The organism is Cutibacterium sp. LaCa_286 (genome assembly GCF_057198075.1).
In genome coordinates this window covers 922746-980416 of record NZ_CP191091.1, presented here as the reverse complement: position 1 = coordinate 980416, position 57671 = coordinate 922746, and the positions used below count along the sequence as shown (strand labels likewise).

Here is a 57671-nt window from a genome sequence, read left to right as displayed (position 1 = left end):
GGGGAGTGAGCCTGACACAGATCCGTCATGCCTGAGAAGGCAGTTGCCTGGCACCGTACGGCACCAGGCAACTGATAATCGATCAACCGATCACATGCATGTGACAGTCACTGCGAGGTACTGGCATTCTCCCGCGCGACAGCCATCTTCTTGACGCGGCTGTAGACCCCCCACGTCATGAGGGCGATGACGATGAGACCGACGTAATCGGCGTAGTTGCCGTAGGAGGAGTCGCCGATGACGTCGAGCACGGAACCATTTCCGGTGGCGACGACGACACCGGCGTAGATGACGCCCATGATGGCCTCGCCCACGATGAGGCCGGTCGCCAGCAGCACACCGGTGCGTTTCTTGCCCTCGACGTCACCCCCGGCCCGCTGGGCCCACTTGTCGTAGCCCACACCGAGCAGGGCACCAATGGGGATGGCCACCGACGTCATGATCGGCAGGTACATGCCCATGCCCACGGCCAGCGGCGAGAGGTGCATGCGATCGGTGAAGTGCCCGAGCAGCTCGTCGACGATGATGGCACCGATACCGATGAGCACGCCCAGCCCGATGAGGTTCCACTCAAGATTGCCACCGAACACACCCTGGGCCAGCGACGACATGAGTCCAGCCTGCGGGGCCGCCAGAGCAGTCTTGGGATCGGCTCCGGGAGCTCCCTGGAAGCCGAAGGCCTGGTGCATGAGGCTGAGCACCGGCGGAATGATGGCCGAGCCGAAGATCACGCCGATGATGAGCGCCACCTGCTGCTTCCAGGGGGTGGCGCCGACCAGCTGGCCCGTCTTGAGGTCCTGCAGGTTGTCGTTGGAGATCGTCGCCATGCCGAAGATGATCGCCGCAGTGAACAGGGTGTACGCCACCAGCACCTTGGACTCCTCCACACCGGTGGCATGGTGGGTGGCACGAATGATGAGGGCGGTGAGGATGACCACGAGAATACCGACTCCCGAGACGGGGGAGTTCGAGGCGCCGATGAGACCAGCCATGTAGCCACAAATCGAGGCAACGAGCAGACCCACCAGCAGGATGAAGACGATCGTCACGAGAATGAGGCCGGAGATCCCGCCATGTACGGCAGTGTCGCGCAGGAAGTCCCACAGCAACAGGCCGATCGGGATGAGTGAGGCGATGACGGCGAGCAGCACGACGCTCATCGGCAGATCACGCTCGGTGAGGTCAACGGTCTGACCAGCACGCTGCTTGCGGTGCGAGACGAGGGCTTCCTTGATACCGCGAATGATCGGACCGAGAATCTTGAGCAGGGTCCACACTGCTGCGATCGCCATCGTTCCAGCACCGACGAACCTCACCTGATGAGCGAAGACACCGTCGATCATGCCGATGGGTTTGCCATGCATCTGCCAGGGAAGCACGAACCCGTAGGAGATGACGACGCCGACGAGCATGGCAATACCCACCGTCAGGCCGACGAGGTGCCCCACGCCCATGAGGGCCATGGACAGTCCGGCACCGATGTAGGTGCTGGTGTTGCCCACCTTGAGGTTCTTGCGAATCTCACCCTTGACGACGCCGAGGTACGTCCCGACGAGGTACAGGGCCGAGGCGATGGATCCCATGATGATGACCCGGATGCCGACCTTGTTGGCCTGGGCGCCCTCGGTGGTGTCACCGACCTTGAGTACCTCGGCCGCTGCCACACCTTCGGGGTACGGCAGGTCAGAACCTGTGACCAACGCCCGACGCAGTGGAATCGAGTACATGACGCCGAGGATTCCGCCGATCGCACAGATGGCCAGGGTCGTCCAGTAGGGGAAGTGATTCCACCATCCGACCATGATGAGGCCGGGCAGGACGAAGACGATTGCCGACAAGGTACCGGCAGCAGATGCCACCGTCTGTACGATGTTGTTCTCCTGAATCGAATGATTCTTGAACATGTGCAGCACGGCCATGGAGATGACGGCCGCAGGAATCGATGTGGCAAAGGTAAGACCAACCTTGAGCCCCATGTACGTGTTCGCTGCTGTGAACAGAAGGGTGATCAACCCGCCGAGGAGCACTCCTCGCACCGTCAACTCACGTGTACCCATCTGCTCAGTCACTGGAAGTGACATGAGTTCTCCCTTCAACCGGATCGCAGATGATCCAGGTTCTTTCCAGAACAGCCGCTGGGTATGAAGCAGCCGCTGAGTCAAGGGGACTCTACTACGTCTTGATACCAGCTACACAGCGGGCCCAGTGCCACACCGCCACACACGACCAGACTCAATGGTGCTTCTGTCAGGCACAATAGGGTCGTGACGCACGCCATCGACCACCTGTTCCATGACCCAAGTGTCCCTGACAACCCGCACCGATCTGATAACCTGCGCCAGCTGAGACCGGAGACCAACCCTCTGGCCTCGAGGATCCGACTCGTCGTCACGGACATGGATGGAACCCTGCTGCGTCCCGACCATCACCTGCCCGAAGGGCTGGAACCCATCCTGCAGGCGATGGCCCGACGCAACATCGTCTTCGCCCCAGCCTCCGGACGTCAATGTGCCGCCCTGACAGCACAGTTCCCGGCAGTACCGGGCCACAGCCTCATCATTGCCGAGAACGGCACGAACGTCGTCATGGATGGTGAACTGATCTATTCCTCACCGCTGGACCCCCAGGTGGTACGACGCACGATCATCCGGGTACGTGAGCTGAGGGCAGCGGGAATCGACTGTGCGGCAGTGGTGTGCCACCCCGAGTGTGGCTATGTGGAACGCGACGACGAGCCGTTCCTGCGCGAGGTGACTCCCTACTACCTGTCACACGAGGTCACCACGGACCTCCTCGACACCCACAACGGTGCGGTGTGTGAGGGGGCGGTGAAGGTGGCGATCCACTGTCTCGACGATGCGGAGACCGTTCTGGCACCGCGGATGGCAGACTTCGCCGAGCTGTGCCAGGTGACGGTCTCCGGCCAGCACTGGATCGACATGTCCAATGTCGGCACCAACAAGGGTTCTGCCCTCTTGCAGGTGCAGGGTCGTCTGGGGATCAGCCGTGACGAGACGGTCGTCTTCGGTGACTACCTCAACGACCTCGCCATGATGGATTGCGCGACGATGTCGTTCGCCATGGCCAACGCCCACCCCCAGGTCATCGACAAGGCGGCGTACCTTGCCCCGCCCAACACCGAGGACGGCGTGGTGCAGGTGTTGAGTGCCCTGCTCGGCCTGTGAGAGGTCTGCCTCGACCGGTGAGAGGTCGGCTCGGTCGGTGAGGGATCCGTGGCCATCGCACCTGCCGATCCTCTCCTGCCAAAGCAGCTGGGCAAACAGGGGTCCCTGATTTGGACTGAGGCCCCTGATCTGGAGCAGCACCCGACCATCGCTACAACCCGTACCGGGCCGCGGCCTGTCTCAGCTGGGAGCGCGCCTGGGGGTGGGCGGCATTCTCAATGAGTTGACGAGCCTGTTCCCGCTCAGAATTCCCGAACAGCTCGGCCACCCCCTGCTCGGTGACGACGGCGGTGGGTTGCACGCTGGTGACCGGTGCATCGAGCTTGTCGACGATCGTCGACACGCCAGCCTTGAGATGCCAACTTCGCATCGCAACGAGTGCCTGACCGCCGGGGGAGTGCAGCGCCCCGACGAGGAAATCGGTGGCACCACCCGTACCGGAGAAGATCCGCGTACCGATCCGTGAGGCATTGACCTGCCCGAACAGATCCACCTGCATGGCGGTGTTGACACTTGTCATGGCCGGCTGCCGGGCGATGGTCCCGGGGTCATTGGTCCGCTCGCACCGCAACAACTGCAACCGGGATTGACGCCCGGCCCATTCGTACAATTCGTCACCACCGATCAGGAAGGTTCCCACGATCGGGCGATCCGGGTCGAGCACACCGGCATCGTCCACCTCGCGCACCCCGTCGCCGATGAGCTCGGTCCACACGCCCAGATGGCGTTGGGTGGTGACCGAGCGTAGTCCGGGGTGCGAGTCGACCTGGGGCTGTTGCAGACAGGAGAGCACGGCGTCGGGAACGGCACCGATTCCCGCCTGAATTGTCGCCCCTTCACCCATGCGTGCGGCAATCGTGTCCCCAATCGTCATGGAGGCATCATCGAGGCTGGCCTTGTCGACGGTGAGCAGTGGCGCGTCGATCTCGATGCCGTAGTCGATCTCGTCGGTGGACACGACGCCGTCGCCAGCGATGAACGGCATGTGTGGGTTCATGACTGCCACAACCATTCCTCCACTGGCACGCGCTGCCTCCACGGCAGCCGGCATGATCTGCACCTCGATGCCCATGGAGACCTGGCCGTTCCTGGGGGTGGTGGTGTGCAGGACGACGAGATCAGGTGTGCGGGTGGTCCTGAGCAAGTCCGGTGTGTTGCTCAGCCGACCGGGCAGGAACTCGACGTGTTCGGCATGACGCTGTCCCGGACCGACGAAGATGGTCTCGTGGGTGACCTCGGCGCGGGTGGGCACGTTAACCGGGGCGTTGACGCAGAACAACGTCCAGCGATCCAGCTGTTCGTCAATGAGGTGGAGAGCCTCAAGCGGGGTGGCTGCAGAACCAGGAGTCACCACTCGAGGATTGTCTCCGAGAGCGTGCAGTACCCTGCAAAAAGCCGTCGTGGTCAGCACTTTCATACCCCAACCGTAGTGGCAGATGCGCATTCCCCGCAGTTGGTCATCCCCCAGCTCCCCGTGGCGGAGGAATCAATTTTTGCGACAGGTCCTGTGCAACGGTTTGTTATGGTTGGCCTACCCCGCATGGACAGGATTTCTCTGATGACGACACGACCGGACGGCGGCACCTCCGACGAGCTGGATGCCACCGACCGCCACATTCTGGCCCTGTTGGAGTCCGACGGGCGCATGTCATGGACGGATCTGGGCAAGGAGACCGGCATGTCCACCTCCGCAGCACAGCAGCGGGTGCGTCGTCTGGAGGCCAGGGGAGTCATCACGGGCTACAAGGCCGTCATCGATCTGGAGTCCATCGGGGCTGGGATCACGGCCTTCATCCACATCATGCCCGTGGAACCCCAGGACGATGTCGCCATCCCCGGCGAGCTCCTCACCCTCCCCGAGGTACGCGGTTGCCACTCCATCGCTGGGCGTGCCTCATACCTCATCCGGGTGCAGACGCGCACTCCCACTGAGCTCGATCACCTGCTCACCCGCATTCGTACCCTGTGCAACTGCAGCACGGAGACGATCGTCGTGCTCGACACCATCTTCGACGACCTCAACATGGTGGGGGAGCGGAGGATTCCGGCAGACGGACTGGTGCGGTGAACGCCTCGCCGGATTCAGCGGCGAAACCACCTGCACCGAGATCGACAGATGCCCCTTCGACGAAAACGATTCCTGCACTGCGGGGCCCCGCATCTGCGTCTGCCCACTCGAAGGAATCGGATGGGCAGGACGCGGAGGTCCACCTGCCTTGGCGGCAGAGGCACGTACGACACGCCCACATCACGTCTGGTGAGAAGATACGTACCCCGCCGGAATGGTTCACCCGGGAGGGCCGCGTGGCGCGATTCTGCCGTGGTCTGCTCGCCGTGGTGGCCGGAGTGGCCACGGGGCTGGGGCAGATCCCAGGCGGTCAGTGGCTGACGGTTCCGGGGGTCGCCGCACTCACCGTGATCGTCTGCTGGCGTCCAGCCAGACGCGCACCATTGCTGGGATACCTGTTCGGACTGGGGTTGTACGCCTCGATGGTTTCGTGGGCCTCGGTGCTGGGGTGGCCAGTGGCCGTGCTGCTCATCGCCGTCCTGGGGATGTTCCCTGCCCTCACCGCGTGGACGATCCGTCTGGTGCGTGACCTGCCGGGTGCTCCGGTGTGGGCTGCGTGCATGTGGAGCGCCACCGAGGTGCTGCTCGCCCGCTGGCCGGTCGGTGGGTTCGGATGGGTGCGTCTGGCATGGTCGGCGATGGACACCCCGGCTGCCGGAATGCTGCGGTGGATCGGAGCAGTGGGTGTGAGCCTCATGGTGGCGCTGGCGGGCCAACTGCTTGCCTTCACCGTCCTGTACCGAAGAAGGGCACACCAGCTCGTGGACGCGACGGTACTGGTCCTGGTGTTGGGACTCATGTGTGCCGTGGGCACGTGGACGAGCAATCACCCCGGGGCAGGTCGTGCGGCGACCGGAGCAGCGCCCGCGGCAAGCAGCATTCCGTCCGAGGCGAGAGGATCCGGCTCAGCCCCTCCACCCCAGTTGACGGACCACACTCCACCTGCGAAGGGACGCTCCGGTACCACCGAGCCCATCCGATCGGTACGAGTGGGGATCGTCCAAGGCGGTGTGGACGGCACCGCTGGCTCACATGCAACAGGCTATGCCAGCTCGGTGACGGCCAACCATCTCTCCGAAACCATCGCCCAGGTGGCCGACGATCGGGCGCATGGGCGTCCTGCCACTGATTTCCTGTTGTGGCCGGAGAACTCCACCGACATCGACCCGGTCCAGCATCCCGAGGTGGGGCGGGTCATCACCCTGGCATCTACGATCGCCCATCAGCCGATCCTCGTGGGGGCCGTCACCCATGGCCCCCACGAGGACGAACGTCAGACCACTGGCATGTGGTGGCCCACTCACGCCCACGCACCGACATCCGTCTATCACAAGCGCAATCTGGTACCCTTCGGCGAGTGGATCCCGTGGCGCAGCACCTTGCTTCCCCTGATCCCAGTGCTCAAACAGGTGGGTCGTCAGTCGGTACCGGGAACCACCCCCGGCGTCATCGACGCCCGCATCGCCGGTGAACACGTCGTCGTGGGAGACGTGATCTGTTTCGAGCTGGCGTACGACCCGACGGTCCATGACACGGTACGCAACGGAGCCCAGCTCATTGCCGTGCAGTCCAACAACGCGACCTACACTGCGACTCGGCAGCCCCATCAGCAGTGGCGCATGACGCGGGCGCGAGCCATCGAGCTGGGGCGCCCGATCGTCGTGTCGACCACTTCGTCATTGTCCGGGCTCATCACGTCGACTGGTGAGGTGGTGACGCACACCACGGAGGGCACCCACACCCATCGTTCGGTGAGCGTGCCGTTGACCGACGGCGTGTCCTGGGGCGTGGTGCTGACGCCGTGGATCACCTGGATCAGCGTCGGCGTCGCTGTGGCAAATGTGCTCCTGATCGCCATGTCTGCCTCCTTGCGTGGCAACCGACGCAGTCCCGAACGGAATTACCACGCATCTGCTCGGAGCCTCACAGTGACGAAGACTGAGCGGTCCCGATGAACACCCAGTGTCACAGGTGCGAACTGAACCTTCCCTCGAACATGCCCGCCCTACCGCGTAGACGCTAAGCTGAGGGGTATTTCAACGGTCCAGAGATGGGAGTGTCATGGCCGGCGAACCGATGGGTGCAGACCTGGGAGAGGTCTTGGTGATCATCCCCACCTACAACGAGGCAGAAAACATTGAGACCGTCACATCGCGACTGCGGACCGCCAACCCGCAGGTGCACGTGCTCATTGCCGACGACAATTCCCCTGACGGCACTGGTGAGATCGCCGATCGGCTCGCCGGCGCAGACGAACACGTCCACGTCATGCACCGCAAGGGTAAGGAGGGGCTGGGGGCCGCCTACCTGGCTGGATTCGACTGGGGGCTCTCGCACGACTACGGCGTGCTCGTGGAGATGGATGCCGATCTGTCCCATCAGCCCGAACAATTGCCTGCCTTGCTGTCCGCTCTGCAGCATGCCGACATGGTCAAGGGATCGCGCTACGTGTCTGGCGGGTCAGTCGTCAACTGGCCCAAGAGCCGCGAGTTCATCTCCCGTGGGGGAGGGGCGTGGACTCGGCTCATGCTGGGCATCGACGTCAAGGATCCCACCGGCGGATTCAATGCCTTCCGCGCCTCAACGCTGAGGACGATCAACCTGGCGACGGTCGACTCGGCCGGTTACTGTTTCCAGCTCGACATGACGTGGCGCGTCCTCAAGGCCGGAGGGGTCGTCGCCGAGGTGCCGATCACCTTCGTCGAACGCGAACGTGGGGCGTCCAAGATGAGCAAGGACATCGTCGTCGAGGCCATGGCCCAGACCACCAGATGGGGTGTGGAGCACCGGGCCAAGCAGGTGAGTCACGTGGCGGACAAGCTTGCAGGCAAGGCGAGTGAGGTCATCAAGCAATTCCGACGCTGACAATCGGTCCCGTGGTATGACCCAGGCCCTACCACGGGATCCTGGGTCTCTCTGAACGTGACCTCCGGAAGGATGAGGCTCGTGCACGCGGCAGCGGAACATTGAGCCTGCATCGGTTGAGCCTCCGGACGGGCTCTGGGACAACGCATGGGTGGGCACCACGTGGCTGTGTGGCGTCGCGTGCGTCATCAGATCCGTATAGGTCTGGTCGTTCACATGGCGGCACACCGAAACCAATGACCATCAATGCGAGCCGCCATCAAGGCAAGGTCTGCGTGATGGACGCTCCTCGCAACGATGTCGGAGAATGTCGTAGCGGGGTCGCAATGGACAAGTTCAGGCTGTATGAGAATGGTGGACCCGTGGGCCGAGCCCCACAGGGTACCGATCGTGGGGTCACGGGCCAAGGCGTCGCAGGAAGGTGAGCCCAAGGCCGTGGTGGACACGTCTTGGGTCACGAGCACAAAACTGGCCAGCCCTGGCCTGACCGGCCCGTGGTTCACAGGTACGAGGCAGAGGTCCCGCCACGCCAGTTGCGTGGCGGAGTGATCTTCTCCTCCACAGTCGTGACGCGGGATCAGTCGTTCTTGCGGATTTCCTCGAGCCGTTCGTTGAGCAGCTCCTCCAACTCAGGAATACTGCGCCGCTCGGTGAGCATGTCCCAATGGGTACGTTGTGGTTTCTGAGCCTTGCGCTCAGGATCGGTCCCATCGCTGCGGGTGGCCTCTGCCCCGCAACGTGGGCATTCCCACAGGCTCGGCAGTTCGGCTTCCATGGCAAAGGTGATCTCGAAGTGGTGGCCGTTGGCGCAGTCGAAACCGACCTCCTGCCGCTCAGCCATCTCGACGCCCTCTTCGTCCTCAAAGCTCTTGGACCCCAGTCCCATGCCTCGCAGAGCCCGATCAGCCACGACATGCTCCTCTCGCTGACGATGTCGGTGATTGGCACCGTACCCTCACCATCATGGCAGAGAACCACCCTTCATGGCAGGCGACCCCTCACACTCGAACCACATGACACCGGCGCATGACGTTGAGCAGGACGTCGGGGCGATCAGTGATGATGCCGTCCACGCCCATCTCAATGAGTTGTTCCATCTGGCCGGGATCGTTGATCGTCCACACCTGCACCAGCTTGCCAGCCCGGTGTGCAGCTCGAAGGAATGACGGTGTCACAAGATCGATCTCACGAGACCCCATCTTGATGCGCCACGGCATCTGGTAGACGACGCCGAGCGGCGCATGAGCCGTGGGCCGATGGGTGAGGCACGAGGACGCCACCCCGACCGGCCCCACGGCCGTCGCCACCGGACGATCCACCAGACGCCGGAATGCGGTGAGCCTTCGCGGATTGAACGAACCCACGCACACCCGGTCCCACGCGTGATGACGAGCGAGAGCTGCCACGAGCGGTTCGACGGTACCTGGAGCCTTCATGTCGATGTTGAAGTAGGCGTCTGGAAAGGTGTCGAGCACCTCGTCGAGAGTGGGGATGGGTTCACCGTCAATGGTGGCCTCGCGCAGCTCAACCAAGGTGAGCATGGCGACGACGCCGTGGTCGTCGTCGGTGACCCGGGCAAGAACCGGATCGTGCATGGTGACGAGATGACCGTCCCTGGTCACCTGGACGTCGGTCTCCAGATGAGTGATGCCACGATCCATTGCATGCGCGAACGCAGCAAGGGTGTTCTCCTTGCCACGGTTCTCCGGAAGTTGAGCACCACCGCGATGTGCCATGGCGACGAATCCAGAGTTGAAGAAGGGGAGGTCACGTGCACGCATGGCCCGATTCTTCCACCTGTAGCTTCCCTATGTGGGGTTGCGCGGCTTTTGCGGATTTGCATCGCTGACACACTTTTGGCACCTCATGTCGAGATCCCCCAGTCATGAGCACCATGCCTCCATCGCGGTCGTGTGGAAATCATGCTTCACATGCCCCCATCTGCCACGCGGAGTGGCAGGACGGACGATTCCGAACACGAATGCCACACCAACCAAAACCCCATCAAGGCCAAGGCACCTCACCCTGCGCACAATCTGCCTGCACTGCAACGCCATGTAGGAATCACCAGGCTTATCCTCCGCCGTGGAAAACATGGTTCGTATACGCCCGTCTGCCACATGGAGTGGCAGTCAGGCCGTTTTGGAACACACATGCCATGATCGGAGCATGGCATCCTTCTCCCAACTCGCCACTCCCACAGTTCTGTCGGCCCAGAGCCAGGTGTGTGGCGGGCATGTCGGCAACGGCGCTGCCGTGTTCCCGCTGCAGCGCAATGGGATCGAGGTCATCTCGTTTCCCACAGCAGTGCTCAGCAACCACAACGGCTACCCGCGTGTGGGATCGATTCCGGTGAGTGCCCAGGATCTTCGTGCCATACTGCGATCGTTGGGTCACAACGGGTTTCTCGAGCGGTGCGACGCCGTCCTGTCGGGGTACCTCACCGAAGCGAGCGGACCAGTCGTCGTTGATGCCGTCCAGCAGATCCGCGTCAGGGGAGGGGCAGGACATTACCTGTGCGACCCGGTCATGGGTGACGACGGCCGCTGCTACGTCAGCGACGGTGTGGTGCAGATGATGCGCAAGCTCGTCGTCCCGGCTGCGGACATCATCACACCGAACCTTTTCGAGCTCGCAATGCTCACGGATCATCCGGGACTTGCGAACTGCCTGGGGACTACGAGCCATTCGGGGGACACGGCTGCAACCGGTACCCGGAGAGACAACAACCCAATGCCCACGTGTGCCGAAGTGGTTGCCGCCGCGCGATCGCTCATGGGGTCAGCGAGAGACGATGCCGAACACCACGCCGGAACGTGGCACGTGGCGTCCCACATGACGGACCAGAATCCTTTCCGACCCCGTGCATCTGGAGCCACGGTTGCCGGACCGCGTGCGGTGGTCGTCACCTCAGTACGAACCACGGATCTTCCCGAGGATCAGATCCATGTGATGACGGTGACACCCAACTCAGTCTGGGTGTGCAGCACCCCCACACTGTCCAGGCATTTCAGTGGCTCCGGTGACCTCTTCGCAGCCCTTCTGCTGGCAGGGCTGCTGCACGGCCAGCAGAAGAACAGTAATGCACGGTTGAGCGAGGCCGTGGCCCGAGCCACCCAGCAGACTTGGCTCGTCCTGTCGGCAACCGCGTCGGACGCCTCAGAGAGCGAGGAGCCGGGCGAGCTGGCGCTCGTCGCCCATCAGGACCTGCTCACCGTTCAGGAGGGCGCTGCGACACGTCGTCTCGCCCCGTGACCACCACCTGTTTTACGGACGAACCAGCGGCGCCGCGGGGAGAGGCAATGCACCGCAGGCCAGTGGGTACCCCATGAAAAGGTGCACCATGACGTGGCAGGAAAAGACAAGGACGGGGCAAGGAAAACCCGCAGGCAACCCGAGGTGACAAGGAAGAACAAGGAGCGGAGGCCAGGGGGACCAGCTGACAGCCCGAAATACCGGGGAAGGGAAAGGGGGACCAGCAGGCACCCCCAATCACGAATCTGATCGGAGCAATGGATTCCCGGCCGCTGCCCCGAAACCCGTAATACGCAAACAGGCACCCGCCTTCGCAGCAACCACTCAGCGAATCACCAACCCGTGCGTGCAAAGCTGGGCGTCACTCGGTGAAGACGCTGATCGACGCTCCCAGAGCATTGAGCCGAGTGGGCAGGTCCTCATAGCCGCGATTGATCATGTAGACGTCCCTCAGAGTTGTCTCCCCAGTGGCGGCCAGGGCGGCCAGCAGCAGACAGACAGCGGGACGCAGGGCGGGCGGGCAGATCAGTTCGCGGCCACGCCAGTGAGTGGGGCCGTGAACGATGAGCCGATGGGGGTCGAGCAGCTGGACGGATGCACCGAGCTTTCCCAGGTCGACCAGGTGGATGGCTCGGTTCTCGTACACCCAGTCGTGGATGAGGGTCTGGCCCTGAGCCTGCGCGGCAATCACTGCGAAGAATGGCAGGTTGTCTATGTTGAGGCCGGGGAACGGCATGGGGTGGATCTTGTCAGCCACCGCAATGAGATGGCTGGGGAACACGGTGATGTCGACCAGTCGGGTGAAGTCGTTGTTGGAGGGGTATTCCGAGGAGAGCTCATACTTCAGCCCCATCTCCTTGAGAATGGCCAGCTCAATCTCGAGGAATTCAATGGGGCAGCGTTCGATGGTGAGTTCGGAGTCGGTGACGATGGCAGCCGTCATGAGGCTCATCGCCTCGATCGGGTCCTCGGAGGGCCAGTACTCCACGTCGGCGTTGATGTCACTCACACCATGTACCTTGAGGGTGGTCGTACCGATGCCTTCGATCCGCACACCGAGCTTGGTGAGGAAGACGCACAGGTCCTGCACCATGTAGTTGGGGCTGGCGTTGCGCAGCACGGTGAGACTGGGTGTCTGGGCAGCGGCCAGCAAGGCGTTCTCGGTGACGGTGTCGCCGCGCTCGGTGAGGACGATGTGACGTTCCCGGTCGCCGCCCTTGTCGCCGTCCTCACTGACCTGACAGTTGTAGAAACCTTCGGTGGCCACGACCTCCAATCCGAAGGCTCGCAACACCTGCAGGTGGGGTTCGACGGTACGGGCCCCGAGGTTGCAACCCCCGGCGTAGGGCAGCTTGAACTCCTTGTAGACGCGTTGCAGGGGGCCCAGGAACATGATGACGCTTCGGGTGCGTCGTGCCGCGTCGATGTCCATCTGGTCCAGGCACAGCTCGTCAGGACGTGTCAGGGTGAGATCGACGCCGTCGTCGGACCACTCGGTCTGCATGCCGATGGAGCGCAGCACCTCGAGGATGCGGTTGACCTCCTCGATGTGGGCAATGCCGTGCAGCACGGTACGTCCGCGGTTGATGAGGCTGGCACACAGCAGGGCGACAGCGGCATTCTTCGACGACCGTACCTCGATCGAACCGGAGAGCTGGTGACCCCCCTCGATGAGGTAGTTCATCGTGCCAGTGCCCGGCGTCGTCAACAGTGGCGACTCCAGAGCCTGGGCAATCCGGTTGATGTAGTCCAGGGAGAGATTCTGATTGCCGGCCTCGATGCGATGGATGGCGCTCTGGGAGGTGTTGAGCAGTTCTGCCAGCTGGTGCTGGGTGAGACCACGCTGCTTGCGGGCATCACGGATGAGGCGTCCAACGGATGCAGGGCTGACGTTGTCCACGGGAGATTCCTTTCGACGGATCGCGGGGACTCTCAGTAACCCCTCCACGATATATCACATGCGAGATGAACCAAGGTGACGCGCGGTACAAATGCGTCACCGCACAGCACAAACCAGCTCACAGCAGAACTGCACACAAGTGATACGAGTGACACATGAGTGGCCGATCTCACACTAAAGTTGTTCCCATGAGCTCACACTTTGACGTCGTCGTCCTCGGAGCCGGCCCTGGTGGCTATGTCGCCGCCATCCGCGCCGCACAGCTTGGCAAGAAGACCGCAATCATCGAGAAGGAGTACTGGGGCGGCGTGTGCCTCAACGTCGGGTGCATCCCCACTAAGTCGCTTCTGCGCAACGCCGAACTCGCCAACATCGTCACCAAACAGGCCAGCACCTTCGGCATCTCAGGTGATGTCACCGTTGACTTCGGCAAGGCCTACTCCCGCTCCCGTGACGTGTCCGGCCGCATGGTGAATGGCATCCACTACCTCATGAAGAAGAACAAGATCACCGAGTACCACGGGTGGGGCGAGTTCACCGGCCCCAAGAACATCGTCGTCAAGGATGACGGGGGAGCGGTGAGTGAGGAACTCACCTTCGACAACTGCATCATCGCCTCCGGCTCGTCGGTGAAGACGCTGCCGGGCACCCAGCTGTCCGAACGGGTCGTCACCTATCGCGAGCAGATCCTCTCCGACGAGGTTCCCGAGTCGATCATCATTGCCGGCTCCGGCGCCATCGGCACGGAGTTCGCCTACGTACTGGCCAACTACGGTGCCAAGGTGACGATCGTGGAGTTCTTGGACCGCATGGTTCCCAACGAGGACCCCGAGGTCTCCAAGGAGCTCACCCGCGCCTACAAGAAGATGGGTGTGAAGGTCATGGCGGCCACCAAGGTGGACGCCATCGACGACTCCGGTGACAAGGTCAAGGTCACCGTCTCCCCGGCCAAGGGCGGCGATGCACGGGTGCTGGAGGCCGACCGGGTGCTGCAGGCCGTCGGATTCGCCCCACGCACCGAGGGATTCGGGCTGGAGACCACCGGGGTCAAGCTCACCGAGCGCGGCGCCATCGCCGTGGACGACTTCATGCGCACCAATGTCGACGGCATCTATGCCATCGGTGACTGCACGGCAAAGCTCATGCTGGCCCACACTGCCGAGGCCCAGGGCGTCGTCGCCGCCGAGACCATCGCAGGTGCCGAGACCATGCCGATCAACTACGACATGATCCCGCGCGTCACCTACTGCCAGCCACAGATCGCGTCGTTCGGGTACACCGAGCAGCAGGCCAAGGACAAGGGCTACGACGTCAAGGTCAACAAGTTCCCGTTCTCCGCCAACGGCAAGGCTTGGGGTGTGGGGGATGGATCGGGATTCGTCAAGGTCGTTGCCGACGCCCGCCACAACGAGCTGCTGGGCGCCACGATCATCGGCCATGACGTCTCCGACCTCATTCCGGTACTCACCCTGGCACAGATGTGGGACATCACCACCGAGGAGGTGGGACGCAACATCTTCCCGCACCCGTCGATGTCCGAGGCCATCAAGGACGCTGTCGAGGGCATTGCCGGTGAGATGATCAACATCTGATCCCCGGCCCCCAAGCGACAATCCCCGGGGCGGCAATCGTGGTGCCGACGGCACACGCAGCCCCATGTCAAGGTCTGCCTGTACGGTCCGGTACCAAGGGGTCTCGGAACCAGTCGATCGTGATGGGTTGAACGGAATCGAGAGCCTACCCGTACCAAGGGGTATCGGACGTGCCGGCAGACCCTCGTTCCCGTACTGGTTCGTGGTGCTGCGCCACTCGTCAGAGGCGGTTCTCGGGAGCAGGGCCAAGGCCAAGGGGAGTGTCTTCCGGAACGCCGCGTGTGAGCCTGCCGGGACGCCGCGTGGGGCACGTCGAGCCGCCACCGCAGCCCATCAGGTACAGGGCTGCCCGCGCGTGATGGCCGGGTTCATGCGTTGTTGCCCATCGCAGTTCATCGGGTACGGGCTGCACGATCCCGACGGTTGAAACCCAATCCCGGCTGTTGGAAACAGTGCCCCCGAAAGCCGTACCGTTCCCGGGTCAAGGCCTGGCATGTGAGTTGTCCGCTCTGGCAACCTGGCCAACCCGAGGGCCTCATCCGGCTCGGCACCAGCTCAGACGGATTCGCGTTGCACCGCAGATCGTGCGGTGTCGGCAGGCAGGGGAACCAGGAATTCCTTTGGGTGACGTACCCGCCATGCCTGCACGATGAGCAGCATGAAGGGGGCACCGAGGTTGGTCTCGATGAGGGAATCGATGACGAGTGGACGCCAGGACAACGGCCGGATACCCGAGATCATCAGCACGGCCTCCCAGGTGAATTGGATGCCGACCCCGATGGCCAGTGCCGAGCGAATCGAATGACGCTCGTCCGGGTGGCGCAGGTTGTGCAGCGCAAGCCATCCGTACCCCACGAGCACGAGAACGGCCATGACACCGTGATAACCGCTGACATGACGTGCAATCTGGACGCTGTGGAAGGAATCACCAACTCCTTGGCTGACCAGAGCGCTGGTGAGCCAGCCGGTGGGAAAGAGGATCGACCACTCCCAACGGTTCTCCGGCTCGTCGAACCAGAGCCACATCCACGCCATGTTCGTGATGCCGTAGCTGAACGACAACCAGAACTCCAGCGGCAGGACCCCCATCCCGACCACGCTGCGGGTTCCAAGCATCCTGTGGAAAAACCCGTAATCGACGATGAAGTAGAGGAGGCCACCGAGCAGCCCCACGATGAGGGCCGCACGTCGGCGTGTCCTCGCAAGTACGCAGAGGAAGGCCAGCAACAGTATGACGTCGATCCAGATGTAGAGAACGTTGAAGGATCGCGCGACCAGATAGTCATTCACCACGTGACCACAGGCCCTTGGATGTCAAAATGCACCCCAACAATGTATCCCGATCGTCATCGAAACCGGTACTGCGGCATGGCCAGGATGCGTCCGGTCGCACGCTGCGACGCGCTCGATCCACATCCTCGTGCGTCGGTTCCGGGACGTGACGAGTCACACGTCAACCCTACGTTGGCGCAAGTCCTGACCCGAAATGCCCTGTCCTGACCCGAAATACCCAGTCGCTCATAGAATGGGACAAGCCGTGGTCGTCATCGCCACCACGTCATGACGACCACGGCCGACGGCCATCGGTTGGTTTGACCAGAGGCCGCCAGCGAGACCACACAGACCACCAACACAGGGGAGGAGCACATCATGGAGATTGTGGACAACGGACCCGAGCCCAACGTCTTCGACTTGGAGACTGCCACCGAGGAGAACACCAACTACCGCACGACGGCGTGGACCGGCAAGTACCTGCAGGTGACGCTCATGTCGATCCCGGTGGGGGAGTCCATCGGTTGGGAGGTGCACCCCGAGACCGATCAGTTCCTACGTCTGGACGGCGGCACGGGCAAGTGCATCCTGGGCCCCAACGAGAACCAGGATGAGGCCACCGTCGTGCAGGACGTCAGCGACGGCTGGGCCGTGCAGGTGCCGGCCGGCACGTGGCACGACATCGTCAACACCGGCGACGAGCCGATGCAGGTCTACGCGGTGTACGCGCCGAGCCACCACGCCAAGGGCATCGTCCATGAGACCGCTGCCGACGCCGAGGCGGACGAGAAGTCCGGCAAGGACACCCCGCCGGAGTGGACCATCCAGCCCAAGTGAGTCATCTGGAGCCACCCCTGTGTCCCGGAACGTAGCGGACAACAGGTGTGATGCGAACCGTTGGGGCGGTGGCGTGCTGCAGCACGCCACCGCCCCACAACACCCGCAACGGGCACGTACCCCAGAGATCCATACGCGGCGATCGCCACACCGTGACACGTATGTCGCGGTGACAGGGAAGCAGTGGTTGGGTCGTGCAGAGCTCGGCGAACGACGAGACCTGCGGCGAGCAGTGCCCACATCGCACGTCCGAGTCACTCATGCTCGGCTCGGAACTCTTTCCAGGTGTCACTGACGAAGCCGATGAACGCCATCACTTGGGAAAGGAAGCTGTAGGCGCGGCAGAAGTGGTTGAGTTTTGCCCGGAACTCCTCGGCTTCTTCGTCATCGAGCTTCATCCAGCGGCCCTTGGCGAAGTCGAGGTTGCGGTACACCTCGCCCTGGCGTGCCGGATCGTCACTGAGCAAGGCAGTCACCGCAGCGTCCACCTCCGATTCGGAGAGCACCTGTGCGGTCCACAGATCACCACTCAGGTTGTACAGAACGTTCGGGTCGGTCTCCTCTGCCAAGGTTTCCTCGTAGAAGGGCTGGAACGCCTCCTGGATTTCCTCGGCGGTGTTGGCGAAGTCGAGCACGAAGGTGTCGTCTTTGCCGGGCGTCGTGCGGTTGAGCCGGCTCAGCGTCTGGACGGCCTTGACCCCGGCAAGTTTCTTGTCGGCGTACATAGTGTGCAGCAGCGGTTCATCGAATCCGGTCTGATATTTTTCTGCAACCACGAGCACCTGGTAGTCGTCCCCGTGGAACTTCTTGGGAAGCTCGGACGCGGAGAACCCGTTGATCTCGGCCTCGGTCCACTGCTTCTCAGGCACGTCGGGATCGCTCACCGTGCCGCTGAACGCCACCAGGGCACGAATCGGCTGGTCACCGTGGTCGTAGCCCTTGCGCCGATGTATTGGTCGATGGCTTCCTTGGTCTTCACCGCATGCAGCCTGCTACTCGCCTTGGTTGTCCGATAAGATACATTATGACATTTCGCGTGATTGGACAGCCCTGCCCAGCGCTGAATCGTCGATCATCTCCCCGCCACTCCACCGCGCAGGACTCACTATTTTCCCCACAACTTTCACCACACCCGTTCCCGCGGCCCAGCTACCCGCGGCTCAGCATCGCGCGCCCGTGCAACCATCTGGCAACTGTCCATGCAACCAGCAACAAATCCTGAACACACCAGCCAAACCCAGAGCACGCCAGCAATTCCCACCAACGACGTCAGCCGGTCTCGCCAACGATCGCGACCCACGTGCAGCCAGCCGATCAGCTCACGGTCGGTACCGATCGACGCCCCAGCGTGCCGATCGGCCATACCTCTTGAGCCGGTGTCGAGCCAGGCGTGACCACACCTGTTGCTGAAACTGCAGGGTGAGGTACCCGGCAACAGTCATTCCCACCAGGCTGACGGCCAGCTGTACCAGTGAGCCGCGTATCTCGTCCCATTCCCCCAGTGCCAGCGCGACGCCGATGTTGGCTGCCGCCGGGATCGTCGTCACCGAGATGAACACACCACTCAACCCACCGGTGCGTGACGACGTCAACGCCAACACACCGACGATTCCCGCGATGAGTGCCACGGCCAGTGACCACCGATCCGGGTGGTAGATGAATGACGTGGCCCGTCGGTTCGCACGAATGGAACTGGCCGAGAGCCACCCCATGACGGATCCGAGTTTGGTCACCAGAGCAGTCGTGAGAGTGCTCACCACGAAACCCATCGCCAGAGCTCGTGCGGCCAGGGCAAACAGGTGTGGGCGGCGTCTCACCAACGCCAGGGCGAGAGCCACCACGGCCCCGAACTCCGGGCCGAGGACCATGGCCCCCACGGTGAGAATCTGAGAGTCGGTGATGATCGCGATACCGGCAAGCAACGTCGACAGGATGAATGTACTGATGAACGTCCAGTTGAGTTCGGACTCGTCGTAGGCACGTTTGATGATCGTCGGCCAGACCATGGCGTCGGCCTCCGAGCCCGGTGTGATGAGTTCAGCCACCAGACCTGGCTCTGAGATCCACGTCTCGGACTCATTGAGTGCAATGAGTCCGGTCTCCCCCACGCCAAGGTTGCGAATGGCGTCAATGACGGGATCGGCCGATTCTCGAGTGACCCCAGCCACGATGACGTTGCCAGGTGGCTCGACGACGACGCCACGATAGACCTGCGGAAAGGTGACTCCCTCAGCCTGCGACAGAAGGCGCAGCACGTCATCGGTGCATTCCTCGGTGGTGACCACCCGCAACTGCATCATGGCGTCATCTTGGCACAGTCGTCACGACCCACCACACAAGCTCGCGAACGAGGCAGTATCTCCCCCATCCGCCTCATCGGATCGTCGATGCACCCATCTGCCGACCTCCTTTTCACCAGGTGGCACATGACTGCGAGATGCTTCGATGAAAATTGATCCTTCGCGCACCAGCCATCTGGGAAACAGTATTCACCGCGGTGCATCGTCGTGCACGAATGATCCATGCATACTCAGCATGACGTGAACGAATATTCAACCTCGGACGTGAAATATATTCACAGAGATCAAAAAATATTCTCATTACCCCCTTCTGGCTAGGCATTTCATTTCTGATCCACTCCCCTGTCGTTACTATGGCGACGTCACCACACACGAAGTCGTTCACCAACACTGACGCGAGCGACATAAGGAAGACAAGGAGAGAACGATGGCGTTCAACCTCAAGGACAGAGACCTGCTGTCACTCAACAATCACTCGGCACGCGAGGTGCACTACCTGCTCGACCTGGCTCGAGACCTCAAGCGGGCCAAGTACGCCGGCATCGAACAACCGCAACTCACCGGCAAGAACATCGCCCTCATCTTCGAGAAGGCCTCCACCCGCACTCGCTGCGCCTTCGAGGTCGCTGCCCACGATCAGGGTGCCCATGTCACCTATCTGGGACCCAGTGGATCGCACATCGGTCACAAGGAGTCCATGAAGGACACCGCTCGCGTGCTCGGACGCATGTATGACGCCATCGAGTACCGCGGCTTCTCGCAGAAGGACGTGCAGATCCTCGCCGACTACTCCGGCGTGCCGGTCTTCAACGGCCTCACCGATGAGTACCACCCCACCCAGATGCTCGCCGACATCCTCACCATCCAGGAGCACACCTCCAAGCCCCTGTCCGAGGTGAAGTTTGCCTACCTCGGTGACGGCCGCAACAACATGGCCAACTCCCTGCTGCTCATCTGCAGCAAGCTCGGCATGGACGTACGCATCGTCACTCCCGATTCGCTGCGTCCCACCGACGAGGTCCTCGACATGGCCGCTGACAACGCCAAGACCTCCGGGGCCCGGGTGAGCGTCACCGCCGATGTCGACGAGGGCGTCAAGGACGCAGATTTCGTGTGCACCGACGTGTGGGTGTCGATGGGTGAACCCGTCGAGTCCTGGGCCGAGCGGATTGACATCCTGCTGCCCTACCAGATCAACTCGAAGCTGCTGGAACGCACCGGCAACCCAGACGTCCTGTTCATGCACTGCCTGCCAGCCTTCCACAACTGCGAGACCGAGGTCGGCCGCGAGGTCGCCGAGCAGTACCCGCACCTGGCCAACGGTATCGAGGTCACCGAGGACGTCTTCGAGTCCGACGCCAACATCGCCTTCGAAGAGGCCGAGAACCGCATGCACAGCATCAAGGCTGTCCTCGTCTCCTCCCTGTCCTGACGCGGAGATGAGAAGATGAGAATCACACTCGCACTGGGCGGAAATGCCCTGCTGCGCCGCGGGCAGAGCCTCAGCGCAGACAATCAGCGCAGCAACGTCATCGTCGCTGCTGAACGTATTGCCCGGATCGCCGACGCCAATGACCTCGTCATCACGCACGGCAACGGCCCACAGGTGGGCCTGCTCGCCCTGCAGAACAACGCCTATGTCGACGTGCCCATGTATCCCATGGACGTACTGGGCGCCGAGAGCCAGGCCATGGTCGGCTACATGGTCGTGCAGGAGCTGCGCAACAGGCTTCCCGACCGCGACTTCGTCTCCCTGGTGACGACCTCGCTCGTCGACGGGGACGACCCTGCCTTCGCCAATCCCACGAAGTTCATCGGCCCGGTGTACACCCAGCAGGAGGCCAGCGCCAAGGCCGAGGAGTTCGGGTGGACAGTCAAGCCGGACGGCGAATACTGGCGTCGGGTCGTGGCCAGCCCCGATCCGCTCAAGATCGTCGAGGCGGAGTCGATCCGGGCAGTCGTCGACGCCGGGATCATCCCGGTCTGCTGTGGAGGCGGCGGCGTGCCGGTGATCCGGGATTCCTCCACGGGTCTGTACACCGGTGCGCAGGCCGTCATCGACAAGGATCTGTGTGCGGCGATCCTCGCCCGGGTGACCGGCGCCGAGCTGATGGTCATCGCCACCGACGTGGACGGCGTCTACACCGACTGGGGAACGCCCCAACAACGGCGTATCGAGCATGCAAGCCCATCTGACCTCGAGAGGTCACAGTTTGCCGATGGCTCCATGGGGCCAAAGGTGCGCGCCGCCTGCCGATTCGTCCGCAAGACCGGGCAGCGTGCCGTCATCGGCTCTCTGGAGGACATTGGCGAGATCGTCGCTGGACGAGCCGGCACGCTCATCGAGCCCTGATCCCTACCACACGAGCGAGTCCTGGTGGTCCGAGAATGTGCAGCCAGCTGGACACCGTCCTCGGACCACCATCTCCCGGGCCCTCGATCTGGGACCGTCACCACCAGCAAGCGGTGCGAGACAAACCGCGGATCGAATTCACCACTCTATAATTACTCAGTATCTATATCATCCCTGTCTCCCACGACGGGGACCATCGGTGACGACGTGCGTCACCATCCAGACCGAAGGAACCGACGATGGAGTCGAGCACGACAGCTCCTCATGACGACGAGCATGCCTCTGTAGACACGATGACGAGCAACAAGACGACATCCCTGAACAGCCACCAGCAGCAAGGCAGTGCCGATGGGAATCTGCCGAAAGGATCCGTGGGACAGTCACCCGACACCGAGGTGCCCGCCCCCGCAGACCATCCGGAGGTCACTCATCACAGACGCGGTCTGCGCGTCCCCTCGGCATTCACCATCCTCTTCATCCTGACGATCCTCGCCGTCATCGCCACCTGGCTGGTCCCAGCAGGCAGCTACTCCAAACTGGCCTATGAAACCGGTGCTTCCCAGCTGCAGATCACCAATCCGCACGGCAAGACGAGTTCGGTGCCCGCAACCCAGGGGTCCTTGGACAGATTGCACGTGAAGATCCCCATCGAGTCCTTCACCAGCGGAGCCATCACCAAGCCGGTGGCCATCCCCGGCACCTACCAGCGTCTGGAACAACACCCCGCTGGTGTCTCCGACATCGTCACGGGCATGGTCAACGGAACGATCGACGCCGTGGACATCATCGTCTTCATCCTCGTGCTCGGCGGCATGATTGGAGTGGTGCGGGCCACGGGTGCCTTCGAAACCGGTCTGTTACGGCTGACGAAAGTGACCAAGGGGCACGAATTCATCCTCGTGCTGGCCGTGAGCCTGCTCATGATCGTCGGCGGGTCCACCTGCGGTCTGGAGGAAGAAGCTGTCGCCTTCTATCCCATCATCGCGCCAATATTCATCCTCATGGGGTATGACTCCATCGTCGTCGTCGGTGCCATCTTCCTCGCCGGATCGGTGGGGACATGTTTCTCCACGATCAACCCGTTCTCCTCGGCCATCGCAACCAACTCCGCAGGTATCCCACTCACCGATGGTATGAACTGGCGTCTCATCGGCCTGGCAGGAGGAGCGGTCGCCGTCGTGCTCTACCTGCGCTGGTACTGCCGCAAGGTACAGGAGGACCCCACCTTCTCCTACACCCTGCAGGACCGGGAGAGCTTCAACAAGCAGTGGGGAATGGACGTCACCGACGAGACGGTTGGCAGGTTCACCTGGCGACGCAAGGTGAGCCTCGTCCTGTTCATCGCCGCCTTCCCCCTCATGGTGGTCGGAGTCATCCGATGGGGCTGGTGGTTCCCGCAGATGGCAGCGTCCTTCCTGGCACTCACGATCATCATCATGCTGCTCAACCGCACCGGGCGTGACCGGCTCAGCGAGAAGAAGCTGGTCGACGCCTTCTCCGACGGCTCGTCGAGCCTGGTGGCTGTCTCCCTCATCATCGGTCTGGCCCGCGGCATCAACCTCATCTTGGAGCAGGGACTGATCTCCGACACCATGCTGCAGGCCTCGACCTCCCTGGTCACCGGCATGCCCGGTCCGGCCTTCGTCCTGACCCTGCTCCTGGTGTTCTTCGTGCTGGGATTCGTCGTGCCGTCCTCCTCTGGTCTGGCCGTACTTGCCATGCCGATCATGGCTCCCCTGGCCGACACGGTGAATCTGCCCCGCTCCGTCGTCGTGTGCGCCTACCAGTGGGGTCAGTACGCCATGCTGTTCCTGGCACCGACTGGCCTGGTCATGGCAACCCTGCAGATGCTCGACATCAAGTATTCCCACTGGTTGCGATTCGTGTGGCCCATGGTGATCTTCGTCTTGGTGTGGGGCGGCGGGCTGCTGGTGGCCCAGTCACTCATGCTCTGACGCGTGGCTCGCGGGGATCGTCAGCACAGGGCGTGGCGATCCCCAGAAGCCTCCACCAGCTGAATCTGCGGGTACCATGACTGTGTTTGAGGGTATGGAGGTGTCATGGCGCAGACGTCACGCAAGCAGCGTCACTACCAGATCGTCAACATACTGAGGCACCAGGACGTCCACTCCCAGACCGTCCTCCGTGACATGCTCGCCAAACAAGGCACAGACGTGAGTCAGGCGACCCTCTCACGCGATCTGTTCCAACTCCAGGTGATGCGTACGGTGGACGCCGATGGAGCGCTCACCTATCGAGTCCCTGAGCAGACAGCCACCAACCCCGGCCCCCACGACCCGTTCAACGGTGCCCCCGGAACCCTGGACCGGGTGTGCCGCAGCTTCCTGCTGCAGGTGACTCGCCCGTCTTGGCAGGTGTTGCTCAAATGCACCGCTGGAGCAGGCAACCTGGTCGGTTCAGCACTCGACAGCACGGACATCCCCGGCGTGGTGGGATGCGTGTCCGGCAACGACACCGTCGTCGTGTACTGCGATGACGAGATGGCGGCCCAGAACGTCGAGCAGTGGTTCACCTCCCTCATGACAAGTACCGGTGAACAGCTGTAAGGCAATCCGTGCCGTGCCTGCCACGACACCTCCCCCAGAGTCTGGGCCGATGCCACCTGCTGCCCCCGTTGTGTGGTGTGGCAGGCTGGACACAGTGCGTATGAGGGCACCCGGGTCATCTGGCGAAGCACCTGCGCTGTACTCGCCAGCCATGACTCACAGCCCGATCCTGCCCCACGGGTGGGGAATGTCTCCACAGCCGGGTACGTTGGGTCATCATGCGCCATGACTGTTCGGGAGGCTGCGTATGAATCTCAGTGATGACCTGTTCACGTGGAACCCTGGCATGCCAGATTCCGTTGAGCCTGCTGCCACCCTCGTCGTCGCCGTCACCGGCTTCAGCGACGTCGGTCACGTGCAGCACGCCCTGACGACGAATCTGGAGGCAGAGCTGCCCCATCAGGTTCTCGGCGAGTTCGACCTGGACGATCTGCTCGACCACCGCGACTCACGTGCTCCGATCATCTTCGACACCGATCATTTCGAGGGGTACCAACGTCCTGGTCTGACTCTCAGTGAGTTCACCGACGAGAACGGGGAACGCTTCCTGCTCCTCACCGGGCCGGAGCCGGCGCTGCGCTGGGAAGGCCTCACACGTCGCATCATCGATCTCGTCGATGAACTGGGCATCCGCCAGACCATCATCACCGATTCCATCCCCATGACCACCCCACACACGCGTCCGGTGCAGATCACCCGGTGGGCCTCACGACCTGAGATGTTGGCTGGCAACATCCCCAACTTCGGCAAGTACCAGATGCCTGCGTCCTTCCCGGCCGTATTGTCACAGCGACTTGCCGAGACCGGCCACGATTACGTGGGTCTGGCCGCCAGCGTGCCCCATTACCTCAGCGAGATGGACTATCCGGATGCAACTCGCACCCTCATCGGGGCCATTCACCAGGTGACCGGTCTGTCCCTACCGACCCACGGCCTGGCGGTGGCTGCCGGGGCAATTCGTGCCGAGCTGGCCAACCAGGTTGCCCAGTCCGAGGAACTCGGGCAGATGCTCTCGGCCTTGGAACAGCAGTACGACTCCACCACTGCCGAGCAACCGGCACTCGAGTCGCGCCATGTCAACGTTCCCAGCGCCGATGCCATCGGAGCCGAGGTGGAGGACTTCCTGCGCTCCATGGACGATCCCTCCGACGACGTTGCCGACACCGAGGCCACCGGCAATGCGAATTCAGACGACGACAACGACTCTGCCGAGCACTCCCCCGCCAACACCGCCAAAGGATCTGCCCCATCGCAGTTCCAGGATCGTCGCAGTGAGTCAGACGAGACTTCGCACACCGACGAGGACATGGACGCCCAAGCGCGCCGAGGCCGGATGACGTCGGACTCGGACAGCGACGATGGCACATACCACCCACGCCGTGGCACCACGGAGTGAGAGGACTGCTGCCCCACCAAGTCGATGACTTCCTGTGCACCAGGGTGCCGATGGTTCCTGCAGCGGCCCGTCGGGCATGAACTTCTTTCTCATCTGTGGAGAGCACCCGATGACGATCCGGCCAAGGAGCTATCGTCCATGGTATGGACACAGTCATCGATCTGGGGATCGATTTCGGAACGACGAACACCGTCGTTGCTGCCGTGGAGCACGGCAACTACCCCGTCCTGTCCTTCAGTGACTCCGACGGAGATCTTCACGTGCATTTCCCCAGCCTGACGGCCTGGACGGGCGGACGGCTGGTGCACGGCTACCAGGCACGAGAGGCCATGACCGCCGGTGCCCCCGGCATCAGATCACTCAAGCGACTGCTCAGCTCCCCAACGACCACCGTGTCGTCCACGGTACGGATCGGCTCACGACTGTTCTCCATCATGCAGGTACTCACCGATTACCTGTCGGCCGTGGCCGACGAGGTACGCCAGACGACGGGCGTGCACCATCTACGCGCTGTCATTGGTGTACCGGCCCATGCCCACACCGGCCAACGATTCATGACCCTCGAGGCATTCCGCGAGGCGGGTGTGGAGGTCATGGGCATCGTCAACGAACCATCGGCAGCCGGCTTGGAGTATGCCCTGAGACAGGCCCGTACCCTCAACTCCCAACGCACCCAGGTACTCATCTTCGACCTGGGAGGCGGCACCTTCGACGCCTCACTGGTGGACATGGCGGGAACCCACGGCAGAGTCATCGATTCGGTGGGCAGCAACACTCTCGGTGGTGACGACTTCGACCACGTCCTCGTCAATCTGGTGCGCCCACTGCTGCACCATCCCGCTCCCCCCGAACCTGTGCTGATCGAGGCATGCCGGCTGGCCAAGGAGGCGATCCGGCCGCAGTCCCGCAACGTCATGGTCGATCTGCCGGACGAGGCGGTGCGCATCCCCGTGCGCGATTTCGAGTCGTCGTGCCGTGGCCTCATCGACAAGACCCTGGACGTCATGGAACCACTGACCCACGAACTCACCGAGGACCAGTCCCACAGCGAACTCGCTGGAATACATCTGGTCGGCGGCGGATCCTGCCTGCCGTTCGTCGCCAGACGGGTCCGAGAGGACTTCGGACGACGGGTGCACCGGTCGGCCCAGCCCACCGCGGCCACCGCCGTCGGTCTGGCGATGGCAGCCGACTCGAGCTCGCCCTACAGCATCCGGGATCGGCTCTCGCGTGGATTCGGGGTGTTTCGGGAGAGCCAGGACGGCGCCAAGGTGAGTTTCGACGTCCTGCTCGACCAGTCCACCCCGATCCATCACCCCGTCGTCATCCGCAGGCACTACCAGGCCCGCCACAATCTGGGGGTCTACCGCTTCGTGGAGTGCCAGCAGACCAGTGGAGGCACACCGGTGGGTGACATGACCCCGTTCGCCACCGTCATCGTTCCCCTGGACGCGCAGATGCAGTCCGGGAAACGTCCTCTGGACCCCACCGACGTGCACATCGTCGGTGACGGCCACTGGGTTGAGGAGGAGTACACCGTTGCACCCACTGGTATCGTTCAGGTGACAATTACCGACCTGGATACCCGGTGGTCCGTCACAACCTTCATGGGCGCCGACCGCCCGAATGTGAGTAGTCTGTGACCGATGCCCGAACTCGCCTGAGCAGATTCGGATCAAAACTCATCACCTTCCACCCCGCTCCGGGTGCCAACGTCAATGCCCTCATCGACGTCATCCCGGTCATCGCAGCGCTGGTGTTGGTGTCCGCCATCCACGGCCCTCGCCACGGCCTCATCGGAATGCTGGGGGCCATGGGTGGGCTGTCGGGAAAACAGTCTCCACCACGTACTCGGCTGAGGATCCTCCTGGGTGTCGGTGTCGTCCTCATGATCTCCCAGACGATCGGCATCAGTCTGAGCAGCTTTCCCGTCCTGTTGCCAGCAGCCCTGGGAATCTGGTCCTTCGTCATGATCTTCGTGTGGAATGCCCTGCACTTGGGGCCGCCCGGCCCGCTCAACGTGCTGTTCGCAGCTGCTCTGGCCTCGTACTATGCCGCTGAGGGAATGACATACGCCGACATCATGCCTGCCACTGCAGCAAGTTTCCTCCTCGCTGCGGCAACCTCGATGATCGTCATTCTCGTCAACCCGGTTCGGCCGGCCCGACGCGCCGTCAGCAAGGCTATGGAGGCCGTTGATCTCTATGCCAACCCGGAACAGGACGCCACTCCCGCCGATCTGGCACGGCTACGATCCGAGGCGCACAACTCGGTTCACGCAGCATGGTGGATCCTCAACGACGGCGTGTGGCCACAGGATCCCAGGGCACTTGGCAGGCCCTGGATGTACCGACTGTGGAAGCGGATGAGCATGGCATGGGAAGGACTGCGTGCGGACCTGCTCAGCGCACACATCACTTTGACGACGACCCTGCATGCCCAGTCGTTCCCCAGCGCCGAGGCCAGTGACATGCGTGCCAATGTGCGATACACCCCGATGGGTCGTCCGCCGTGGCGGTATCTGTTGCGCACTTCCCTAGAACGCGGGTCACGTCCACTCATGGTGGCCCTGCGCGCGGCCACCGGCGTCCTCGTCGCAGCGGTGGCCATGGAGATCGTGCCGTTCGGCCGTCCCTACTGGGCAGTCCTGAGCGTGCTCATCATCGTCCAGATGGACTTCACCCGGGCCGACATGACGGTGCGCGCCGTGCTGCGCGTCATCGGCACGTCGATCGGCCTGCTGGGATACCTCGCCATCATGCTGGTCCAGCCTACGCCATGGATGCGCATCGGCATCGTCGCCGTCGCCCTGTGGACCATGAACGCCCTCATCCCGCGCCAGTACGGCATTGCGTCGATATTCATCACGATCTTCGCCCTCATGATGTTGCCGATATCCGGTGAGCAGCAGGCACTGACGGTGGCCGTGGCGCGTATCGAGGAGACCGTCGTGGGTCTGGTGACTGCCATAGGCGTCATCCACGTCGTGGGCAAACGAGCCCCGGTGCTGCTGGTGCGAAGTCAGTATCGACGCACCTTGCGTTCCCTCATGCCAGTACTGCGCGACCTCGAATCCGGTATGTCGACGACGGTCACCGGCATGGAGCACCGCAACGAGATGGTCCATGAACTCATCCAGGCATCCGCCGTACTCTCGGCCACCCGCCCCGACTCCCCCGAGATCCTCAAGAACTGGTCCCTGGTCGACCGGGCCGTCACCGAGTTCGGCTACGACGTGTTGGCACACTGCTGGCATCTCGGCGATCGCCCGGTCCGATGGGCACGGCGGATCAGTTCCGAGATCACTCTGCTGCTGGCCAGTCTGCCGCCGGTGAACGACCAACGGGTCGACCCGGCAAGGGTGAAGTCCATGGTCGAGGAGATCCACCACCAGCTGCCGCCGATGAAGGCGTGCTGAGGGCCGGACCCGATCGTCTCCGGCCCCGACAACTGGTCACCTCAGAATGGCCTGACGGCCAAGGGTGCCCTCCAGCATCTGGCGGTACTCCACTCGTCTTGCCCGGGCATTGATGGCACGGATCTGCTCCATCCGGCCTTGCGCATCGATCTCCTTGCATGCCGCGGCATTGCGGGGATCGGCCATGAACTCCGACAACACCTCGATCCCCTGCTGTGAGCGACGAATGTCCTCCGCCTGCTTGGCATCCAGACGTGCTGCATACCACTCGGAGGAGACGACCGACTCACGGGTGAACCCCTCCCGCAGTCGTGGGTCATCGAGGGTGAGCCCCTCGGCGCTCTCACCGTGGGCCATGATCTCCAGCAGCGCCTTGAGCGGCGGGACCGCCAGACGTGCCGTGTCGTCGTCGAAGTAGGCCTGGGCAACCCTGGCATGCGTCGTGGCGATGGTACGCACCGAATCGGCGAAGATCTTCTCGTCCTGCAGCTCGGGACGCAGCATCTCGTCGGTGAAGATCGTGTCGGGATGCATGAAGATGCGCCCGAAGTAGCGCTTCATGAAGTGATCGGTCATCCGATAGCCCAGTCGCGAGGCAGGGATGAGGTCACCGTCGAGCTCATAGTCCTCGAGCTTCTCCAGATACCCACCAGCGATGAGCGTACCGGCATCGCGTTCTGCAGGTGTCATGCGGGCAAAGACCTCTGGCACGAGCAATGAGATGTCATGGGCCATCCGAACGTTCGGCCCGATGAAACCGGCCGACGACAGCCACCCGTCATATCCTCCCAGCACGAAGGAGAGGAACGACGCATTGAGGTCGTAGACCGCGGGCATCGCATTGAAGGGCGCCTTGGTGAGCGCTCCCTCCGAACCGGCTCCAGTGGTCGAGGGGCTCTTGCCGGTCATCGACGAGATGAACTCCATGAAGAGCTCGGGAAGTTCCATGTAGTGCAGTGGATTGTAGGCACACAGGGCCGGGATGCGCCCCTCCGGGGGATTGTTGCGACGCCCGGCTGCAACGACATCGACCGGCAGGGGCAGATCCTCATGCATGGGCACCCGGTGGTGCAGGTGGCTCGCCAGGTCCGCCAGCTGCGTCTGACGTGGTTGGGCAATGTCGGGCCGTTTCTGCAGATAACGTGGATTGCGCGACGGTACCCCGTCGATGAGGCGCGGATTGGCACTCGACACGGCAAATGCCGGAGTCGATCCGGGCTCGGCGTGCGCGAAGTCCGACAGGAATGTCGCCATGGGATCGGTGAACTCGGAGAAATGGACGACGTCGTCGCACATCTGCCGAACCTCGTCACGGGTGAGCGGCTGATAGTTGGAGATGAAGAGGTCATCACCAGACATGTCCATCTCGGTCTGGGAGTCATAGCCTCGAACGATGGCGTCATCGGGACGCTGGAACAGCAGCAACTCACAGTTCTTGACGAGTTTGCGTGATCTTCCAGCCGGCCCCGTGGTGAGTCCGGGTGGGGTGACCGCGGAGGCAGTCATGTCATCCTCGGTCTGCACCTTGACAGCTGGTGCATAGTCGTGACGCAACGAGAACAGCCGCCATGCACCGTCGGCGTCGAACCCGACGCGCAACATGTTGACGTGAATCTTCTGGCCATCCAACCGCACCATGTTCCCGTGTCGGCCATTGGTGGGCGCCACCGAGAAGTGTGATCGCCAGTCCGATCCCCATTCGGGACGGTAATAGCGTTTCACGGTGAAGACGAGTTCCTTGCGGAACGGCGGAATGGATTCGATCCACGAATTGTACTCATCGGTGAAGTCCGATGATGCCGTGAGCAGCTTGATGACCGAACCCACCGATCGCTCCGACGAGAGAATGGGTCGATGATCCGTGCCACTGAGCTGGGAATCCTTGAACCTCATGGAGAAGTCGCGATGCAGGATCTCGTCAACGGCATCCATGTCGGCATCGAAATCGGGACAGTACGCATTACCTGCGAGGAATGCGTCACGAATCTCCTTGGAGATCTCGGATTTTCCGCCACCGGAAACCGTGCACGGCTTGTGCAGACTCGTCGATCTCCCCTCGGTGGCGACGAGCGTCCACAGTCGCTCGGTGCGGTCGAACCTCATGCGGGTGCGAAACCCGGTTGGATCGATGTAATCGGTGCCAGCTCGAAGGGGAATGGACTGTTCCTGTGCTAACTCACCACCAGCGGCATCATGGTGCCAGCTGACGTTGCCCGTGGCGAGACTGAACCGAGCCCCAGCCGGGACCAGGACGACGTCGTCAATCGTCGTGCACCTGGCCCATCCGCCCTCCTGGGGCTCGAAGACACCCGGGTTGCTGGCGATGACATCGCTCACCGACACCTCGGAATCGCCACCGGGGGCGACGAATTCCTGACCCTCGTCGTAGGAGACGTAGGCACGAGCGCCTCCGGAGTGTTCCTCCTCCCCGGCCCCGAAAAGATTGGCCGAGTAGGAGATCTGGGTCTTGACCTCCTTCTTGCAGTAGCCGAAGTAGTTGTCGGCGATGATCGTGACGATGACACCGGACTCGTCGCGGGCGCACAGCTTGAACGGTTTGCCGTCGTTGTACAGCTGATCGGGATCGTGCCAGCACATTCCGTCACAACGCTGCCGGTCGGTGGCCTCGGACACGTGGGGCAGGCCGAGTTCCTTCATCGTCACACGATTCAGATGGGGTGCGAGGACGACGCAACCGGTGTGTCCGGTCCACGAGGAGGGGTGCAGGGCCGGGTCGTTGACGGGCAGCAGTGGGTCTCCGGCGTTGCCGAAGACCGTCTCGACGAAATCGAGGTTCGAGACCAAGCCACCGGGGACGAAGAATCGGATCTCCATGCGCCGTTCGGTGACCATGCCGGGCACCTCGGGGACGACGAGTGGACGCAGGTACAGCGAGGCGTAGGCATGTGCCTGGTGTTCGGGGTCCTGATTGGCCGAGTAGGGCAGCAGAGTGTCCTCCTCGGGAGCCTGGAATGCCTTGCCGAGCAGCGCGGCGAAGACGTCAGCTGGAACGGCCTTCTTGTCATCCGGGATGGGCAGGCCTCCCTCGGCGATGTGGAAGACACCAGCAGTGGTACGTCGATCATTGCGAGGATTGTGCAGCACACCGTTGGCGACTCGGAAACTTTCCACCAGCTCGGAGTGGAACTCGTCGCCATCAACGGGCAGGCTCAGGGTACGTGCCAGGCCGGACTCATCGAGAACGAGGGTGGTGTCGGGGAGGCTCGGGTGTTCGGAACAGTTCCCGAGATATCGGTCGAGGAAGGCCTGAACGCGTCGATCTGCTGGGCACCGCTGCTCGGGGAGCTCCCGACGCAGTTCACGTTGTCGGGCCAGGACCGGGGCGACCACCTTGATCTCCTCCGATGAGGTGTTCATCGGCAGGGGCAGGCCGATCAGGGCGAGTCGAAGATTTACCGAATCTGCCATCATCATTGTTGACATGACCAATTCATAGCGTATTTTCCTACTTGCCGGAGCCTTTTCATCATGGCAGGCATGATTCGTGATCGTTTCCCCACGATCCGTCAGGGAATCGACACGGCAGCCGGCTGGCCCTCTTCCCCGTTCATTGATGCTCCTGCACAGTTGCGCGACAGGCCACCATCTCGCACAGTGGGGAGAGTGAGTTACACCGTTCTGTCCCCCGATCACGTCGTCGAGTCGACCCTGGAGATCAAGAAATCGGTGTTCCTCACCACCGTGACCCGGGTGGAGACCGAGGAACAGGCACGGGAATTCATCGACCAACGGCGCCGCACCAATCGCACTGCCAGGCACCATGTCAGCGCGTTCGTCCTGGACCCGCTGCGCACCACCCAACGTTCCAGCGACGACGGCGAGCCCGCGGGAACCGCCGGTGTGCCCACCTTGGAGGCACTCATGAAATTCGTCGCCCCACAGCTCGGAAGTGATGGCCCAGCTGATCTGTCCGATGTCGTCGCGGTCACCACTCGCTGGTTCGGCGGCGTCAAATTGGGGGCGGGCGGGCTGGTACGCGCCTATTCCGATGCGATTTCCCGCGCTCTTGGCCAGGCCCAGCTGCTGCGGCGTCGTCAGGCTGATCTGTACGAGCTGAGCATCGATCTCGCCTCGGTCGGCTGGCAGGAGGCGGCCCTGCGCAACGCAGGTGTGAGTGTTGTCGACGTCACGTACCAGGCTGATGCGGCGCTCCTCACAGTCGCCGTGGCGGCAACACCCGACAGCCGAACGGCCTGTGAACAGGAAATGAGCGGAATCCTCTCCCAGCAGGTGAGGTGTGAACCTGCCGGGTCACAGTGGCACGACCATCAGTTCTGAGTACCACCTTCTGGGACCACCTGTCCTGAACACCGAGGGCGACACCACGTGACGCTGCACCAGGCGGGGCATGATCGTGACCTCGCCACGTGTGGATGGATCACCACTGGCCAGTTCCGTATCGCGGCGTGCTGGGGTGCGCCAACGTCCGTGCCGTATCGTGGGTTGCATGAACGAGCGCGCTCCCGTGGTGGCGATTGTCTACAATCCCACTAAGTTCAACGACAGCACGCAGTGGAAAAAGTCTGCCCACCAGATCTGTCAGCAGGAGGGGTGGGCCGATCCCCTTCTGCTGGCAACGACCCGGGACGATCCGGGGCAAGGCATGACTCGAGAAGCCGTACGGCAGGATGTGGATCTCGTCTGCGCTGCCGGTGGCGACGGAACGGTTCGGCAGGTCGCCACCGTCCTGGCCGGGACCAGAACGCCGATGGGGATCATCGGCATGGGCACTGGAAACATCCTGGCGCGCAACCTCGATCTTCCCATCGACGATTTCGACAAGGGGCTGCGCACGGCGCTACGCGGTCGCAGACGCACCATCGACCTGGGATGGGTGAGCTTCGATGGTGCCACCGAGCAATGCTTCACGGCCATCATCGGCATGGGATTCGATGCCGACACCATGGCGAACACGTCGGAGGCCGGAAAGGCCGAGTACGGATGGATCGCCTACATCGTTGCAGCTCTGCGCTACCTGGTGCAGCCCGGTTTTCGAGCAACCGTCACCATTGACGGCGAGGTGTGTGAGGCGCAGCGCGCTCGCAGCATCCTGCTGTGCAACTGTGGGCTGCTGCCCGCCGGGATCCGTCTGGTTCCCAGCGCCCGCATTGACGACGCGCGCCTGGACTCCCTGGCCCTGGCACCACACGGAATGGTTGGTTGGCTGGCAGTTGCGGCAAAGGTCATCACGCGCAGTCGTCTCGGGGGCCGCTTGGTGCGCCACCACCCCTGCCGCACAGCCGAGGTGCGCACCTCCTCCCCGGTACTGGCCGAGGTGGATGGCGACACCTACGGCAAGGTACGCCGCATGTCGGTGCGGGTGCAGCCCATGGCGCTCCAGGTGAGAGCTGCCGTGTGATTCCACCGCGACCGTGAATCACCGTCTCCCGGCAAGCGCACCACGCGGTGCACCCTCACATGTGGCGGATGCGTGTTCCCCGGGCAATGAACCCCTCATACGGCGGGCACGCCACCGGACAGTTCGGCAACGACGGCTCGGGCAAGGTCCCGATCATGGCGAGCGGCTTGGGCCAGGAATGCCGGGAAATCGGTGACGGCCGTACCATCGGCACGGTCCGAGAGCACCCGTACCACGGCAAAGGGCACGTGAAGATGGCTGGCGGCCTGTGCCAGTGCCGCCCCCTCCATCTCCACGGCAAGCGCATCGAAGGTGTCGTGGATCCAGCGCACCTTGGCCGGATCACCGATGAATTGGTCCCCACTGGCAATCGTCCCGGACACCACCCGCCGACGAGCGTCGAAGACCCGTGCCGCACACCCCATGAGGACGGTGTGCAGCCGTTCGTCGGGCTGCCAGCTGCGGGGTTCCCCCGGTACCACACCGATGGGATCGTCGAATGCCGTGCCATCGGCGTCATGCTGGACGAATCTGTTGCCCACGACGACGTCACCAATGTCCAGATCGGGGCCAGCCGCACCCGCGACGCCCGTGAAGATGATGCAGGAAGCACCATTCTGGGCCAAGGCACTGGCTGCCAGGGCAGCATTGACCTTGCCGACACCGCACTGTGCCAGTAGGACGTCGGTGCCATCCAGCCGGCCACCCACCAGTGGACAGGGCCCCTCGATGGGGTGGGCATCGACGAGACAGGACTGAATGAGTTCGACCTCCGACTCCATCGCTCCCATGAGCCCAATGGGCCCGGACAGTTTCCTCTGCCCGTCTGGTCCACTTCCCGTCACTTCAATCTCCATTCCAGCAAGAACATCTTCTCACCAAGTCTTCACGGATCAGCCCTTGATCCACACACATTCCCCGGCTCAGCGAAATGGTTCGGGATCCCCAGCCCCTTCACGGGTGATGACAGCCGTACCGGAGCTGAAGTCAACCACAGTCGTCGGGTCGAGGCCACAGTCACCGGAGTCGAGTACCGCGTCGACCCGACCGTCCAGGGCCTCCTTCACCTGCCATCCGTCGGTCATCGGCAGTTCCTCATCCGGCAGGATGAGGGTGGATGAGACGATCGGCTCTCCCAAGATGTCCATGAGGGCCAGGGCAGTGACATGCTCGGGCACCCGCACACCAACCGTGTGTTTCTTGGGATGCAGCATCACCTTGGGGACGTCTCGGGTGGCCCGCAGAATGAACGTGTACCGCCCCGGAACTGCTGCCTTGACGGCACGGAACACCCAGTTCTCCATCTGGACGTACTGGCCCACCTGAGCGAATTCGCTCATGACGAGGGTGAAGTGGTGCTTCTCGGACAGCTGACGAATCTCCCTGATGCGTTCCAGAGCAGCCTTGTTGCCCAATCGACATCCAAAGGCATAGCCCGAATCGGTCGGGTAGGCGATGAGACCACCGTCCCGAAGGGTGTCGACCACTTGGTTCAGCGAGCGTCGTTGCGGGTTGTCCGGGTGCACCGGATAGTACTTGGCCATGAAGTCCATCCTAGGCAGATGCACGGTGTGCCGGAGTCCTTCCGGAATCAACTCCTCATCTGCGGGCGAACGAACACGTGGCATCCCCCCGACCCGTCACATGATCCATGCCGACCACGTTCAGTACGATCGTTTCCCGCGGTTCGTCCACGTGCACCGTGAGCCCGTCCCCGGAGGTGGTCACCGTCATCGTCGAATCAGGCTCGAGCATTCCCTGAGCGGTGCTGCGCGCGACCGAGCTGGCCAACTCACCGGCCGGATGACCCACCAGCATGGGTCCTGATGCTCGTTCACACCCGGCACGAGAGGCTGCCGATGCCACTGTCACGGCATGTCTGGCTGCCCGTGCCTTGACCGCCCCGTCAACGGCCAGACCTCCCATGAGCAGCACCAGGGGCAGGATGAGTGTCATGGCCACCGAGAAGGAAGCGCCACGCGAGAAGTCACCACTGGTCATGACACCAGCTCACACGCTCACGATGCAGCGACGGAAGATGCATCGCAGAAAATACTCCTACTGTTCACCTACAAGTAAAACCATGTGCAATTTTGTTCATCTGGATAGGCTGTGCATCACACGGTTCCAGGCCGTTGTATGTGCCGTACGAGAAAGGTCACGTCACCATGACCAAGGTCAAGAAGGTCGCCCTGCTCACTGCGGGGGGTTTCGCCCCCTGTCTGTCAACAGCCATCGCCGGACTCATCGAGGAATACACCCAGGTGGCCCCCGAGGCGGAGATCATCGCCTACCGTCACGGCTATGAGGGGCTCCTCAAGGGTGACTACCTGACCATCACCGAGGAGGTGCGTCGCAACGCCGACATCCTCACCCGGTTCGGCGGCTCCCCCATCGGAAGCTCGCGCGTCAAACTCACCAACACCGCCGATCTCGTCAACCGTGGTCTGGTCGACGAGGGGGACGATCCGCTCAAGGTGGCCTCCGAGCGCCTCATCGCCGACGGGGTGGACGTACTGCACACCATTGGCGGCGACGACACCAACACCACTGCCGCAGATCTTGCCGCATACCTCGCCGACAACGACCACGGGCTGACCGTTGTCGGACTTCCCAAGACGATCGACAACGACGTCGTACCGATCAAACAGTCCTTGGGCGCATGGACCGCCGCCGAGCAGGGATCCAGGTTTGCACAGAACATCGTCGGTGAGCACAACTCCGGCTCGCGAATGCTCATCATTCACGAGATCATGGGCCGCAACTGTGGTTGGCTCGCCGCGGCAACGGCTGCCGAGTACCACGCCTGGGTCGGTGAACAGCAGTGGCTCCCCGAGATCGGGCTGAGCAAGGAGGCTTGGGACGTCCACGCGGTGTACGTCCCGGAATCCCCACTCGACCTGGATGCCGAGGCCGAACGACTGGGCACGATCATGGACGAGGTCGGCAATGTGACGATCTTCCTGTCCGAAGGTGCCGGTCTGGAAGCCGTCGTCGGCGAGATGGAACGCCATGGCGAGGAGGTGCCACGCGACCCGTTCGGCCACGTCAAGATGGACGAGATCAATCCGGGCACCTGGTTCGCCAAGCAGTTCGCCGCCAAACTTGATGCCCGCAAGGTCATGGTGCAGAAGTCCGGGTACTTCTCCCGTTCGGCCGCGTCGAACCAGGCAGACATCGATCTCATCTTCCAGTGCACCAAGCTCGCCGTCGAGTGTGCCCTGAGCGGCCGGTCCGGCGTCATCGGCCAGGATGAGGAGAATGGCGACGAGCTCACCTGCATCGCCTTCGACCGGATCAAGGGTGGAAAGCCCTTTGACACGAGCACCGAGTGGTTCACCACGCTGTTGAGCGAGATCGGCCAGGCCTGACGCCCGCCCTCCGGGGTCCTTGCGTCGAAGGACCCCGGTTCGTGCGTTCTGCACGTCGGAAACGAACCGGGGGCGTCGGCAGGTTCACCGATTGAAGATGCTCATGATGGCTGACGCCGCAGCAGCACCTGCACCGAGCACTCCCCCGACCTTCTTGGCCTTGCCCTCGTGTGTGGTCTGTTTGCGTGCAGCACCATGAAGTGTGATGTCGTAGCGAGGCAGCTCGGCGAACCAGATGGCGTCGTTCGCCTGCGTTCGCATGACGACGTTGGGGGCCACCATGATCTGCTGCGCCGCGCTACGGAGCTGATTCATCTGCGGTCGTGGTGCCGTGCCAATCGTCACACGCACGGTCGACGCCAGTCCTGATTCACCGGCGACCATGCGTACGTCGGAGTGTAGGGCTGATCGGGTGAGCGCCGAGGAGGTTGGCTCAGGCTTCTCCCCCCTCTGCTTGGCCTCCTCACGCAGTCGCTTCTCCTGCTGTTTCTGGGCGCGACTGATGAATGCTGCGTCCCAGTGGCCCGGGACCGTCCACACCTCCGGATCGCCCACCAGAGGCTGGTCACAGTCATTCCACTCCCATGCCACGGCTGGCTGATTGGACGTCGCCGTCCACGCCGAGATGAGCAGGATGAGCCGTGCCATGAGATTGAAGACCAACATGATGATGATGACTGATCCGAAGGCCTGCACGGCACGGTTGGAGGAGAAGGCCTTGACCAGGTACCCAGCGCCGATCTGGAGCAGGCCGAAGAGAAAACCAGCCACCAGGGAGCCGCGCATGATCGCCGGCCAGTTGCGTCTGCCCTTGGGCAGCGCCGTGAAGAGGAACATGAAGAGGATCCAGCCGGCGATCGTCGAGGCGACGATCGCCGCCAGGATCATGAACACCTCATGGCCCCTGATCGATCCGAGATGGGTCACTCCGGCGATCCATTCGGCAGCCAATGAGCCGAACTGTGAGGTGGCAATCGTGAGGCCAAGGGTGATGAGCAGCCCGAAGAAGGTCAGCGCATCCTCCAGCTTCGACCAGAAGAACCCGCGATTGTCGTTGACCATGTCGAAATCGGGTTCCCACTCGGCACGTACTCCGCGGCGCAGGTTGCCGATCCATCCTGTTCCGGCCCACAACGCAGTGATCATCGTCACGGCGAGCGTCCAACCAGAACCTGTGGTGGCCAGCGAGGTGTCGATGATCTCGGACACCGAGAGGTCTCCCCCACCAGGTGCCAAGGTCTGTTCGATTGCCTTCTTGACCGCATCAAGCAGATCTGGACGGGTGTGGGTGAGCAGGAGGGAGAGGATGGAGAAGGCCAGGGCTATGACCGGAATCATGGACAGAACCGTGAAGTAGGTGATGGAGGCAGCGATGTGATTGCCCATCCGCCGGTTGAACCTGGTGATGGCACGCAGCACATGCGCCACCCATGGAGTGGCCTGGATCTTGGCTAGGTTCACGTCAACTCCCCTCGGAGCTGATCTTCTCATGACTCGATGGATTCGTCAGGTCACTTGTTCACCAGCAGGTGAGCCACTGCAGTCACCTCGGCCCGGTGACCTCCTTGGTCAGGACGATCGGCGCATTGGCGGTCAGGAGACTCGGCGCGCCTTGCGGCGCTGTGCCAACTCGTCAACGACGTGATCGGGGCACTCGCCGCCGACCCGCTCGACGGGGAGCTGGGAAAGACTGCCCTGCACGTCCCGCCACACTCCTCCCAAGGAGATGGCGAAGATGCCCTGTCCGCCCTGCAGCAGGTCAAGAACTTCGCTGTCACTGGTGCATTCGTAGACCGACACGCCGTCACTCATGAGGGTGACCTCGGTGAGATCCTCCACTCCGTTGGAGCGCAGATGATCGATGGCAATCCGAATCTGCTGCAGGGACACTCCCGCATCGAGCAGACGTTTGATGACCTTGAGCATGAGAATGTCGCGGAACGAGTAGAGACGCTGAGACCCCGATCCGCGCGCGCTCCTGATCTCCGGACGTACCAGGCCAGTACGAGCCCAGTAATCCAGCTGACGGTAGGTGATCCCAGCAGCTCCGGAGGCCACCGGGCCACGGAACCCGATCCCCTCGGGCACTGGTGAGAAGTCACCAGCGAAGAGCACGTCCTGGGTGCGCCGGGGAGCTGGCTCACACGATTCAGAAGCGCTCATGGTTGTCCATCCTCACTGGTTGTGCATTGACCACATGGATCGTTCCTGCACTGATGAACTTATGGTGTTGGCGCGTCCTGATCCTCAACGCCACGCCGCTCGAGGGATGAGAAAACCAAGAAATGCCTCTGACTACGGGTTATGATGTGCTTGAAGGTCAACTACAGGTGGAGGGTTGGCCCTCGCCGGCCAACCGAACGGGGCATTGCACTTCAGTCGTCGAAATCGTCCGGGGAGACCTGGTCGAGGAACTGCCGAAACTCCTCGACCTCGTCCTGGGGATCGGCATCCAGGATGATCCCCACCTCGTCAATGAGCTCCTCGGGGCACTGAAGCTGCACCCCGATGCGCTGTGACAAGGCCACCAGATCGGATGGTCGGGCGTCGAAAACGGTGTCGCCGATCTGCATCTGTGCGAGCCACACTCCCTCATCGATTCCGGTGATGGTGAATGCCGGTGGATCGTCGACCATGTGCAGCAGCACACGTGCCATGAGGTCATGGGTGAGTGGCCTGTCCGGCTGTGTCTCGTCAAGTCCCTGCGCTATGGCCCCGGCCTCCACGGCACCAATCCAGATCGGTAGGCACCGCGATCCTCCCTCCTCCCGGAGCAACAGGATTGGTGTGTTCGACACCTCGTCCAGCCGAATCCCCTCTATCAGCAGGCTCACCATGACTCCACCGTAGTTCACTGTGCCGACCAGTACTCCAGAAGGTCGTAGACCATTGCCGTGTGCGCGTGCATCATGAGTTGGGTGACCTCTGAGGCAGCCTTTGACGACTTCTTGGGTTGCCGGGCCAGTGGGATGAGGCTCTGCTCAATGAGCCCGGCTTCCTGTTCGGCAGCCTGTCGAACGGCACGCAGGTGACGGCTGTCCATTCCATAGGCGCTGAGTCGACGTGCAGCCACGCACACCACCAAGGCCTCCTGGCCGTACCAGCTCTGACCACGTTTGGGGCGTACGAGTTGATGACGCTCCAGCTCCAACAGGAAAGCCTCGGTGATCCCACTGGCACGGATGAGCTGGCGTCGAGTCAACTGCACCGGACCCTTGGGGCGTTCGATCTTCACATTAGGAGCTGTGCTGCCCTCCAACGGGGTCGGCACGCTCGACGAGGGACTGGGTGGCTGCTTGCCGCGGTCGATGAGCTCGAGATTCTCCCGGATCACCTTGAGTGGGAGGAATCGGTCACGTTGGCAGGTGAGGATGTAACGCAACCGTTGAATGTCATCCTCGGAGTATTTGCGATATCCCGACGGCGCACGTTCCGGGCTGAGCAACCCCTCCGACTCCAGATATCGGATCTTGGAGATCGACAGGTCAGGATACTCCGGGGTGAGCAGGCGCATGACCTGCCCGATGGTCCGGACCTTCTCGACCATTACAGACGCCCATGCCCGCCAGTGTGGAAGATCATCCGGAACTTCCCGATCTGCACCTCGTCGCCGTCTCGCAAGGCAGCCGTGCCATCGACGAGCGTGCGATTGACGTAGGTGCCGTTGAGGCTGCTCTGGTCCTCGACGAAGACCTTGCCGTCCCGACGGATGAACTTCACGTGATGTCGGGAGACGGTGATGTCGTTGAGGAAGATGTCGGAATGGGTGGATCGCCCAGCCGTCGTCACGTCGTGATCCAGGAGGAATCGGGCGCCCAGGTTGGGGCCGCGTTCGACGACGAGCATGGCATTGCCCTCGGGCAGGGCGGCAATGGCATCCACGACGTCGGAAGGCAGTTCCTGATTGTCCGCACTGACCTCGTCGCCGATCATCGGGATGACGCCAGTGGCGTCACCACCCACCTCGGCGGGCACACCGAGCCGATGGCCACACCGGGAGCAGAAGTTGGCGTCGACGCTGTTGTCGTGCTGACACACCGGACACACATTCGACATGGACTTGTCATGCTCGCTCATGGCTCACCTCTGGAGATCGTGCAGTGGTGACGCAACGGGAAATCCCTGATCGTCACTGAGGTATTCAAAAACTACTGTAGTGGTAACTACCGTACTGGAGTGGCAAAAGACATTGGTGTCGGCTTCACAACGGCAGAAATGGTCAGCGAATCCGACGGCGTGATGCTCACCGAACCACCGACCTGCGCAGATTCCACCTGGGACACCAGTCCACCACGAAACTTCGCGCCCTCGGTGAGTGCGTGTGGTTCACCGAGCACGGTGAGGGTCATGGGTCGTCTCACCTTTTTCCCCGACACGACGAGCCCATTGGCGTCCCGGCCAAACCATGTGTTGGCCACCACTCGAATGTCCGAGTTGACGGCAATGGCCTCGGCGCCGGCATCCCGCAGCTCCTCGACGGCGTTGAGGAGCAGGTCGGAGGTGACCTTGTCACGCGGATCATGAATGGTGATCGTCACTCCGGGACCACTCACCGGGGTCGTACCGGACATCACCTGCAACCGGTGCTGTTCCTCGGCGGCCTGTTTCTCGGCAATCTTGTGGGAATCCGCACCCGACTGCAGCTGACGTTTGGTCTCGCGCAGATCGGCGATCTCGGAGTCAAGCTGCCGCGAGGAGGTGGACAGTCGATCCAGCACCGTGATGAGGTCAGACCTGCTCATCGCGGCATACTCGTCCTGGGCACTACGATGGCGCACCTGCGTGACGAGCACCATGGAGAACAGGCACAGGATGAGGGCCACGGCGATCTGTCCCTTCGCCGGCCGGGCCAGATCGTGACGCAGCTGTTGCCAGGAGATGTGGTGCCGGTGCGGCTCAGGCATGGAACACCTCCCGTCGAATGGCTGCCGCATTGGTGAAGATCCGGATTCCCAGTACGACGACCACCGCGGTCGACAGCTGCGAGCCCACCCCGATGAGGTCACCCACCCACACGATGAGTCCGGCAATGAGCACGTTGGAGATGAACGAGATGATGAACACCCGATCGGAGAACGTGTGGGCCAGGTAGGCGCGCAACGCACCGAACAGTGCATCCATGGCGGCGACGATCATGATGGGCAGGTACGGCTGCAGGGCCGGGGACAGATCTGGATGGAGCACCAGGCCAAGAATCACGCCCACAACCAGTCCTAGAATTGCGAGCATCTCGGTTCCTTTCGCCTGTCCATCACGTCACGACCCAATTGTGACTCGTCAAAAACCTACCGCGGTTCACTGTAGGACACGGACACATTGTGCGATTCGGGAAGAGTCAGCGCATCGAGCGTCTCCATCTGGTAACGAACCCGGAAATTGTCGGAATGGTACTGCAGGATGGTTCCACCATCGGTCTGGGCGAACTGGCCCGGCAGGGTCTGCGCCGGACCAATGACCTTGATGACGTAGGGAGCCGAGATCGACGCGTAGTTGACGGTGATCGCCGATCCAGCGGTGCGGATGGCTGTCTTGCTCGACAGACGACGGTCGTTGATGGCGATGGCCTCCGCCCCACTGCCCCACAGGCCATTGACCACCTGTCGCAGATCGGTGTCGGTGAGCCTGCCCTCCTCCGAGGAGGCCTTGGAGTCATCCACCGTGATCTTCACCCCGGGACCGCTCACCCTGCTGACCGCCGCCGCATCGGCCTGCTTGGACTGGTGTTCGGCAGCAGCGGACCACGTACCCGCCCGGACCCTCATGCGATGCACCTCACCCTCCAGCTCGGAGATCTGACGTTGCTGATCGGCCTGGTGAGCCTGTGCCGCCTCCACCCGTCTCACCAGATCGCCACGTTCCGCCGCCGTGACCGGCTGCTGCAGGGCCGTGGTGCGCCATGCCGTGCCCAACCCCAGTCCGGCAATGAGCAGTACTGCGATGGTCCCCACGTGCAGACGGCGGCGACGTCTGCGATCAGGAGCGGCCGGTGGAGTGTCCTGGTCGGAGGCAGTGGACCCGTTCTCCTGAGTGTGGGAGGCAGACTGCCCATGGTCGTCCTGGTCGTGTCGTCGGTCGGCCTGCGTCGCTCGTGTCTCGGCCTGCGTCACAGCGGCATAGCTGGGATCGACGGCCTGCTCGCGAATCTCACGCAGCAGATCCATCGTCCAGTCCGCACGCCGACCCGATGTGGGGTCGATGGGTACCTGATCCTCCTCATCCGTCATGGCCGCCACATCACTTCCTGTGCACCGAGGCAGATCCGGATGTGGAAGCAGGTTGTTGCGAGCTCAGCGGTGGCAGGGTCTGAACCAAGTGAATGGCTTGACGGACGTAGAGGATTCCAGCCCACCAGTACAGCCCGGTGCCCCACAGGGCGAAGGCCCAGCCGATGATCCGGGCAATCGTCCACCCACCTCCCATGTGGCCGAGCAGCACCAGGGGGAAGGAGTACAGCAGGCAGAACGTGGCTGCCTTGCCGACGAAGTGCACCGGCAGCGAGGTGAATCCACGGCTGTGCAGGCTTGGCACCAGACACAGCAGCATGAGGTCACGAGCTGCCAGGGCGACGACGATCCACAGCGGTACCACGCCACGCACCAGCAGGGCGACGACGATGGCGAAGATGTAGAGGCGATCGGCAATGGGGTCGAGCATCTGCCCCACCCGCGACACCTGATGCCACCGGCGGGCGATCTTGCCGTCAAGCAGGTCGGTGAGCCCGGCAATTGCCAGCACGACCACTGCCCAGACGTCTGCTCGTGGCCCCACGATGAGCCAGATGAACAGCGGTACCCCCAGTAGTCGGATCACCGAGAGCACGTTGGGGACCGTCCAGAAGGCGTCCGTGTCGTAGGTCGCACCAGTCTGTTCGATCTCGTCGGTCACGTCTTCCACCCTAAGCGCTTTGTCCAGCTGGATCTGTGTTCGGAACGTTCGTGTCGCACGTCGATGGCACGCAGGTACCGCGCAACGACCTGAGGTGCCACGGTGTCCCAGTCGAAGTCCCGGGCCCGTCGCACCCCTGCCTGCTCCGCGCCAAGCCCACGGGCACGGCGCTGCAACGCGGCACCAATCGCTGCGGCCAGGGCATCGGCGTCTCCTACCGGCACCAGGGCTCCGAGAACGCCGTCACGGGTGGTGAGCACCTCATGGAACCCAGGCAGATCACTGGCCACCACGTCGGCCCCAGCTGCCAGGGCCTCCACGAGAACGATCCCGAACGACTCGCCCCCGGTGTTGGGAGCGACGTAGACATCGGCCCTGCCAAGCATCTTGTCACGTTCTGCATCGGGAAGTGGGCCGGTGAACCGTAGACCGGTGCCGTGCGGAGGCACCCCCGGCCCCACGACAACGGGGTCGAGACGAGGAAACTCATGACGAACCTGGTCGATGGCGGCCGCGAAATGTTCGAATCCCTTGCGTGGCTCGTCGAAGCGCCCCAGAAACATGACGGTGGGGCGTCCGCTGCGCCACGGTGACCCAGCTGGATCGTGTGACGTGCCCGCAGCAGAGGTGGACAGGCGGCGTATCCGTGACACATCGACCCCGTTCCCGATGATGGTGGGCTCCACCCCCCAACACCGACGTGCGGTGGCTGCAGCAGCTGCGGAGACGGCGATGGCATCGTCGATGCGTGCGATGGACGACGGGGTCACCTTGCGAGCTGCACGGATCACCGGGGTGTCGACGGTTGCGGCGTGAAAAGTCGCCACCAGAGGACAATCGGCATTCCACAAGGTCAGCAGTGAGCTCGACGGAGTCATCGGCTCGTGTACGTGCAGGACGTCGAAGCTGTGCGCGTCGAGCCAGGCACGCACTCGCATGGCGGTCCGCACACCGAATCCCACTCGCGCCACCGACCCGTTGACCGTGACGGCAACCGTGCGCCCCGACGAGGTGAAGCACTCGGTCGGGAGCCCGAACCCCTCCAGACGATCCCGTCCAGGGTGTCCCGGTCCCAGGATGTGGACGATGTGGCCGTGGCTGCGCAACCAACCGGCCAGCCCCAGAACGTGATTCTGCACTCCCCCGGGGTAGGAGAAGTTGTAGGGGCAGACCAGACCGATCCGCAACCAGCTGTGAGCGTGCAGGCAGGGGGTGTCGGGAACCTGCCGGGAATCTGGACCGTGTCGCGCAGGTCTGGAATGAGTGCAGCGTGTAGGCTGGCGTCCCGAGGCCATCAAGCCCTCACCCCCGGGACGAACGGCTGCATCATGTGCCAGTCGACGACATGACGACGAATGTGGGGGGCGAACCAGTCGGCGAGCTGTTGCGTGGTGCGCCGAACCTGGTCACGAAGTGGCCGTGGCCCAAGATCCAGCGGGTCCGAGAGATCGATGTGCATCGTCGTGGTGCTGTCGTAGTGGCAGCACACCCCCACCAGGGCAGCCCCGGTCGTGGCAGCCAGCAGGGCCGGGCCAGCAGGCATGGTGGCAGGAACCGGACCATCCGGCGTCTGCCAGACGATCGGGACGCCGCGTCCAGTGAGATCGCGATCGGCGACCAGACAGACGGTGCGTCCCTCGGCGATGTCGTCACGCAGCAGATTGACGAGACCGTGCCGTTCATGTCCACGAATCCTCATCCCCAGCTGCTCCCGTGTGCGGCAGAACAACTCGAACTGTGCCCTCGGAAGATTCTCCGCGACGGAACTCGGGGAGAAGCCGCGTCTGGCCACCCAGGCCCCGGCCAAGTCCCAGGACCCCATGTGCGGCAGGGCCAGAACTGCCCCACGCGACAGGTACTCGCTGCGCAACCGGTCGAACTGCTCAGCATCGACATGGACCGAGCGGTCGATGTGATCGGTGGACCACCGTAGAAGTTGCATCGAGGTCATGAGGGTACGGGTCCACGAGTCAACGGCCCGGGCCGTGCACCTGCTGCTCGGGATGGCTCCGGTCATGGCCTGGGCGTTGAGTTGCCACTGCCGTACACCAGTCACCGGACGGTGGGCGAGCACGGTTCCCGCGACTCGCGAGAGTGGCTGCCACACCGGTGCTGGCACCTGGGCGAGCCGGGCCATGAGCCAGGCTCGTACCGCCAGATCCGTACCCTGGGAGTGCTCACGGCGTCGGGGCCGCACGGCTGGCGTCATCTCATGACTCCGACTGCCGTTTCACGGCCGTCATGCGTTGCCCCACGGTGATGGCGCCGGCAACGGTGAGGTAGCACAGCCCCACCGGAAGTGCCCAGCAGAACCAGTGCGCAAGGACGCCGACTCGTGCCAGTCCAGTGATCTCCACGGCAACCAAGCTGATGAGCAGCCGATCCGCCCGGGTGGCGATGCCCATCTTGGCGTCCATGGACAATGATTCCGCCTTGGCTCGCACGTATGACGTGACCAAGCTGAGGATGAGCGCCGCCAGAGCCACCCCGCACCACAGCGTGCTGTGGCCGGGACCTGCGTAGTACAGCGCGATCCCGGCAAAGACCGCCCCGTCCCCGAACCGGTCGAGGGTGGAGTCGAGGAAGGAACCCCACTGGGAGGTACGACCGAGCTGACGAGCCATGTTGCCGTCAAGGGAATCGGAGAAGATGAAGAGCGTGATGAGCAGTGCCCCTTGCCACAGCCACCCCTGTGGCAGGCAGACCAGTGCCATGACGACTGCGCCAATGGTACCGATCCACGTGACCATGTCGGGGGTGACGTGCATGGCGAGCAGGCCGGAGGCCAGTGGCCGCATGACCTTTTGCCACCCCTGACGAAACCGCTCAAGCATACTTCTCCCAGGCGTCGGCAAGAAGATCGCGTCCGTCGGACAACAACTGTGGTACGGCACGTACACCGGCCACGATGGGCAGGAAGTTCGTGTCACCCACCCAGCGGGGCAGGACGTGCTGGTGCAGGTGCGCGGCGATTCCCGCTCCCCCGGCGGCCCCTTGGTTCATACCAATGTTGAATCCCTGCGGATGGCTCACGTCGGTGAGCACCCGGATGGCCGTGCGCGTGAGCTCGGCCATCTCGGCAACCTCCTCGTCGGTGGCGTCGATGTAGCCGGAGATGTGCCGATACGGGCACACCAACATGTGCCCCGGACCATACGGGTAGAGGTTCATGATGACGTAGCAGGTCGCACCGCGATGGACGATGAGGGCTTCGGCATCGTCACGCTGCGGCGAGGAGCAGAACGGGCAGGCCTTGCCGGCATCGGAGGTCTTGGGCTTGTTCTCCCCACCGATGTAGGCCATCCGGTGCGGGGTCCAGAACCTGCCGAAGGCATCGGGAACCCCCACCATGTCCTCGGCGAATTCCACCATCACCTCGTCAGGTGTGCTGGGCTGGTGACCACTGGACCGATCACCATCCACGCGACGGTTGACCGGTGTTGCCCCTTCCTGTGATGTGTTCATCGTCATCACTCCTGGACGGTACGGACGTTCTCGGAGTCCGGCGAGTCGTTGCGGCGGGCCTGGTCCCATGCCTTGATGAGGTCCACTGCCTGGGCACGGGGCACACCGTTGAGCTGGGAACCGTCCCGGAATCGGAACGAGACCGTCCCCCCATCGCGATCCTCACCGCCGGCGATGACGATGAACGGCACCTTGGTCTGGGTGGCGTTGCGGATCTTCTTGCCGAATCGGTCGTTGGAGGTGTCGAGGTCGACGCGAATGCCGACCTGCCGCAGCTGGGCTGCGAAGCCCTTGAGGTAGTCGTCGAACTCCTCGGCGACCGGCACGCCCAGCACCTGGGTCGGCGCGAGCCAGACCGGGAAGGCCCCGGCGTAGTGCTCCACGAGCACGCCGATGAACCGCTCGACCGAACCGAGTTTGGCGGAGTGGACCATCACCGGGCGGCGTCGCGACCCGTCCGGTGCGGTGTACTCCAGCCCGAACCGCTCTGGCTGGTTGAAGTCGTACTGCACCGTCGACATCTGCCAGGTGCGTCCAATGGCGTCCTTCACCTGCACCGAGACCTTGGGGCCGTAGAAGGCAGCACCGCCCGGATCGGGCACCAGCGGCAGCCCCGTCGATTCGGCGGCCTCGCGCAGGATCTGCGTGGCAGTCTGCCAGTCCTCGTCAGAACCGATGAACTTGTCGGCATGCTTGTCGTCGTCACGGGTGGACAACTCGAGGTAGAAGTCGTTGAGCCCGAAGTCACGCAGCACCGACAGGAAGAAGTTGATGAGCATCGTGATCTCATCGCCAGCCTGCTCAGGGGTGCAGTAGGTGTGCGAGTCGTCCTGGGTGAACCCACGCATACGAGTCAGCCCGTGCACGACTCCGGATTTCTCGTAGCGGTAGTCGTGGCCCAGTTCGTAGAACCGCAGCGGCAGGTCTCGGTAGGAGCGCCCCCGGGAGCGGAAGATGAGATTGTGCATCGGGCAGTTCATGGCCTTGAGGTAGTACTCCTGGCCGGCCTTGGTGACGTTGCCCTCGGCGTCACGCTCCTCGTCGGCGAGCATCGGGGGGAACATCGTGTCCGCGTAGTACGGCAGGTGCCCCGAGGTGTGGAAGAGACCGCCCTTGGTGATCTCGGGGGTGTGGACGAAGTCGAATCCGGCAGCCAGGTGGCGCTGGGTGACGTAGTCCTCGATGATGTGGCGCAGGATGCCACCCTTGGGGTGGAACAGGACGAGCCCCGGACCGACCTCCTCGGGGAAGGAGTAGAGATCGAGTTCGGCACCGAGCTTGCGGTGATCACGCCGGGCGGCCTCGGCCATGCGGGTCTGGTAGGCGACGAGATCCGTCTTGGATGCCCAGGCCGTGCCGTAGATGCGCTGCAGCTGGTCGTTGGCCTGGTCGCCCTTCCAGTAGGCGGCCGACGACTTCGTCAGGGCGAAGCCGTTGCCCAGATACTTGGTGGAGGGCACGTGCGGGCCCCGGCAGAGATCCTTCCAGGCCGTCGCCCCGTCCCTCCGGACGTTGTCATAGATGGTGAGTTCGGCTCCCCCGACCTCCACCGACGCACTCTCGGCCTCATGGTTGCCCTTGGAGCCGACGAGTTCGAGTTTGTACGGCTGGTCGGCGAGCTCGACGCGGGCCTCCTCCTCGGTCGTCACACGACGCACGAAGCGCTGGTTCTCCTTGACGATGCGCTTCATGCGCTTCTCGAGATCCTTCATGATCTCTGGGGTGATTGCGCTGATGTTGCCGAAGTCATAGTAGAAACCGTCGGTGATGAACGGCCCGATACCAAGGTTGACGTCGGGGTACAGCTCCTGGACGGCCTGGGCCATGACGTGGGTGCAGGAATGTCGGATGATGTTGAGCCCGTCCTGACTGGTGGCGAGCACGGGTTCGACGACGTCACCGTCCTGGATCTCACGCTGCAGGTCGAGCAGGGTGTCTGCGATGCGCATGGCCACGACATCACGATTTCTTCCGAACAGGTCCAGACCAGTGGTTCCGGTGTCCACCACGTGTTGTTGCTGCTGGTCGTCCCGAATCACGGTGATGGAGATGGACACGTGGATCTTCCCTTCGTCAAGCCACGGGCATACCTGGTCCGCGGTGGGTCTCGTGGTGCGACTCGCCTCATTCGGGGGAGTCACTGGCAATCATGTCTGAACACAGAGTAGTGGTGAGTAGTGTCGAACTGTGAACCGGCAGCCCCAGTGCATGAAAGTGCAGCAGCAATCCATCCTGCATGGACATGTGCTCAGCACCGGGACGTGCGCATTCCCGTGACCGACACCGGGTGGCGTGGCTGCCACGGCCACGTCACCCGAGATCACGTCACGAACTCGGCGGTACGCGAATTCGTTGCCCGAGGCCGGGGATCAGGCCTCCAGCGCAGCATCCTCGAAGCCAGCTGTGTCGATGACGAAACGGGACCGCACGTCGCCGGCGACGACGCGATCATAGGCAGCGTCGACGTCATGGACGCCGATCTTCTCGATCTTGGCCCCGATGCCATGCTCGGCGCAGAAGTCAAGCATTTCCTGGGTCTGCGCGATACCGCCGATGTTGGAGCCGGCCAACGCCTTGTCGCCAGCAATGAGATTCCTGGCACTGATCTCCAGACCCTCCGGGGGCAGTCCGACGAGCACCATGGCACCGAACGGCTTGAGAAGACCCAGGTAGCCGCGCAGGTCGATAGGAGCGCTGATGGTGTTGAGGATGAAGTCGAACTCGCCACGGTGGTTCGTGAAGAAGTCGGGTTCGCTGGTGGCAAGGAGCCTGCTGGCGCCGAGCTCCTTGGCGTAGGCCTCCTTGCTGGTGGTACGCGACAGAACGGTTACGTTCGCCCCCATGGCAACGGCGATCTGGACTCCCATGTGCCCCAGTCCGCCCAGACCGAGCACTGCCACATTCTGTCCCTCGTGCACGTTCCAGTTCGCCAACGGCGAATAGGTGGTGATGCCGGCACACAGCAGCGGAGCCGCGACGTCGAAGTCCAGGGAGTCCGGGATGCGGCACACGAAGTTCTCGTTGACGACGACCTTCTGCGAGTAGCCACCCTGGGTGATCGTGCCGTCAACGTCGGTGGAGTTGTAGGTGCCGACGTTGCCGTTGAGACAGGCCTGTTCCTGGTGGTTGCGACACTGCTCGCACTCACCACAGGAGTTCACCAAGCAGCCGACACCCACACGATCGCCCACCTGGTACTTGGTGACGCCCTCCCCCACTGCCGAGACGACGCCGGCGATCTCATGACCGACGGCCAACGGAAAATGCGCCTGTCCCCACTCGTTGCGCACGGTGTGGATGTCCGAGTGGCACACTCCGGCAGCCTTGATGTCGATGACGACGTCGTCGACGCGTGGATCACGACGTTCGATCTCCACGACCTTGAATGGTTCGTCTGCAGAAGCCTTCTGAAGGGCCTTGACAGTGAAGGGCATGATTTCTCGCCTCGATCTCCGTGGTTCGATCCAGCCTGGAGGACCACCAGGCTCGGCTCCAATCCTAGTGAGCAACAAGGCAGACAGCAGGGATGCATGGCACGCCGAACCCTCGAAGGAGCAGAACTCCCGATGAAGCAGAGTGCGGCCAAGAGCGTGGAGGGGCGCCTCCGTGGCATGGGCCATTCCACCCGACACGAAGAATGGGGCCACGGTTTCGTGACCCCATGTCTGGTGGGCGATGCGGGGTTCGAACCCGCGACCCCTTCGGTGTGAACGAAGTGCGCTACCACTGCGCCAACCGCCCAGCGAGGAAGTACTCTATCGAACCCGAGGCGATTCGTCCACATCGGGAGAAATGACAACCCATGATCGCCACGATGTCCGGGATCCTCCGACCATGACCTCACTCCCGCCGCACCGCGCAACGGCGTACCGAGCACCATCGCAGAAAAATTTTTCTTCTCTCTGACTAGGTATTTCAACCCATTGACAGGGTTTTTGAAGGCAACTGGACAGATCCCGACTTGCATTGCCCATCAACCTGCTCTAATGTTTTCTCTCGTCGCCCGGCGGGTTGCCCCAAAGGAAACGACATGCGGACGTGGCTCAGTTGGTAGAGCATCACCTTGCCAAGGTGAGGGTCGCGGGTTCGAGTCCCGTCGTCCGCTCGGAGAAGGTCTTTCGACCTATCCACACTTCCGGTGGAGTGGCCGAGAGGCGAGGCAGCGGACTGCAAATCCGTATACACGGGTTCAAATCCCGTCTCCACCTCGGGCGGTTGGCGCAGCGGTAGCGCGCTTCCCTGACACGGAAGAGGTCGCCAGTTCAAACCTGGCATCGCCCACCATATCCCTCAGCTGTCGACGAAGGACCAGCTGAGGACTTTTTCATGTCTGCCGTGCGGTCATTGACCGTTCCCCTGCCACTCCTGTGGACTGGCGATGTCCCTGTTGTCACTACCCCTGACCATCTGCTGCCACACGATGCACTGGGCTCTTTCGCAGCCCAGTCTCCGCAGTCCGGGGCGAGTCGGCGCAACCGTTTTCCGACCCACTGGTCGAGGCGTATGCCGTACCGTGAGAAGATGTCCCCAATCGATCACAGCGAGAACTGAGGGGAGGACGAGGTCCATGAGCGCTCCCATTCTTGGTCTGGCTCTGCCCTCGGCTGCTGATGCCCGCGCCAAAATCGCAGCTCTACGAATGCGCCAACGCATCTCAGCACTGCATCCCCACATCACCACCACCGCTGCCTTCGTGTCGGCCAACGGGAAGTTCACCGCTCCCAAGATCCATCCGAAGTGGGAAGAATTCGTCCTCGTGCCCATGGATCTCACCCATCTGCAGTCGACCAGTTCCCAGATCATCGATCTGGGTGAGCACATCGGTTCGCACCACCCTGATCTCAAGGTGACGGTTGCCCAGCCCATTGGCCCGGCACCAGCCCTGCTCAACATCGTCGACTCACGACTCCGTCTAGCAACCCACCGGGCGCACAGCCAGGAGATCGACGCCCTCGTACTGTCGGCACCCGACGGCGGTGACAAGCGTGGAGCTGCGATGCTCTCGCGCATGTCGCGACTGTGGTCCCAACATCACCACCTACCGACCCGCCTGGCGACCCACGGAGTGCAGACCCGCGGTATCGCCGACGTCGTCACCGACCTGCGCCGGGAGGGACGCCGTCACATCGCCGTGGGATCGCTGTGGGTGTGCGAGGACTCCGCCACGCGGGAACACGACCGACGAGCCCGGGCCGCCGGCGCAGAGGTGGTCGGGGCCCCCGTCGGGGACGATGCGCACTTGGCGGCCTGGGCATTCCAGCGGTACTGCTCAGCTGCCCTGGGCATGGTGGCGAGCCCCGAGGACTGAGTCAGTCGCACCTAGAGCGTCGGGAGGTTCCCCCGGCACGGGCACCAAGTCAGGACCCGCGCACCACCCCGTCAACCTTGTCTCGGCACCAGGTGGCACCTGTCAGGCAACGTCGAGCCGTGGACCGCGCCAACCCCCATTCCGTGAGCCCCTGTCTCGACCACCCCGGTGGCCCCGCAGTGCTTCCACCACACCTCATGGCGCTCCGAAACTCAGTCCCCGAGTAGTTTGTGGCGCTGCTCGTCGACATCGAAGTCCACGGCGGGCCAGGTGATGTTCATCGAACGCAGTGTCTCCAGAAGGATCTGTGCCACCGCCCAGTTGCGATACCACTTGTGATCAGCGGGAATGACGTACCAGGGCGCAATGTCCGGATTGCACCGCTCCAACACGCCGGTGTACGCCTGTTGGTAGTCGCCCCACTTCGCGCGCGCAGCGATGTCACTCGGATCGAACTTCCAATGCTTCTCCGGATCGTCCAGCCGAGCCACCAGACGTTCCTGCTGCACCTTGGGCGAGATGTGCAGAAAGAATTTGACGATGACGGTGCCACTGGCCGCCAGCTCGGCCTCGAACCTGTTGATGCGGTCGTAACGCCTGCGCCACACCTCTGGCTCGACGAGCTCGTCCACCCGAGCCACGAGGACGTCCTCGTAGTGTGATCGATCGAAGACGCCGATCATCCCGGCGTCGGGAAGCTCGCGGCGGATCCGCCACAGGAAGTCGTGGGACAGCTCCTCCTTGGTCGGGGCCTTGAAGGCCGCCAGCTGAACACCCTGCGGGTCGAGCAGACCAAAGGTGTGCCGCACCACCCCACCCTTGCCTGCTGTGTCCATGCCCTGCAGAATCACCAGGACGCGACGAGCCGAGTCGGCATTGACGCGTCCTCGGGCGAAGAGCCGCTCCTGCAGGGCAGACAGCTGCTCGCCCATCTGCGCAGCTGCGTCCTTGGTCGTCTCCTTGTCACCGGGGGCCTTGGGGGTGGCACCGGTGTCGATCGCCGCGAGATCGACCGGGGCCTGAGGGCAGCGCAGCACATCGCGCAACATGCGATCGTCATCAATGTCATGAGCCATGCCTCAATGGTCATCACCCCTGATGCCGCATGCACCTCGGTGGTCGAACGTGCATGGGATTTTCGGCCCACAGCACATTCCATCCCTCCCGGGAAAGCCACATTCGGTCGTAGTATCAATCACTACCGTCCCGCAGGAGGGAGATCCGTCATGGCCAACCAGTCCAGTACCGAACCTGCACCTGAGACTCCGCACGTGCACCTGACCGATCAGCAGTGGCGCGAGCGCCTCAATGCCGCCGAGTACCACGTCCTGCGCGAGGCAGGAACCGAGGCACCGGGAGTCGGCGAGTACACCGACACCACCACCGAGGGCATCTATCGATGTCGAGCCTGCGGCTGTGAGCTGTTCCGTAGCGACGAGAAATTCGCCTCGCACTGTGGCTGGCCGTCGTTCTTCGCACCGATGGCCGAGGGCCGCGTCACCTACCATCACGACACCTCCATACCGGGGCGACCTCGCACCGAGGTGAGGTGCCGCAACTGCGGGTCGCACCTGGGCCACGTCTTCGAGGGTGAGGGCTACGACACGCCCACGGACCAGCGCTACTGCATCAATTCCATCTGCCTGAGCCTGGAGCCCACGCAGAACTGATACGCAGCACACTGTCGTGATCTGAGTTGGGGCGTGAATCCGAGCTGGACTGCTGCCAGGGCACTGCTCCGGCGAGCCTGCCTGTCAGGCCATGACCGGCCAACTAGCCTGTCAGCGTGTCCATTCAGCCATTCGTCCCACCGTTCACACAGGTCTGTGACGTCATCAAACAGACGACGTGGCACCACGACCTCACCGTGCGCGAGATTCCTGCCCCGACGCGGATCGCCAAGGACAGCATGGCCATTGAGGCCGTCGTCTCCCACGATGGCGAGGAAATTGGAAGTGGCCGACTCATCGTGCTCCACCAGCCGTTCTGGGAGGAAGCCTGGGAGGGCGATTACCGGCTCGTGACGATGTCCCGGGCTGGGGTCGACCACCAGATCGCCACCGATCCGCTGCTGGGCGAGGTCGCGTGGTCGTGGCTCACCGACGCCCTGGACCAGCGGAAGACCACCTACCGCGCGGCTGCGGGGACGACGACGGCGGTCCTGAGTCACTCCTTCGGGCAGATTGCGGGAGATCCCGAGGAGAATCGTGTCGAATTGCGCGCCTCATGGACCCCCGACATCGAGGAGACCCACGACATCGTCGATCATCTCATGGCATGGCAGGACCTGCTGTGCCTCACCTGCGGGATCCAGCCCGTTCCAGACGGCGTCGTCTCCATCGCACCCCGACGAGCCAGGTGAGTGGGAGCAGATGCAACACGTTTCTCGACGGATCCGACCATGACGCCGCATGACATGCCTGGTCATGACATCGACCCTGATTCCGGACTGCCCATTCTCAGCAAACCCTCCGAACCCCTGGCACCAGTCGTCGACACCCCCGAGGCCCTGACACGTACCATCGCGGCCCTGCGTCATGGCACCGGGCCCGTGGCCATCGACACCGAACGTGCCCACGGATTCCGATACTGGCCGCGGGCCTACCTCATCCAACTGAGACGCTCCGGCAGCGGGACCCACCTCGTCGACCCCACTGCCTTTGATGACGGCCCTGCCGGGGCCGGGTTGGATGATCTGGCACAGGCACTGTCCGGCACCGAGTGGATACTGCACGCCGCCATCCAGGACATCCCGTGCCTCGCGCTGGAAGGTCTTCGCCCCACCACACTCTTCGACACCGAACTCGCCGGGCGTCTGCTGGGACTTCCCAAGGTGGGGCTGGGTCACATGGTGGAACGTTACTGCGGGGCGCATCTGCTCAAGGAACACTCCGCCTCCGACTGGTCGCAGCGGCCACTGCCCGAGGACTTCCTCACCTATGCCGCCCTGGACGTCGAACTGCTCGACGAACTGAGGGTCAAGGTGTGGCACGACCTGCAGAATGCGGGCAAACAGGAGTGGGCACGCCAGGAATTCGACTACCTGGTCCAGGTGGCCGCAGCGGCCCCGTCCACCATGAGCGCCACCGATCCGACCCGCTGGCGTCGCACCTCGGGAATCGGCGAGGTCACCACCCGTGCCGGGCTTCAGGTGGTCAAGGACCTCTGGCAGGCCCGGGACTCCGTGGCCCAGGAGCTTGACGTGGCACCGAGCAAGGTGCTGCACGACCGAGTCATCATCTCCCTGGCCCGTCAAGTGGGTGCGTGCGTCACCCTCACCGATGCAGACGTTCGGAGAACCCGCGGATTCCGCCATGGCAGGGCCAAGGCACATCTCGACGTGTGGACACAGGCCATTCGTCACGCCGCCAGGACTCCGGCCACGGAATACCCACCCAAGCGTGCGCCACGTGATCCCCACCGCATTCCCCCACCACGGAACTGGGAGCGCCACCACCCCGAGGCAGCCCGTCGGTGGCAGGCCGTGCGCCCGGCTGTCAACGAGTTGGCGGAGTCGGCACACATCGATCCAGCGAATCTCATCGCCCCCGACGCCGTACGACAGGTGTGCTGGCAGCCGCCACGAGACCTCAGCCCACTCGGTGTGGACGCCTTCCTTACCGATCTTGGTGCCAGACAGTGGCAACGAGACCTGGTGGCCGGACGTGTCTCTCGCGTGCTGCGCTCAGTACGGTGATTTCGCGACCAACACCGGGCGACCCCATCACTTGGCGACTGGACAGCACCCAACACCTGGGAGGTCACGTCCCGTCGACTGGCTCCTCAGATGTGCTGGAGGAACTGGTTCACCGACTCGGCGATGCCTGGTGCGTCCAGGCCGATCCGTTTCATGATCGACGAGCGGGACGCCTGGGCGAGGAACTGTTTGGGAACACCGAGTTCGCAGGTGGGCGTCCACACGGCGGATTCTCGTAGTCGTGCCGAGAGCTGAGCTCCCAGTCCCTGACTCACCAATCCGTCCTCGACCGAGACGACGGCTCGTGACTCTCGTGCCATCGACACGAGGGCGGGGTTGATCGGCAACGCCCACCGTGGGCTCACCACGGTGACCTCCTCGCCGAGTGAGGTCGCTGCCTCCACCGCGGCTCCACACAGCTGCCCGTGAGCCACCATGAGCACACCACCGGGGGCGCCTTCCTTGAGTACGTCCACCTCGTCGATGGTCCTGAGAACCTCGACGGTTTCGGGCATGGGGTCCTTGGAATAGCGAATGACGGTGGGACGGTCGTCGAT

At 63.0% G+C, this 57671-nt stretch carries 50 protein-coding genes and 4 tRNA genes (1 of these 54 only partly in view); 24 read left to right on the top strand and 30 right to left on the bottom strand.

Annotated features, from left to right (window positions below):
* Window positions 1–107: 107 nt before the first annotated feature.
* Window positions 108–2081 (bottom strand): OPT family oligopeptide transporter, encoded by a 1974-nt coding sequence (locus ACP8JZ_RS04240; RefSeq protein WP_484482741.1) that lies wholly within the window; start codon window positions 2079–2081, stop codon window positions 108–110.
* A gap of 183 nt (window positions 2082–2264) precedes the next feature.
* On the opposite strand from ACP8JZ_RS04240, the gene ACP8JZ_RS04235 reads away from it, so the two are divergent.
* Window positions 2265–3185 carry an HAD family hydrolase gene (locus tag ACP8JZ_RS04235; protein WP_306517061.1) on the top strand — a complete coding sequence of 307 codons (921 nt, stop codon included), beginning with the start codon at window positions 2265–2267 and terminating at the stop codon, window positions 3183–3185.
* A gap of 151 nt (window positions 3186–3336) precedes the next feature.
* Here ACP8JZ_RS04235 and ACP8JZ_RS04230 read toward each other — a convergent pair whose 3' ends face one another.
* Window positions 3337–4602, bottom strand: a complete 1266-nt coding sequence (locus ACP8JZ_RS04230; RefSeq protein WP_484482740.1) for an acetyl-CoA hydrolase/transferase family protein — start codon at window positions 4600–4602, stop codon at window positions 3337–3339.
* A gap of 141 nt (window positions 4603–4743) precedes the next feature.
* Between ACP8JZ_RS04230 and ACP8JZ_RS04225 the strand changes: the two genes are divergently transcribed.
* The 3 genes from ACP8JZ_RS04225 to ACP8JZ_RS04215 all read left to right on the top strand — a co-directional run bounded on the left by ACP8JZ_RS04225 (window position 4744) and on the right by ACP8JZ_RS04215 (window position 8118).
* Window positions 4744–5253 carry an Lrp/AsnC family transcriptional regulator gene (locus ACP8JZ_RS04225; RefSeq protein WP_306517063.1) on the top strand — a complete coding sequence of 170 codons (510 nt, stop codon included), beginning with the start codon at window positions 4744–4746 and terminating at the stop codon, window positions 5251–5253.
* 236 nt (window positions 5254–5489) lie between these two features.
* On the top strand, window positions 5490–7208 hold the full coding sequence (gene lnt, locus ACP8JZ_RS04220) for an apolipoprotein N-acyltransferase (RefSeq protein ID WP_484482739.1): 1719 nt from the start codon (window positions 5490–5492) through the stop codon (window positions 7206–7208).
* Window positions 7209–7314: 106 nt separating this feature from the next.
* Window positions 7315–8118 carry a polyprenol monophosphomannose synthase gene (locus tag ACP8JZ_RS04215; RefSeq protein ID WP_306517065.1) on the top strand — a complete coding sequence of 268 codons (804 nt, stop codon included), beginning with the start codon at window positions 7315–7317 and terminating at the stop codon, window positions 8116–8118.
* 577 nt (window positions 8119–8695) lie between these two features.
* Here ACP8JZ_RS04215 and ACP8JZ_RS04210 read toward each other — a convergent pair.
* A complete protein-coding gene (locus ACP8JZ_RS04210) occupies window positions 8696–9028 on the bottom strand; it encodes an RNA polymerase-binding protein RbpA (protein WP_023035375.1) in 333 nt (110 codons plus the stop codon).
* Between the two features lie 88 nt (window positions 9029–9116).
* Window positions 9117–9899, bottom strand: coding sequence for a glycerophosphodiester phosphodiesterase family protein (locus tag ACP8JZ_RS04205; RefSeq protein WP_484482738.1), 783 nt, complete (start codon window positions 9897–9899; stop codon window positions 9117–9119).
* Between the two features lie 388 nt (window positions 9900–10287).
* Between ACP8JZ_RS04205 and pdxY the strand changes: the two genes are divergently transcribed.
* Window positions 10288–11373, top strand: a complete 1086-nt coding sequence (gene pdxY, locus ACP8JZ_RS04200) for a pyridoxal kinase (protein ID WP_306517067.1) — start codon at window positions 10288–10290, stop codon at window positions 11371–11373.
* A gap of 361 nt (window positions 11374–11734) precedes the next feature.
* Here pdxY and ACP8JZ_RS04195 read toward each other — a convergent pair whose 3' ends face one another.
* On the bottom strand, window positions 11735–13273 hold the full coding sequence (locus ACP8JZ_RS04195; protein WP_316327936.1) for a helix-turn-helix domain-containing protein: 1539 nt from the start codon (window positions 13271–13273) through the stop codon (window positions 11735–11737).
* A gap of 188 nt (window positions 13274–13461) precedes the next feature.
* Here ACP8JZ_RS04195 and lpdA point away from each other — a divergent pair, with 188 nt between their 5' ends.
* Window positions 13462–14865 carry a dihydrolipoyl dehydrogenase gene (gene lpdA, locus ACP8JZ_RS04190; protein WP_484482737.1) on the top strand — a complete coding sequence of 468 codons (1404 nt, stop codon included), beginning with the start codon at window positions 13462–13464 and terminating at the stop codon, window positions 14863–14865.
* Window positions 14866–15420: 555 nt separating this feature from the next.
* Here lpdA and ACP8JZ_RS04185 read toward each other — a convergent pair.
* Window positions 15421–16158, bottom strand: coding sequence for a hypothetical protein (locus ACP8JZ_RS04185; RefSeq protein ID WP_484482736.1), 738 nt, complete (start codon window positions 16156–16158; stop codon window positions 15421–15423).
* 357 nt (window positions 16159–16515) lie between these two features.
* On the opposite strand from ACP8JZ_RS04185, the gene ACP8JZ_RS04180 reads away from it, so the two are divergent.
* Window positions 16516–16974, top strand: a complete 459-nt coding sequence (locus ACP8JZ_RS04180) for a cupin domain-containing protein (RefSeq protein WP_021103296.1) — start codon at window positions 16516–16518, stop codon at window positions 16972–16974.
* Window positions 16975–17228: 254 nt separating this feature from the next.
* Here the strand turns inward: ACP8JZ_RS04180 and ACP8JZ_RS04175 are convergent, their stop codons facing one another.
* Entirely contained in the window at window positions 17229–17843 is a 615-nt protein-coding gene (locus ACP8JZ_RS04175) for a type I restriction enzyme subunit R domain-containing protein (protein WP_484482735.1), read from the bottom strand.
* A 450-nt stretch (window positions 17844–18293) separates the two neighbouring features.
* A complete protein-coding gene (locus ACP8JZ_RS04170; RefSeq protein ID WP_323459084.1) occupies window positions 18294–19274 on the bottom strand; it encodes a DUF389 domain-containing protein in 981 nt (326 codons plus the stop codon).
* 427 nt (window positions 19275–19701) lie between these two features.
* Here ACP8JZ_RS04170 and ACP8JZ_RS04165 point away from each other — a divergent pair, with 427 nt between their 5' ends.
* The 7 genes from ACP8JZ_RS04165 to ACP8JZ_RS04135 all read left to right on the top strand — a co-directional run bounded on the left by ACP8JZ_RS04165 (window position 19702) and on the right by ACP8JZ_RS04135 (window position 29008).
* Entirely contained in the window at window positions 19702–20706 is a 1005-nt protein-coding gene (locus ACP8JZ_RS04165; protein ID WP_306516954.1) for an ornithine carbamoyltransferase, read from the top strand.
* 15 nt (window positions 20707–20721) lie between these two features.
* Window positions 20722–21627, top strand: a complete 906-nt coding sequence (gene arcC / locus ACP8JZ_RS04160) for a carbamate kinase (protein WP_306516955.1) — start codon at window positions 20722–20724, stop codon at window positions 21625–21627.
* 395 nt (window positions 21628–22022) lie between these two features.
* Window positions 22023–23582 carry a YfcC family protein gene (locus tag ACP8JZ_RS04155; RefSeq protein ID WP_484482798.1) on the top strand — a complete coding sequence of 520 codons (1560 nt, stop codon included), beginning with the start codon at window positions 22023–22025 and terminating at the stop codon, window positions 23580–23582.
* Between the two features lie 105 nt (window positions 23583–23687).
* Window positions 23688–24194 carry an arginine repressor gene (locus ACP8JZ_RS04150; RefSeq protein ID WP_323458921.1) on the top strand — a complete coding sequence of 169 codons (507 nt, stop codon included), beginning with the start codon at window positions 23688–23690 and terminating at the stop codon, window positions 24192–24194.
* Between the two features lie 247 nt (window positions 24195–24441).
* A complete protein-coding gene (locus ACP8JZ_RS04145) occupies window positions 24442–25590 on the top strand; it encodes a proteasome assembly chaperone family protein (protein WP_410172885.1) in 1149 nt (382 codons plus the stop codon).
* A 143-nt stretch (window positions 25591–25733) separates the two neighbouring features.
* Window positions 25734–27233: an Hsp70 family protein gene (locus ACP8JZ_RS04140; RefSeq protein WP_484482734.1), complete on the top strand. Its 1500-nt coding sequence runs from the start codon at window positions 25734–25736 to the stop codon at window positions 27231–27233.
* Window positions 27230–29008 (top strand): FUSC family protein, encoded by a 1779-nt coding sequence (locus ACP8JZ_RS04135; protein WP_308613878.1) that lies wholly within the window; start codon window positions 27230–27232, stop codon window positions 29006–29008. The genes ACP8JZ_RS04140 and ACP8JZ_RS04135 overlap by 4 nt, the downstream gene beginning before the upstream one ends.
* A 36-nt stretch (window positions 29009–29044) precedes the next feature.
* Here the strand turns inward: ACP8JZ_RS04135 and ACP8JZ_RS04130 are convergent, their stop codons facing one another.
* Window positions 29045–32452 (bottom strand): PPi-type phosphoenolpyruvate carboxykinase family protein, encoded by a 3408-nt coding sequence (locus tag ACP8JZ_RS04130; RefSeq protein ID WP_484482733.1) that lies wholly within the window; start codon window positions 32450–32452, stop codon window positions 29045–29047.
* 180 nt (window positions 32453–32632) lie between these two features.
* Between ACP8JZ_RS04130 and ACP8JZ_RS04125 the strand changes: the two genes are divergently transcribed.
* Both ACP8JZ_RS04125 and ACP8JZ_RS04120 read left to right on the top strand, forming a co-directional pair.
* Window positions 32633–33307, top strand: coding sequence for an IMPACT family protein (locus tag ACP8JZ_RS04125; protein ID WP_306516960.1), 675 nt, complete (start codon window positions 32633–32635; stop codon window positions 33305–33307).
* A 169-nt stretch (window positions 33308–33476) separates the two neighbouring features.
* A complete protein-coding gene (locus tag ACP8JZ_RS04120; protein ID WP_306516961.1) occupies window positions 33477–34388 on the top strand; it encodes a diacylglycerol/lipid kinase family protein in 912 nt (303 codons plus the stop codon).
* Between the two features lie 95 nt (window positions 34389–34483).
* Here ACP8JZ_RS04120 and ACP8JZ_RS04115 read toward each other — a convergent pair whose 3' ends face one another.
* The 3 genes from ACP8JZ_RS04115 to ACP8JZ_RS04105 form a co-directional block, all read right to left on the bottom strand.
* The gene (locus tag ACP8JZ_RS04115) at window positions 34484–35245 is read right to left on the bottom strand and encodes a 5'-methylthioadenosine/adenosylhomocysteine nucleosidase (protein ID WP_442752457.1); all 762 of its coding nucleotides are present in this window, start codon (window positions 35243–35245) and stop codon (window positions 34484–34486) included.
* A 66-nt stretch (window positions 35246–35311) separates the two neighbouring features.
* Window positions 35312–35932: an L-threonylcarbamoyladenylate synthase gene (locus ACP8JZ_RS04110; RefSeq protein ID WP_021103280.1), complete on the bottom strand. Its 621-nt coding sequence runs from the start codon at window positions 35930–35932 to the stop codon at window positions 35312–35314.
* A gap of 55 nt (window positions 35933–35987) precedes the next feature.
* Window positions 35988–36389, bottom strand: a complete 402-nt coding sequence (locus ACP8JZ_RS04105) for a hypothetical protein (protein ID WP_306516962.1) — start codon at window positions 36387–36389, stop codon at window positions 35988–35990.
* Window positions 36390–36556: 167 nt separating this feature from the next.
* Here ACP8JZ_RS04105 and ACP8JZ_RS04100 point away from each other — a divergent pair, with 167 nt between their 5' ends.
* Window positions 36557–37759, top strand: coding sequence for a pyrophosphate--fructose-6-phosphate 1-phosphotransferase (locus ACP8JZ_RS04100; RefSeq protein WP_306516963.1), 1203 nt, complete (start codon window positions 36557–36559; stop codon window positions 37757–37759).
* An 84-nt stretch (window positions 37760–37843) separates the two neighbouring features.
* Here ACP8JZ_RS04100 and ACP8JZ_RS04095 read toward each other — a convergent pair whose 3' ends face one another.
* The 16 genes from ACP8JZ_RS04095 to ACP8JZ_RS04020 form a co-directional block, all read right to left on the bottom strand.
* Complete coding sequence (locus ACP8JZ_RS04095) at window positions 37844–39220, bottom strand: YihY/virulence factor BrkB family protein (RefSeq protein ID WP_306516964.1); 1377 nt, start codon at window positions 39218–39220, stop codon at window positions 37844–37846.
* A gap of 132 nt (window positions 39221–39352) precedes the next feature.
* On the bottom strand, window positions 39353–39922 hold the full coding sequence (locus ACP8JZ_RS04090) for a MerR family transcriptional regulator (RefSeq protein ID WP_021103276.1): 570 nt from the start codon (window positions 39920–39922) through the stop codon (window positions 39353–39355).
* A gap of 212 nt (window positions 39923–40134) precedes the next feature.
* A complete protein-coding gene (locus tag ACP8JZ_RS04085) occupies window positions 40135–40596 on the bottom strand; it encodes a bifunctional nuclease family protein (protein ID WP_036904234.1) in 462 nt (153 codons plus the stop codon).
* A gap of 14 nt (window positions 40597–40610) precedes the next feature.
* Window positions 40611–41306: a transcriptional regulator FtsR gene (gene ftsR / locus ACP8JZ_RS04080; protein ID WP_021103273.1), complete on the bottom strand. Its 696-nt coding sequence runs from the start codon at window positions 41304–41306 to the stop codon at window positions 40611–40613.
* A complete protein-coding gene (locus ACP8JZ_RS04075; protein WP_021103272.1) occupies window positions 41306–41836 on the bottom strand; it encodes a double zinc ribbon and FHA domain-containing protein in 531 nt (176 codons plus the stop codon). Before ACP8JZ_RS04075 ends, ftsR begins: the two co-directional genes overlap by 1 nt.
* Window positions 41837–41922: 86 nt before the next feature.
* Complete coding sequence (locus tag ACP8JZ_RS04070) at window positions 41923–42663, bottom strand: DUF881 domain-containing protein (RefSeq protein WP_306516965.1); 741 nt, start codon at window positions 42661–42663, stop codon at window positions 41923–41925.
* Window positions 42656–42988 (bottom strand): small basic family protein, encoded by a 333-nt coding sequence (locus ACP8JZ_RS04065; protein ID WP_021103270.1) that lies wholly within the window; start codon window positions 42986–42988, stop codon window positions 42656–42658. The genes ACP8JZ_RS04070 and ACP8JZ_RS04065 overlap by 8 nt, the downstream gene beginning before the upstream one ends.
* Window positions 42989–43044: 56 nt before the next feature.
* Window positions 43045–43983, bottom strand: coding sequence for a DUF881 domain-containing protein (locus ACP8JZ_RS04060; RefSeq protein WP_306516966.1), 939 nt, complete (start codon window positions 43981–43983; stop codon window positions 43045–43047).
* 10 nt (window positions 43984–43993) lie between these two features.
* A complete protein-coding gene (gene clsA, locus ACP8JZ_RS04055) occupies window positions 43994–44653 on the bottom strand; it encodes a cardiolipin synthase ClsA (protein ID WP_371415857.1) in 660 nt (219 codons plus the stop codon).
* Window positions 44641–45831 carry a glycosyltransferase family 4 protein gene (locus ACP8JZ_RS04050; protein WP_484484267.1) on the bottom strand — a complete coding sequence of 397 codons (1191 nt, stop codon included), beginning with the start codon at window positions 45829–45831 and terminating at the stop codon, window positions 44641–44643. The genes clsA and ACP8JZ_RS04050 overlap by 13 nt, the downstream gene beginning before the upstream one ends.
* 107 nt (window positions 45832–45938) lie before the next feature.
* Window positions 45939–46853, bottom strand: coding sequence for an LpxL/LpxP family acyltransferase (locus tag ACP8JZ_RS04045; RefSeq protein ID WP_306516969.1), 915 nt, complete (start codon window positions 46851–46853; stop codon window positions 45939–45941).
* A 1-nt stretch (window position 46854) separates the two neighbouring features.
* Window positions 46855–47478 (bottom strand): phosphatidylinositol phosphate synthase, encoded by a 624-nt coding sequence (pgsA, locus tag ACP8JZ_RS04040; RefSeq protein WP_021105534.1) that lies wholly within the window; start codon window positions 47476–47478, stop codon window positions 46855–46857.
* Window positions 47471–48016 (bottom strand): HIT family protein, encoded by a 546-nt coding sequence (locus ACP8JZ_RS04035; protein WP_036904248.1) that lies wholly within the window; start codon window positions 48014–48016, stop codon window positions 47471–47473. The genes pgsA and ACP8JZ_RS04035 overlap by 8 nt, the downstream gene beginning before the upstream one ends.
* Before the next feature lie 98 nt (window positions 48017–48114).
* Window positions 48115–50166 carry a threonine--tRNA ligase gene (thrS, locus tag ACP8JZ_RS04030; RefSeq protein WP_484482731.1) on the bottom strand — a complete coding sequence of 684 codons (2052 nt, stop codon included), beginning with the start codon at window positions 50164–50166 and terminating at the stop codon, window positions 48115–48117.
* A 312-nt stretch (window positions 50167–50478) separates the two neighbouring features.
* Entirely contained in the window at window positions 50479–51543 is a 1065-nt protein-coding gene (locus tag ACP8JZ_RS04025; protein WP_306516971.1) for an NAD(P)-dependent alcohol dehydrogenase, read from the bottom strand.
* Between the two features lie 232 nt (window positions 51544–51775).
* A tRNA-Val gene (locus ACP8JZ_RS04020) sits at window positions 51776–51850 on the bottom strand.
* A 291-nt stretch (window positions 51851–52141) separates the two neighbouring features.
* Here ACP8JZ_RS04020 and ACP8JZ_RS04015 point away from each other — a divergent pair.
* The 4 genes from ACP8JZ_RS04015 to ACP8JZ_RS04000 all read left to right on the top strand — a co-directional run bounded on the left by ACP8JZ_RS04015 (window position 52142) and on the right by ACP8JZ_RS04000 (window position 53417).
* A tRNA-Gly gene (locus ACP8JZ_RS04015) sits at window positions 52142–52214 on the top strand.
* A 32-nt stretch (window positions 52215–52246) separates the two neighbouring features.
* Window positions 52247–52317 (top strand) — tRNA-Cys (locus tag ACP8JZ_RS04010).
* A gap of 1 nt (window position 52318) precedes the next feature.
* Window positions 52319–52393: transfer RNA gene (locus ACP8JZ_RS04005), tRNA-Val, on the top strand.
* Window positions 52394–52676: 283 nt separating this feature from the next.
* The gene (locus ACP8JZ_RS04000) at window positions 52677–53417 is read left to right on the top strand and encodes a sirohydrochlorin chelatase (RefSeq protein WP_484482730.1); all 741 of its coding nucleotides are present in this window, start codon (window positions 52677–52679) and stop codon (window positions 53415–53417) included.
* Window positions 53418–53629: 212 nt separating this feature from the next.
* On the opposite strand, the gene ACP8JZ_RS03995 is transcribed toward ACP8JZ_RS04000, so the two are convergent.
* Window positions 53630–54493, bottom strand: a complete 864-nt coding sequence (locus ACP8JZ_RS03995; RefSeq protein WP_484482729.1) for a PPK2 family polyphosphate kinase — start codon at window positions 54491–54493, stop codon at window positions 53630–53632.
* A 150-nt stretch (window positions 54494–54643) separates the two neighbouring features.
* Between ACP8JZ_RS03995 and msrB the strand changes: the two genes are divergently transcribed.
* From msrB to ACP8JZ_RS03980, 3 genes are all read left to right on the top strand, one after another.
* Window positions 54644–55087, top strand: a complete 444-nt coding sequence (gene msrB / locus ACP8JZ_RS03990) for a peptide-methionine (R)-S-oxide reductase MsrB (RefSeq protein WP_306516974.1) — start codon at window positions 54644–54646, stop codon at window positions 55085–55087.
* Between the two features lie 116 nt (window positions 55088–55203).
* Complete coding sequence (locus ACP8JZ_RS03985; protein WP_286321555.1) at window positions 55204–55779, top strand: DUF3000 domain-containing protein; 576 nt, start codon at window positions 55204–55206, stop codon at window positions 55777–55779.
* A gap of 39 nt (window positions 55780–55818) precedes the next feature.
* Entirely contained in the window at window positions 55819–57114 is a 1296-nt protein-coding gene (locus tag ACP8JZ_RS03980; protein WP_306516975.1) for an HRDC domain-containing protein, read from the top strand.
* An 86-nt stretch (window positions 57115–57200) separates the two neighbouring features.
* Here the strand turns inward: ACP8JZ_RS03980 and dxs are convergent, their stop codons facing one another.
* Window positions 57201–57671, bottom strand: partial view of a 1-deoxy-D-xylulose-5-phosphate synthase gene (gene dxs, locus ACP8JZ_RS03975; protein ID WP_484482728.1) — the 3' end only. The gene runs 1395 nt beyond the window's last position; 471 of the gene's 1866 nt are visible here — the last part of the coding sequence; its start codon lies off the right edge, out of view; the stop codon is at window positions 57201–57203.

Excerpts from the sequence above, each read along its gene's own strand:
- ACP8JZ_RS04240 (WP_484482741.1), bottom strand. The coding sequence starts at position 2,081 with ATGTCACTTCCAGTGACTGAGCAGATGGGTACACGTGAGTTGACGGTG.
- ACP8JZ_RS04230 (WP_484482740.1), bottom strand. The coding sequence starts at position 4,602 with ATGAAAGTGCTGACCACGACGGCTTTTTGCAGGGTACTGCACGCTCTC.
- ACP8JZ_RS04225 (WP_306517063.1), top strand. The coding sequence starts at position 4,744 with ATGACGACACGACCGGACGGCGGCACCTCCGACGAGCTGGATGCCACC.
- ACP8JZ_RS04215 (WP_306517065.1), top strand. The coding sequence starts at position 7,315 with ATGGCCGGCGAACCGATGGGTGCAGACCTGGGAGAGGTCTTGGTGATC.
- ACP8JZ_RS04205 (WP_484482738.1), bottom strand. The coding sequence starts at position 9,899 with ATGCGTGCACGTGACCTCCCCTTCTTCAACTCTGGATTCGTCGCCATG.
- pdxY (WP_306517067.1), top strand. The coding sequence starts at position 10,288 with ATGGCATCCTTCTCCCAACTCGCCACTCCCACAGTTCTGTCGGCCCAG.
- lpdA (WP_484482737.1), top strand. The coding sequence starts at position 13,462 with ATGAGCTCACACTTTGACGTCGTCGTCCTCGGAGCCGGCCCTGGTGGC.
- ACP8JZ_RS04180 (WP_021103296.1), top strand. The coding sequence starts at position 16,516 with ATGGAGATTGTGGACAACGGACCCGAGCCCAACGTCTTCGACTTGGAG.
- ACP8JZ_RS04170 (WP_323459084.1), bottom strand. The coding sequence starts at position 19,274 with ATGATGCAGTTGCGGGTGGTCACCACCGAGGAATGCACCGATGACGTG.
- ACP8JZ_RS04165 (WP_306516954.1), top strand. The coding sequence starts at position 19,702 with ATGGCGTTCAACCTCAAGGACAGAGACCTGCTGTCACTCAACAATCAC.
- arcC (WP_306516955.1), top strand. The coding sequence starts at position 20,722 with ATGAGAATCACACTCGCACTGGGCGGAAATGCCCTGCTGCGCCGCGGG.
- ACP8JZ_RS04150 (WP_323458921.1), top strand. The coding sequence starts at position 23,688 with ATGGCGCAGACGTCACGCAAGCAGCGTCACTACCAGATCGTCAACATA.
- ACP8JZ_RS04145 (WP_410172885.1), top strand. The coding sequence starts at position 24,442 with ATGAATCTCAGTGATGACCTGTTCACGTGGAACCCTGGCATGCCAGAT.
- ACP8JZ_RS04140 (WP_484482734.1), top strand. The coding sequence starts at position 25,734 with ATGGACACAGTCATCGATCTGGGGATCGATTTCGGAACGACGAACACC.
- ACP8JZ_RS04130 (WP_484482733.1), bottom strand. The coding sequence starts at position 32,452 with ATGTCAACAATGATGATGGCAGATTCGGTAAATCTTCGACTCGCCCTG.
- ACP8JZ_RS04120 (WP_306516961.1), top strand. The coding sequence starts at position 33,477 with ATGAACGAGCGCGCTCCCGTGGTGGCGATTGTCTACAATCCCACTAAG.
- ACP8JZ_RS04115 (WP_442752457.1), bottom strand. The coding sequence starts at position 35,245 with ATGGAGATTGAAGTGACGGGAAGTGGACCAGACGGGCAGAGGAAACTG.
- ACP8JZ_RS04110 (WP_021103280.1), bottom strand. The coding sequence starts at position 35,932 with ATGGCCAAGTACTATCCGGTGCACCCGGACAACCCGCAACGACGCTCG.
- ACP8JZ_RS04105 (WP_306516962.1), bottom strand. The coding sequence starts at position 36,389 with ATGACCAGTGGTGACTTCTCGCGTGGCGCTTCCTTCTCGGTGGCCATG.
- ACP8JZ_RS04100 (WP_306516963.1), top strand. The coding sequence starts at position 36,557 with ATGACCAAGGTCAAGAAGGTCGCCCTGCTCACTGCGGGGGGTTTCGCC.
- ACP8JZ_RS04090 (WP_021103276.1), bottom strand. The coding sequence starts at position 39,922 with ATGAGCGCTTCTGAATCGTGTGAGCCAGCTCCCCGGCGCACCCAGGAC.
- ACP8JZ_RS04085 (WP_036904234.1), bottom strand. The coding sequence starts at position 40,596 with ATGGTGAGCCTGCTGATAGAGGGGATTCGGCTGGACGAGGTGTCGAAC.
- ftsR (WP_021103273.1), bottom strand. The coding sequence starts at position 41,306 with ATGGTCGAGAAGGTCCGGACCATCGGGCAGGTCATGCGCCTGCTCACC.
- ACP8JZ_RS04075 (WP_021103272.1), bottom strand. The coding sequence starts at position 41,836 with ATGAGCGAGCATGACAAGTCCATGTCGAATGTGTGTCCGGTGTGTCAG.
- ACP8JZ_RS04070 (WP_306516965.1), bottom strand. The coding sequence starts at position 42,663 with ATGCCTGAGCCGCACCGGCACCACATCTCCTGGCAACAGCTGCGTCAC.
- ACP8JZ_RS04065 (WP_021103270.1), bottom strand. The coding sequence starts at position 42,988 with ATGCTCGCAATTCTAGGACTGGTTGTGGGCGTGATTCTTGGCCTGGTG.
- ACP8JZ_RS04060 (WP_306516966.1), bottom strand. The coding sequence starts at position 43,983 with ATGACGGATGAGGAGGATCAGGTACCCATCGACCCCACATCGGGTCGG.
- ACP8JZ_RS04045 (WP_306516969.1), bottom strand. The coding sequence starts at position 46,853 with ATGACGCCAGCCGTGCGGCCCCGACGCCGTGAGCACTCCCAGGGTACG.
- pgsA (WP_021105534.1), bottom strand. The coding sequence starts at position 47,478 with ATGCTTGAGCGGTTTCGTCAGGGGTGGCAAAAGGTCATGCGGCCACTG.
- ACP8JZ_RS04035 (WP_036904248.1), bottom strand. The coding sequence starts at position 48,016 with ATGGTGGAATTCGCCGAGGACATGGTGGGGGTTCCCGATGCCTTCGGC.
- ACP8JZ_RS04025 (WP_306516971.1), bottom strand. The coding sequence starts at position 51,543 with ATGCCCTTCACTGTCAAGGCCCTTCAGAAGGCTTCTGCAGACGAACCA.
- ACP8JZ_RS04000 (WP_484482730.1), top strand. The coding sequence starts at position 52,677 with ATGAGCGCTCCCATTCTTGGTCTGGCTCTGCCCTCGGCTGCTGATGCC.
- ACP8JZ_RS03995 (WP_484482729.1), bottom strand. The coding sequence starts at position 54,493 with ATGGCTCATGACATTGATGACGATCGCATGTTGCGCGATGTGCTGCGC.
- msrB (WP_306516974.1), top strand. The coding sequence starts at position 54,644 with ATGGCCAACCAGTCCAGTACCGAACCTGCACCTGAGACTCCGCACGTG.
- ACP8JZ_RS03980 (WP_306516975.1), top strand. The coding sequence starts at position 55,819 with ATGACGCCGCATGACATGCCTGGTCATGACATCGACCCTGATTCCGGA.